Below are 57356 nucleotides of genomic sequence, written 5' to 3'. Positions count from 1 at the left end.
AGCCTGCGTTGGCATCGGCCTGATCTTCGCCGACCAACTGGATGCGCTGCTGCTCGTCCTGCTCATTGGCGAAGGTCACCCAGCTGCCGATCTGTACTTTATCGGTAGAAGTGGCCGGCGCCACAATCTGGGCGCTCTGTACCCGCTGGTTGAAGTAGCGCAAATCCCGCTCAAGGTCGGCCTGGCGTTGCTTGTCCGCCTTTTCGCCCTTGGCGGATTCGGTGCTGTATGCCTGCTGCAATTGCGCAACCTTGGCCTGCAACTGCGCCAACCCTTGCGCGGTCAAGCGATTGGGTTGCTCGCTGACTTGACGCTCCACCGGCTGATCAGCCTGGGCGGCGGCGTTATCTTCATTTACAAAAGCTCGGCTCATGATGTTCTCCTTCAATGGAGTTTGGGCCATGTTCGCCGCGCGATCGTTCCCACGCTCTGCGTCCGCTTCTAACGCGGCGCGCTATTGCGAGCGATAAGCCTTGGCCGCATCGCGATCTTTCTCCTGCTGCCATTCGTGCTCGCGGTCATCCCTGCGGTTGTCCTGGTAGTCCCGCAGCTCCTCGTTCTCGCGCATGGCCTTGCACTGGCGGAAACCATCTTCCCAGCCTTCGGCGTACTGCCGGTCTTTCAGATAGCGGGGCACGTTCTTGCGAAACTCCCCGGTAATCACCCCAGCGGCCTGGCGACCGCTGCTGCAACCGTCGTCGAAGCCATCGGCAAAGGCGGGCGGATAACCTTTGGCCAATAAATCTTGGTGGGTTGACTGGCAGCCTGACAACCCCACCACCACACACAGCATTAGCGCAGACCGCCACATGGCGTACTCCCTGGCCGATTTACGGCTGATAGGGGGAAGTCTAGTCAGGGATTTGTCAGATGTGTGTGAAAGAGAAGTCGGCGGGATGTGGGCTGTGCAAAATGATCGTTCCCACGCTCTGCGTGGGAATGCCTCCTGGGTCGCTCCGCGTCCCGCCAACCGCTGCACGTTTGGATTACTGCGCACAGGTGACGCGGAGCGTCACGGGCTGCATTCCCACGCGGGAGCGTGGGAACGATCTTCTCCGGCAAATTTTGTTCATGCACAAATAAGTGTGGGAGGGGGTATGAATCAGTAGTGATACCACTTCACTTCGAGCATCACTTCATTCACCGGTGTCGACAAGTGGCTGTACTCGCGCTGGGCGCTCAGGCGCAGGCCCAGGTTGCGTGACAGTTCCCACTGTTGGTTCAGGCTGATGCTGCGCCGTACTTCGCCATTGGTGAAAAAATCGCCCTTGGCTTCCAGGCTCAGGTTGCCCAGCGGGTTCTTCCACAATAGGCCGGTGTTGAAGCCAGCGGCGGGGGAGATGGCTTCGCTGAAGTCATTGTTGTGTTCCACGCGCACCGTGCCGAGGGCGAAGCCGAGCATGTCGTCGCTCAACTGCCAGGTGCCACCCGCGCCGCCGTTGACGTGGGCGACCAGGGTTTCGTCGTCGTGTTTACCCGGTACGCGCTCCAGGCCACCTGTAACTTGCCATGACCAGGGTTGCAGTAGGGCGTTGCGTGGGGTTAGGGAGCGGATGGTGGCCAGGTCCAGTTGCTGCAACTGCCAGTGATTGCCTTCGTACTGGCGCAGTTTCATCTGCAGGATTTCGATTTGTGCGCCCAGGGGGAAGCCTTCGGCGTTGTCGTTGAGGTCGTGATAGGCCATACGCAGGCCGTATTCGCCGAAGGCTTTGTCGCCGCGGGTGCCGATGCCGGCCTGCCAGGTGCGCGATTCGTGGCCATTCTCGGGCAGGCCGGGCGGGGTGATCTTCAGGTCGGGCGCAGGGTTCTGGTTGATCGCACGCAGCAGTTCGAAGCTGCGCTGAGAGCGTGCGGTGTCGCGCTCCAGGCCGTTGGCGCGGTAGCGGCCGAGGCGATAGGCAGCATCGATGATCAGTGCCTGGCGCTCGCGGAGCAGGGCTTTGAAGGCTGGCGCCTGCAATTGCTGCTGGTCATCGCTGATGGTGAGTGCCCATTGTTGCTCATCGCCGTCCAGCGGTTTGGCGCGTTCGAGTAGTTCGCGTTCACGGGAGGGGCGATAGTCGATCTTTTCCACCAGGCCCGCTTCCTTGACCGCCTTGACGGTGTCGGTGGGGATCGCCGTCAGCGGGAACTGCTCGGTCAGGCGCAGGCCGGGGCGCGCCACTTGCAGCAGTTCCAGCAGGCGATATGAGCAGTTTTCATCGAAGAAAAAGTAGTCGAACTGGATCTGCTTGAGTTCCCACACATGCTCGACCATGCGCTTGGTCTCGACTTCGGTGAGGTTCAGGCGGTATTCCCACAGGTCACGGTTTTCCAGGCTGCGGTATTCGGAGAGTTTTTCCTGGTAGGGCACCAGGGCGAACAGGCCGGGGTAGCCGCCCATCAGGCCTTTCCAGGCATACAGAATGCTGTTGTCCGAGCCTTCGATATAGGCACCGAAGTTGATCGCGTAGCTGAGCAGGGCGGTATTGTTGCTCTGCACGTCAGCCTGGTCGATGCGCAGCAGGGTGTGACCGAACATCGACGACGGGCTGTTGAGGTACGCCGCCGGGAAAATCATCACCGCGCTGTGGGGCGCGACGTCCGTGAACCATTGCTTGAATTCCTTGCAGTCCACCGCCGGCAGGTCGGTCAGTTGCAACTGGTCCTTGAGCCAGCGGGTGCGTGCGGGATAAACGCATTGGGCGTGCTTTTCACCCAGGCTGGCCGGTGCATACAACGCATCCACAGTGGCCTTGAGTTCGGCGTCCGGATGATGCGCCCCGTCGGCGGCGAGAAAGAATTTCTTGTCGCTGACATAGCTGCGCCAGCCATTGATCTTGCCGGCTTCGTAATGGCCCAGCGACAGCCAGAACGGGTCATTGGCCAGTTGCTGCAAACGTTGATCGTCGAGGTGCGGTGCCGCATGCAGCGGGGCGCAGGCGAAGAGAGCCAGGCAAGCGAGGCGTTTGAGCATGGGGGCTACTTAAGTCGGACTGAAAAAAAGACCCAAGGGGGACAGGTCGAAAAAACAAAACCCGCGCCTCGAAAGGCGCGGGTGGGTCGAGCTTAAGCCTGGGTCGCGTATTTCGCCAGACGGGCATCACTTTTCAGTACGGCAATGGTGTTGTTGTGCACGTCGTCAGCGGTCACGTCAGCCTTGCTGAAGATCTGCTGGAAGTGCTCGTGGGTCACAGCCGCGAAGTGCTCGCGATCTTCCGGCGCCACGCCCAGTACCACGGCGTAGGTAGTCAGCGCTTCGCCGTTACCCTTGGCCATGTCTTCGGACAGCTCGTTCATCATGCCATTCATGGCAATCCAGGACTTGCCGCCGTAGGTCAGGGAACTGTTGGTGCTGCAACCGTTGGTGCCCGAGGTCATGCCGAAGGTGGCGTTACCTGAAGTGCCGTTGGTGGTGGAGGCCAGGAAGTGGGCCGGAGTACCGCGCTGGCCTTCGAACAACATGTTGCCCCAACCGCAGTTCGGGCCACCTGGTGCTTCTGCCATTGCATTGAGGGAGACGACGGTGAAGAGAGTACCAAGAAGGATCCGTTTCATAGCTTTGTTCTCTTTGTGTGCAAACCAATGGACAAGGGTTCAGGCGCTTCGCAGCACCTAGGGGCCAGTTATTAGTCCAACCCGCGCAGTTTGGAGTTTAGGCACGTTCCAGGGGTTCCGTGATTTTTTATAAAACATTCAGTCTCGAACGATTTTTTTGTACGCCGCGCGGGCTGTCTATGCTTTCCCAAAAGCGCGCCTTGCCAGAGCGCGCAACGGAGAGCCAGAATGCCCCCATCTGCCCCGCCTGATGTAAGGAAGCCCGATGCCTGATCCTGTTGCTGCCAGCTTGCGTCTAGCGCCCGAAGCGCTGACTCGCCCTTTTTCCGCTGAACAGTTCAGCTTCTCGACCACCAATGATCTGGAGCCCTTTCGCGGTGTGCTTGGCCAGGAACGTGCAGTTGAAGCATTGCAGTTCGGCGTGGCAATGCCACGTCCCGGTTACAACGTGTTTGTCATGGGCGAGCCCGGTACCGGTCGCTTTTCATTCGTCAAACGTTACCTGAGGGCCGAAGGCAAGCGCCTGCAAACCCCGTCGGACTGGGTGTATGTAAATAATTTCGATGAGCCGCGCGAACCGCGCGCCCTGGAATTGCCAGGCGGCGCTGCGGCGGCGTTCATCGCCGATATCAACGGGTTGGTCGACAACCTGGTGGCGACCTTCCCGGCCGTCTTCGAACACCCGACGTATCAACAGCGCAAAAGCGCCATCGACCGGGCATTCAACCAGCGTTACGACAAGGCCCTGGATGTGATCGAGCGCCTGGCCCTGGAAAAAGACGTGGCGCTGTACCGCGACAGCTCCAACATTGCCTTTACCCCGATGCTCGATGGCAAGGCCCTGGACGAGGCCGAGTTCTCGCAGTTGCCGGAAATCGACCGCGAGCGTTTCCACACGGATATTTCCGAGCTGGAAGAGCGCCTCAACGAAGAGTTGGCGAGCCTGCCGCAATGGAAGCGTGAGTCGAACAATCAACTGCGCCAGTTCAACGAAGAAACCATCACCCTCGCCCTGCAGCCTTTGCTCGCACCGTTGTCGGAAAAGTACGCAGAAAATGCCGCCGTCTGCGGTTATCTGCAGGCCATGCAGGTGTATCTGCTGAAAACCGTGGTCGAGCAATTGGTCGACGACGCCAAGACCGACGCCCAGGCCCGCAAGCTGCTGGAAGAGCAGTACTGCCCAAGCCTGGTGGTGGGCCATCCGGTCAACGGCGGCGCGCCGGTGGTCTTCGAGCCGCACCCGACCTACGACAACCTGTTCGGCCGTATCGAATACAGCACCGACCAGGGCGCGCTGTACACCACGTATCGTCAACTGCGCCCAGGCGCGTTGCACCGTGCCAATGGTGGCTTCCTGATCCTGGAAGCGGAAAAAATGCTCAGCGAGCCGTTTGTGTGGGATGCGCTCAAGCGTTCCTTGCAATCGCGCAAATTGAAGATGGAGTCGCCGCTTGGCGAACTCGGGCGCCTGGCCACCGTGACCCTCAACCCGCAAATGATCCCGTTGCAGGTCAAGGTGATCATCATCGGTTCGCGCCAGCTGTACTACGCGTTGCAGGATGCCGATCCGGACTTCCAGGAAATGTTCCGGGTGCTGGTGGACTTCGACGAAGACATCCCGATGGTCGACGAAAGCCTGGAGCAGTTCGCCCAGTTGCTCAAAACCCGCACCTCGGAAGAAGGCATGGCGCCGCTGACGTCGGATGCGGTGGCGCGGCTGGCGACCTACAGCGCACGCCTGGCGGAACATCAGGGCCGTTTGTCGGCGCGCATTGGCGATTTGTTCCAATTGGTCAGCGAGGCGGACTTCATTCGCCACCTGGCAGGCGACGAAATGACCGATGCCGGGCATATCGAGCGCGCGCTCAAGGCCAAGGCTACGCGCACCGGGCGCGTGTCGGCGCGGATTCTCGACGACATGCTCGCCGGGGTGATCCTGATCGACACCGCCGGCGCCGCCGTGGGCAAGTGCAACGGGCTGACGGTGCTGGAGGTCGGTGATTCGGCGTTTGGCGTACCGGCGCGGATTTCCGCCACGGTGTACCCCGGCGGCAGCGGCATCGTGGACATCGAACGTGAGGTCAACCTTGGCCAGCCGATTCACTCCAAGGGCGTGATGATTCTCACCGGTTACCTGGGCAGCCGTTATGCGCAAGAATTCCCCCTGGCGATCTCGGCGAGCATCGCGCTGGAACAGTCTTACGGTTACGTGGATGGCGACAGCGCGTCCCTGGGCGAAGCCTGCACCCTGATCTCGGCCTTGTCGAAAACGCCGCTCAAGCAGTGCTTTGCCATCACCGGCTCGATCAACCAGTTTGGTGAAGTGCAGGCCGTGGGGGGAGTTAACGAGAAGATCGAAGGCTTCTTCCGCCTGTGCGAAGCGCGCGGTTTGACCGGTGAGCAGGGCGCGATCATTCCCAAGGCCAACGTGGCCACGCTGATGCTCGACGAGAAAGTTTTGCAGGCCGTGCGCGACGGGCAATTCCATATTTATGCGGTACGCCAGGCGGATGAAGCGTTGAGCCTGCTGGTGGGCGAGGATGCCGGTGAACCGGACGCCGAGGGGCAGTTCCCGGAAGGTACGGTCAATGCCCGCGTGGTGGAGCGTTTGCGCGCAATTGCGGAGATGATCAGCGAGGAAGACCTGAAGGAAGCAGAAAAGGAACTGGCGCAGCAGGCGCTGGCTGAGGCCAAGCCCAGCTGATTTCTTAAAGCCACCTGCAGCAAAAATGTGAGAGGGGGCTTGCCGCCTCCCACATTTAGATACGATACGATCATTCCCACGCTCCCGCGTGGGAATGTACCCGTGACGCTCTGCGTCACTTGTGCGTAATTACCGAAACTTGCAGCGGTGGCGGGACGCGGAGCGTCCCAAGAGGCATTTCCACGCAGAGCGTGGGAACGATCAAACACACCGCTATCGGGGGCAAGCCCCTCCCACATTTCGTTTTGTGGGTGCCATTAAATTGACGACCGTCCGCAATCCAATGCCGTTGGTCTCTACCACCTTGGTCTGTCGCGTTTTTATTCTATTCTGAGGATTAGGGATATCCACAGGAGTCGCAGGATAGAAACAGCCTCGCCTTTGCGCTGGGGCTGAACGCCGATCTACCGAGGGTCGCCGCCATGCCGCGCAACCTTTGCCTTACCCGCCAGTGCCTGGGCCTGGAAACCCGTATCGAATGCTCCATTCGCCCCCTCGCCGGGGAAAACGGGTTGTGGACATTATTGTTCGCCGCCGGCATGTCGGGCGAGCAGCCTTCCACGGTCAAGTCCCAAGGCCCGTTTCACGGGCCATTCGTGGCAGAAACCATGTTGGGCTCCATCGTCGACAGCCTGACCCTGCACGGCTACGAGCAACTGGACGAGCCGCAGATCTGGTGCCTGCATCTGCAGGCTCATCTGCGCCAACTCAACGGCGGCCAGGAGCAACTGGCCCTGTAATCGGGCTATTTGCTTTCCGGTTTGTCCAGCTTGACCTCGAAACCATATTGCACGGTGTCGAGGTCGGTGCGCTGGTAGCTTTCCAGGGTGGTCGGCTGGCCGTAGAAATAATGCACGTCAAACAGCGCCGTGCCGTACTCCTCGGCGCGGTGGCTCACGCCGAGAATTTCCTTGAGGTAGTTGCCGCTGCCGTCCTTGGCGTAGAAGCGCCAGCTGTCGGCGGGAAACGCGCGCTGGTCGACGATCAACGCGTTGTCCTTGAGCACCAGGCCTTTGGGCAGTTTGCTGGTGTCAATCGAGGCCTTCTCGATGGTGGCGAGGAACAAGGGCACCGAGCCGACCACAAACGCCGGGGTTTCCGGGAACAGGTTGAGGTCGTAGGTCAGCGTGCCACTTGCCGCATTCATCTCGAACGCCTCGGTGGGCAACTCGATGGGTTCGCCGCGCTCGCCTTTATCGTCGGCCGTGAAAAACGTGATCGGCGCGTCGCTGTTGTTGCGCTCGGCGCCGACCAGATCGTCATTGAAGGTGAAAGGGTGGTCGAACACGATTTTCGCGGCACTGGCGTCGTCGGTGGACTGGCTGATGGTGACGCTGCTTTTCAATTGTTCTTCCGTCAGCGAGGCGTCTTTGAGCCAGCTGGCTGCAGCGTCGTCATACACCGTGACCGGCATCGGCAAGGGTTGCACGGTGTGTTGCAGGCTGTTTTTGTCGAAGCGCATCACGGGCAGGTCCAGCTCCTTGCGGGTCACCGTGGTCTTGGAAAAATCCAGCACATTGACCTGCAGGGTGTCGATCAATCCGTTGAAGTACACCTTGGCGTAGTGGCTCTTCTGTGTGTGTTCGAAGGCTTTTTGCGCGTCGGTGAGGTGTTTTTCGAACGCTTCGGACCAAGCCGTTTGTTTTTGCATCTCGGCCAGCTGTTTTTCATAGAACGCCACTTGCGCGGCATTTTCGTTGATCGAGCCTGAGCGGGTGAGAAATTGGCCGGTGGCGTCCCGAGCCTGTACCAGCAGCGGGTTGGGCGAGTCGTCGCCCAGCTCTGCGGCCAGGGGCGCGCTGTTGGTCAGTTCAAGCTCGGCGTAATTCTTGTCCAGCGACACCAGGTTGAGGGTGATATTGCCCTCGGTGCGCGGGTGGCCGAGGTCTTTTTTCGACAGGTCGAATGTCAGCACCTTGCCTGGCGCGGCGACCTCAATCGCACCTTTGAGATTGACGGGCTGCGGCTGGCTCTTGTTTTCCGTCTCAATGCCCTCGATGAAGGGGTAGGTCACCGTCAGGTCGTCGGGGTTGGTCAGGTTGGAGCTGCTCGGGCTGAGCTGGATGCCGGGGTCGGTTTCCGACCATTCCGGCTGGAAGGGAATGACTTTGTTGTTGCTCAAGGTCACCGACTGCCATTCCAGGCCATGGGGGAAGGGGAACTGGTCAGGGGCGTTGAAGGTGAACGGGAAGACCGGTTGCAGATCCGTCAAGTAGTCGGAGTGGGAGGCTCTGCGCAGTACGAACAGGCCGTTGATATAGGTGTCCACCAAGGCCTGGGGTGTGGGGTAATGCTTGAGCAGGGCCAGCGTGTCTTCGCCGTATTCGGCTTCGATGGGCTTGGCGGCGAGCTTGAGGCGTGCACGTTCGAGCAACAGCAGCGAGCCGCCGAGGTCGGCGATGGCGTCGCGCAGCTTGGGGTCCTGGATGCTGTCCAGGGACTGTTCGAACTGGCTGGTTTTCTCTTCGAGGGTGGCCTGCTTCTGCTCTTCTTTGGGGGAGCAGCCGCTGGTCATCAGCAACGCCGCGCACAGGCCGAGAGTGGCCAAAGGGGATCGCACATCCATCATCAGAGTCTTCCTGTCCGACATCATCGAGCCGAGTTGAGGGGCTCGACACTAGCAGAAAAACGCCCTTACAGATGCCACTTCAAGTCAGTTTTCTCGCGGTGACAGGGGGCCGGTGGCGACTGGTATACTCGGCTCCATTTTTAGCCAAGCTGTGTGAGATTCAATGGAACGCTTTATCGAAAACACGATGTATGCCGCGCGCTGGCTGCTGGCGCCGATCTATCTGGGTTTATCCCTGGGGTTGCTGATCCTGGCGATCAAGTTTTTCCAGGAAATCATTCATGTGATCCCCAATATTTTCACCTTGCTGGAGTCGGAGGTGATCCTGCTGTTGCTGTCGTTGATCGACATGGCCCTGGTCGGTGGCCTGCTGGTGATGGTGATGATTTCCGGCTACGAGAACTTCGTCTCGCAGCTGGATATCGATGAGAACAAGGAAAAGCTCAACTGGCTGGGCACCATGGACTCTTCGTCGCTGAAGATGAAAGTGGCGGCGTCCATCGTGGCGATTTCCTCCATCCACCTGCTGCGCATCTTCATGGACGCCAAGAACGTCGATCCGCAACACCTGATGTGGTACGTGATCATCCATATGACCTTCGTGGTCTCGGCGTTTGCCATGGGTTACCTGGACAAGCTGACCAAGCACTGATGGCGCGCGCTCGCCTTACTGCTCGACGAAGTAGTAAGGCTGGCGATTGATCGCCATTTCCTTGATCACTGTCACTTTCTCATTCAGTCGGTCCGTGTGGTCCAGCAGCGCAACGTTGCCGGGTTTGGCGCCGAGAAATGCACGTAATTGCGGCTCGGTCTGCAGAATCGGCAAATAGCCCTGCAGATAGAACACGCTGGCGCCGGCGATGCGCTCATTGGGTTGGAACAGCGCCACCTCCCTACCTTCGTCTTGCAGTGCCTGGACCTGACTGATCACGGGCACGAATGACTGACGCACATCAGCTTTGGGCGCGAACCAGAAGGCTGCGCTGAGGTAGCAGGCGATGGCCAGGGTGAACACGCCGAAGACAATGCGCCGGTGGTAGCGGTACAGCGCCGGTTTGTGGGCTTCCACCCACTCCAGCAGCACCCGCGCATATTCTGCGGCCAGCACGGCGGCGGCCGGGGTCAGTGCCATCAAATAGACGGTGCGTTTGCTCGAGGCCAGTGTCAGCAGGGTGAACTGCGCCACCAGCCATACGCTGAAAAACAGGCGGTAGCGGTTGCGCACCAGGCTTTTACGAAAGTGCCACAGGCCCAGGTACACCAGGATGTTCCACGGCAGGAAGGCCTCGGGCAGTTTGGCGAGGTAATAGTAGAACGGCTCGTAATGCCCGGCTTCGACAAACGAGCCGCTGAAGCGCCCGACGCTGTTGGTCCACAGCACCTCACCGACGGCCTGCATGCCGCCGCGCTGAAACAGAAACACCAGCCAAATCACCAACGGCACCAAGGCCAGCAGCGTGAACAGCGCGGGCTTGAGCCAGTCGCCAAGGCGCAAGCGTTTATCCATCAGGCTGGTGCAGGCCAGGTAGACGAAGATCACACTCCCCGGCATCGCCAGGCCCAGCACGCCCTTGCTCAACGTCGCGATGACCATCCCCGCCGTAAACAATGCCCATGCCCAGGCAGTGGAACCCTGGCGTTCGGACGCGGGGCGCATCGCCTGGTAGAACCCGAGCAACGCAGCGGTCACGCCCAGGCTGAGCAACGAATCCTCACCCACCCCGCGCACATTGCCCCAATAGCTGGCCATGGTCGCCAGGATCAACGCGGCACTGAAGGCCAGCGTTGTTGGCCGCCCGAACCGGCGCAGCATGCCGTAGAGCAGCATCACGCTGAACAACCCGGCAAAGGCCGATGCCAGCCGCACAGCCCCGGTGCTCGCGCCAAACAAGCGAATCGCCCCGGCATCCAGCCACAGGCTCAGCGGCGGTTTTTCCAGGAAAGGCTCACGAAACAGACGCGGCACCACCCAGTCATCGTCCAGGTGCATGGCCATGGCGATCCCGGAAACGCGGGCTTCGGTGGAGCCTTGCAGTTCATGGTTGCCCAGGGCGAAGAAGAACAGCAGCGCAGCGAGCAGGCACAGCAGAGGAACGGGACGCGTCATGGGGTAGCTACCGGGCAGGAGACCGCTCGGGAGAGCGACCGTGGCTGCCCGCCAGTATAGGGATGGGTTTCTTAACGATTCGTGAACGAGTGTGGGGTTTTTGTGAGGTCGGGTTAAGCTTGCGCCTTGGCGGCAAACAACTGCTTGGCGTGGGCAAAACACTTCTCAGCAATCGCCGAGCGCGGTTCGGTCTTGCGCATCACCATACCCAGTGGCGCGAGCACGCTGGCGTCCGGCAGGTTGATAAACGCGAGGTTTTTGATCGGGCTTTCCAGGGCGCTGTCCAGCGGCATGATTGCGCAGCAAAAGCCTTCGTGGATTGCCTGGAACAGCTGATAGGTTGAATCGCTTTCGAGCATGGGCTGGGGGGCGAGGCCGCGGCTGCGGAAGCTCAGGTCAATGGACTTTCGATAGTGCATGCCCGTGCTGATCATCCCCAGGGGCAATTGGGCGGCGTCTTCCCAGCTCATTTCGGTGCCTTCGAAGTGGAAGTGGCGTGTGTCGTACAGCAGGCCGACGCGGGTTTCGCCCAGTTCGAAAAAATCCAGGTAGCTGGAGTTTACGTGGTCCAGGTAACACACCCCCAGGTCCAGCTGATTGGTGCCCAGCGCTTCGATGATCTTGTCCGAACTCATGGAGGTCAGGCTGAACTTGAGTTCCGGGAAGGTGTGGGACAGGCCCTGGATGTAGCTGATCGGGTTGAAACCGCTGAGCGGCACCAGGCCCAGGCGCAAGTTACCCACCAACTGGCCGCGACACGCCGCTGCTTCGGCGAACAGCCCATCATGGGCGGCGAGCAAGGTTCTGGCCCAAGCCAGCACACGCTCACCGGCCTCGGTGAACCCTTCGAAACGCTGGCCCCGGGTGACCAACTCCAGGCCCAGTTCATCCTCCAGATTGCGCAGGCGCATCGACAGCGTCGGCTGAGTGATATGGCAGCGCGCAGCCGCCTGGCCGAAGTGACGGGTCTGCTCCAGCGCGATCAGGAATTTGAGTTGCTTTATGTCCATCAACACACCTGCCAGTCAGCCGTAACAATTAGGCAGCCATTGTTTAGGCGCTTGAGCCTCATGGCAATCGATTGATGGCGGCCTGCCGGAGAAAGACATGAGCGTAACGTCGGATGCGTTGTGTGTACGGCTTCAATTGAGTACACAGTCGACGGGTTCAAGGACGGGCGGCAATTCTGTCGCACCGTTGGCGTGCAGCACTTCGCGTTCGATGGTGCGCACGATGGCATTGGTCGGCAGGTCGTTTTCGTCGTAGCCGAAGGGGTCTTCCAACTCATCGCCAATCGCGTCCAGGCCAAAGAACGTGTAGCTCACGATCGCAGTGAATACTGGCGTCAGCCAACCCAAGGGTTCGGCCATGGCGAAGGGCAGCAAGATGCAGAACATGTAGCTGGTGCGGTGCAACAGCAGCGTGTAGGGGAAGGGCAGCGGGGTGCTTTTGATGCGCTCGCAAATGGTTTGCGTGCTGGTCAGGCTGCTCAAGTGGCCGGCCATCAGCTGATAGCGCCATTCGCTGAGGCTCCCGGATTCGACCAGCGCCGAACATTGTTGGGTGACGCGACCGACAATGCTTTCCGGGATATTCGGCGTATTGGCCGGCGGCGGCGTGTCGAGCCAGGGGGCTGCCGCGCTGGGCTCGTCCTCATGGCGCAACCTGGCGTTCAACGCATGGGCGAACCCGCACAGGTTGCGCAGGATCTCGCTGCGCTGGCGAGCGTCCTGGATCACCTGGGTTTCCCGGATCATGGCGCGCACATCCATCAGCATGGCGCCGAGCGCTTTGCGCCCTTCGTACCAGCGGTCATAGCAGGCGTTGTTGCGAAAACTCATGAAGATCGAAAGTGACAAGCCCAGCAGCGTGAACGGCGTGGCGTTGACCTTGGAGAAGTAGGCTGGATGAAGGGTTTCCACCAGCACAATCACCGAGGCCAGCAGTGTCACCAGCAGGCTGCGCAGTGCGATACGCCGGGCCACGGAGCCCTTGAGCGACGTCAATACACCGATCAGGTTGGGTTTGGCTCTGACGATCATGGAAATAGCCTAGTGCAATGGGTTGAAACCGGGCCGGTCAGCCGCCCGTCATGTTCATGAAGCGCACCACCTGCACCTCATCGTCGAGGGTGAAATTGTGCCGATACGGCTTGAGTTTCATCGACTCCACAATCGCGCGCTCCAAACGTTGCGGCTCGCCCGGATAGCGCCGCAGTACCGCCTTGAGGTCGACCGAATGCTCGTTGCCCAGGCACAGCAACAGCCGGCCTTCGACCGTCAACCGCACGCGGTTGCAGGTGCCGCAAAAGTTGTGGCTGTGGGGTGAAATAAAGCCCAGGCGAATATGCGGCGCTTCGGCCAGGCGCCAATAGCGCGACGGCCCCTGGGTGGACTCTGCGGAGTCGATCAGCGTGTAGCGTTCGGCGATACGCTCGCGTACCTGCGCACTGGAATAAAACGCCTCGGCACGGCTGTGTTCGCTGATCACGCCCAATGGCATTTCTTCGATAAACGAAATATCCAGGCCGCGATCGATGGCGAAGGCCACGAGGTCGTTGATCTCATGGTCGTTGCGACCTTTCATCACCACGCAATTGAGCTTGGTGCGCTGAAAACCCGCAGCATTCGCTGCATCGATACCCTCGATCACCTTGGCCAAGTCACCGGTGCGCGTCAATTCACGAAAGCGCTTGGGGTCCAGGCTGTCGAGGCTGATGTTCAAGCGCTTGAGCCCGGCATCGAACAACGGCGCGGCGAGTTTGCCCAGTTGCGAACCGTTGGTGGTCATGCACAACTCGCGCAGACCGGGGAGCGCGGCGATGCGCTTGCACAACTCCACCACGCCCTGACGAACCAAGGGTTCACCGCCGGTCAGGCGGATCTTGCGCGTGCCCAGCGCAACAAAACTCTGCGCCAATTGGTACAGCTCTTCCAGCGACAGAATCTGCTGGCGCGGCAGGAACTCCATGTCTTCGGCCATGCAATACACACAACGGAAATCGCAACGGTCGGTCACCGACATCCTGAGGTAGTCGACCCGGCGCGAAAAACTATCCATCAGGATTTGATCGGTCACTAAAAAACCTCGGCGGCGACGTTGGGTATATACCCTGGCGCTTATATAGGCGGGTGATTCAGGCGAGGCTAACGGTGTTTTCTGCAGGCGTCTAATCACTCTTAGCGACTGGTTGATCGATGGGGTCTATGAGCGGTTAGTTGACGGGGCACAGGAGGCGGCGAAGCGGCGGGTTCAATAGCGTACCTGTGGCGAGGGAGCTTGCTCGCCATAGGTACGGGTTGGTTGTTCAACTGACGGGAATGTTTTATGGATTTTCGCCAAGTGGTTGCATGGTGAATAACTGAGCGTCCAGCATTCGCTCCAGCAGCAACTCACCCAGCACGATCAGTTGCTGAGCCCCCAGCAGCTTTTGGCGCTGCGAGCCTTCCAGTTCAAAGGCCAGATCGGTGGTCATGGCGTTCAGCGAGGCGAGGGTTTCACTGGCTTGGACCAACAGGGTTTCGGCGGGGATGTCTGGGGCGAGGGTGAAGAGGGTTGTTGGGGGATTGGGGGTGATCTTTTTCATGATGAAGCTCCCACACTGTTTAAGGAGCTACCGCCCCCTGCTGTCAAACAGGATTGGGTGGCAGCTGTACGCGGGTTGACAGACCGGAAGTGTAGGAACCCGGCGCACCCGAAGATGCCCCACGCACAGCCACCATGAACGAGGCGGAATGCGTAGAGCATGCCGTCTTACCAAGGGGTGTGAAAGGTTACACTTTTCGGCCTGTCAAAGCCGATCGCTGATGAGCAGCGACGTGGGAAAGGTAGCGTGATGGAGGAGGGTGTGCCAGTTCATTGAGGGCGTTGCATGTTGAAGGAAAATTCTGAAGGCCGGTCTGCCGGGGTTTTTAAGGCCCAGAAATAGCAAAACCCGTACAAGGCGGGTTTTGTCGATGCTTCGAGTTGGTGGACCGGGGTAATTTGAACAGGATTTTAAATTGTTGATTTTGACAGGTAATGTTCTTTTTTGAGATTTGTGTGGAATACTTTTTGGAATACCAGAGGCTTCTGCAGGTTGCTGAGATTCTCAGCGATATCTCTGCCAATTGTCTTGACTAAGCTGAAGCGCTTCCACCCTCACAGCGCTAAGGCCTCCGTAGTTTCGACATGCGGACCTTCGATTCAATGATATCCAGTACACTTGCCCCATCTCTAGCCTGCCAGCGGAGCAGGCTACCCGAACAGCTGCTCAAGATTTTTTCGAGTAAAAATGACCCTGATTAAATTAAAAGACCTTGAAGCGCACCTATGGCATGCCGCACACATCATCACCGGCCCCATCGATGCCTCCGATTACAAAACCTACATATTCCCGATCCTATTCTTCAAACGGATCTGCGATGTATATGACGAAGAGTTTGAAGAGGTGCTGGCCAGGGTCGGGAGCGCGGAGCTGGCGCGCGAGAAAATCTTCCATCGCATCCAGGTTCCTGTTGGCAGCCATTGGGATGATGTGTTTGCCAGGTCCCACGATATCGGCAAGGCACTTAAGGACGCTTTTCTAGGCATAGAGCAAGCCAACACCCAGTTGCATGGCATCTTCGGCGATGCCAGTTGGACCAATAAAGAACGCTTGCCGGATGAGCTGCTAGCCACGCTGCTCAACCACTTCAACAAAGTCGATCTCGGGGTTGCCAGCGTTCGTAACGACGATATGGGTCGCGCCTACGAATACCTGATCAAGCGCTTTGCCGACAAAGCCAACAAGAAAGCCGGTGAGTTCTACACCCCGCGCACCATTGTGCGGCTGATGGTCAACATTCTTGACCCCAAAGCGGGTGAAAGCGTTTATGACCCGGCTTGCGGTACCGGTGGCATGTTGCTGGAGACCATTCACCACGTTCGAGAAAACGCGGGTGATCCCCGGCTGCTGAAACTCAAAGGTCAGGAAAAGAACTTGACCACTGAAGCCATTGCCCGCATGAACCTGTTTCTCCACGGCCAGGAAGACTTTGAGATTGTTCGTGGAGATACCCTGCGTGAGCCCAAGTTTCTGATCTACGACCGGCTCGAAACCTTTGATTGTGTGATCGCCAATCCGCCCTTCAGCCTCAGTGAGTGGGGTCATGAACAATGGGCGGCGGACGCCTACAGCCGCAACAGTCACGGCCTGGCCCCGAAAACAAACGGTGACTTTGCCTGGGTACAGCACATGTTCGCCTCCCTCAATGCTGATGGTCGAATGGCGGTTGTGCTGCCCCATGGCGTGCTGTTCCGTGGTGCGGCAGAGGGCCGAATCCGCACCAGCCTGCTCCAAGAAAACCGCATCGAAGCCATTATCGGCGTAGCGCCCAACCTGTTTTACGGCACCGCTATCCCGGCTTGCATCCTGTTGCTGCGCAAGCAGCGCCCTGATGAGCATCGTGACCATGTGCTTATCATCAATGCCGAGGAGATTTTCACCAAAGGCCGCGCGCAAAACACCCTGAGCAATGCCCAGGCGGATCAGATTTACCAGATCTACCTAGAGCAGTATCAGCAAGGCCCTTCTGCCATAGCATTGGAAGGCGTAGCGCGCTGGGTGCCACTGGGTGAAATTGCCGAAAACGACTTCAACCTGAACATTGCCCGTTATGTGCAAAAGCCACTGGAAGAAGAAACCATCAGCGTCGAAGAGGCGCTGAAAGACTTTCAGCAGAAACTGGCTGCACTGGAGCAGGCCGAGCAGGAGCTGGAAGAACTGCTGATCAAGGAAGGGTTTGAGCTATGAGCACGGATAGCGCCGACAGCAACACCTCGCAGTTCATCAAGCAACACGCGGAGTCGCAGTACGAGCAGTTTCACCAGCAGCGCCAACATGAAGATGCCGCCGGAGCAGACAAACGCCTCGCCGACCTGAGCCAGCTTGCTCATCAGCTATCAGACAAGACTCGTAAGAATGATTGAGTACCAGAAAAACCAAGCCTCCCAACATGGCAAGAAGAAACTCGAAGACCTCCTTTGGGGAGCGGCCGAGTTTCTTCGCGGGCAGATCGACGCCTCCGACTACAAGCAGTACATCTTCCCGCTACTGTTCTATAAACGCCTGTCCGACGTTTACCTGGAAGAGTATGTCGAGGCCATGGAAGTCAACGAGGGCGATGCCGACTATGCCGTCATGCCCATGTTTCACCGCTTCCATATTCCCCAGGAGGCGCGCTGGGAAAAGGTACGCCATACCAGCAAGAACATCGGCGAAGCCATCCAGAATGCCCTGCGCTTGATCGAGACCCACAACGAACGCCTGCACGGCGTATTCGGCGATGCCCAGTGGACTAACAAAGAGCGTCTACCCGACCACCTGCTAGTCGACCTGATTCAGCACTTCAGCAAGATTCCCCTGGGCATCAAGTCGGTGGGCCAGGACGACCTGGGCGAAGCGTACGAATACCTGATCAAGAAGTTCGCCGACGACTCCGGCCACACCGCTGCCGAGTTTTATACCAACCGCACCGTGGTGCACCTGATGACCCGCATCATGGGTCTCAAACCCGGTGAAACTGCCTACGACCCCACCTGCGGCACTGGTGGTATGCTGCTCAACGCGGTGATGGACCTTCGGGACGAAGGTAAGGAATGGCGTAGCGTAAAACTCTATGGCCAGGAAGTGAATCTGCTTACCTCCGCCATCGCCCGTATGAACATGTTCCTGCACGAGATCGAAGAGTTTGAAGTGCTGCGCGGCGATACCTTGGCCGAGCCCAAGTTTATCGATAACGACCAGCTCAAGCAGTTCGACGTGATCTTCGCCAACCCGCCGTACTCCATCAAAAAATGGAACCGCGACAAGTTCGCTGCCGACCCTTATGGCCGTAACTTTTACGGTGTGCCGCCCCAGGGCTGCGCCGACTATGGCTTTTACACCCATATTATTAAAAGCCTGAAGCCCGATACCGGCCGCGCCGCCATGCTCTGGCCCCACGGTGTGCTGTTCCGCGACTCGGAGCAGGCAATCCGTAAGCAGGTGATCGAGTCGGACATTATCGAAGCAGTGATTGGCCTTGGCCCCAATCTCTTCTATAACTCGCCGATGGAATCCTGCGTGGTGGTGCTCAACTGCAACAAACCCACTGAGCGCAAAGGCAAGATCCTGTTTATCAATGGCGTCGAGCATGTCACCCGTGAGCGTGCCCATAGCCGACTTTCGGATGACGACTTGGCTGTTCTGATCGAAGCTTACTGCGCGCCGGGCGAGCTGCCGGCCATTACCGCGCTAGTGGATATCGAGACTATTCACGAGAACCAATATAGTTTATCGATACCGCTCTATGTGCAATTGAACAGTGATAGTGAGGTTAATGATGTTGAGCATAACGTTGAAGTTTGGAAAGTTGGTCGTTTGCAGTTGAAGAAACGTGAAATTAAGTTGTTTGAAAGCCTTGCGGCTTTAGGGTTTGAGGTTGGAAGGCAATGAGTAGAAGTGAATTTATAACATTTGGTGATATTTGTTGTGAGGTTAGGAAAGTTACTAAAGATCCGATTGCGGACGGCTTTGAACGTTACATTGGTTTGGAGCACCTAGATTCAGGATCATTAAAAATTAATCGCTGGGGGTTGATATCAGAAGATAAGGTTGGCTTTACGCGTATTTTTACAAAAGGGCAAATTCTCTTAGGGAAACGGCGTTCTTACCTTAGGAAGGCTGCCATTGCTGAGTTTGATGGCGTGTGTTCCGGAGATATAATTGTCTTGGATAAAAAAATGTCCGAGCCTGCTTCAGAAATACTTCATGTGATTTTGCAAACGGATCAGTTTTGGGAGTGGGCCGTTAAAAAATCTACAGGCTCGTTATCTCCTAGAACAAAGTTCAAGGAGCTCGCAAGTTTTACTATGCCAAGGCCTGGGAGTTCAACGGTTAAACGCTTAAAATCTGCCTTTGAGAAAGCTGCCAATCTCATTCGTTGCCAAGATGACGCATTGATTTCAGCAAATAAGCTGTTTAATACCTTTCTCATTGAGTCATTGTCGCCGCGTGCAATATGGCCAATGAAAAGTCTAGATGAAATATCCGATATAAAAGGTGGGAGGCAGAGAAGTCCTGCTCACATGACTGGAGAGAATATACTTCCATACCTAAGGCCAGCAAATGTAAAGAGAGGGAAGATTAATCTGGCTGATGTTCTGGAAATGAACTTTACACCGGAAGAGCAGCTTGTATTTAAGCTCGAGGTTGGCGATATTATATTGGTCGAAGGTGGAGAGTCTGGCGATGTTGGAGATTCAGCTTTTTACAACCTTCCCGAAAACCACTGCTATCAAAATACTTTGATACGTGTGAGAGCGAAAAAAGAGCTTGTGGATCCTAGGTGTTTGTATTGGCTTCTTACCTACTTGCATCGTAGTGGCGGTTTTTTAGCAATAGCCGCTGGCACAAAAATTAAGCACATTGGTACAAAAAATACAGCTAAACTTAAAGTCCCTTTTCCTCCTGAATTAGAGTTGAAGAAGATTTGCTCCGCTCTAGATGCCTTAGAGACTTACCTTTATGAGCTTGAAGAAGGGCGAGTCAAGTTGGTATCTCTAATAAAGGGTTTTTCGAGAATTATTTATAATTAGGGGTGGGAAATGTTCAGTGAGCAAACCGTCACCGAAAATGGAATTATCGACCGTTTAAAAAATTTAAGCGGGGTAAAGTGGACTTACTGCCACGGCGAGAGCCTGCCCAAGAAGGCGCAGGATATATTTGTCGATGAGTGGCTAAAAGACGCGTTATGTTCGTTAAACCCAGCCATTGAAAAACAGCCAGATTATGCCGATGATGTGATTCACAAGCTCCGCGGAGTGCTTTTGGAGGCTCCGCATAGCGGGCTGGTCAGGGCCAATGAGAATTTCCAAGCGTGGCTGCTGGCCGAAAAAACCTTGGCCTTTGGTGAGAATGGTGAACATGTCACCATCAATCTGATCGACTTCGAAAACCTCGGCAACAACCACTTTGTGGTGGCCCAGCAGGTGCACTATGTTGCGGCTGGCGAGGTGTTCTTCGATATCGTGTTGTATGTAAACGGCATCCCGCTGGTGGTGGGTGAAGTGAAAAGCGCCACTCGCCCCAGCGTCAGTTGGCAAGACGGTGCCGCTGACTTTATGGGCGGCAAGAAGCACTATTGGCAGCATGTGCAGGCCTTCTTCGTGCCCAACCTGCTGTGCTTCGCGAGCGAGGGCAAAACCTTTGCCTACGGCGCGATCAATGCCCGGGTCAAGGATTGGGGCCCCTGGCACCACACTGATCAGCGCGAAGATATTCCTGCCACCTTGGCCTCCGTGCTGGCGAGCGCTGAAGGGCTGCTGAACCCGCAAACCCTGCTGCAGCTGCTGGCTTCGTTCGCGCTTTTCTCTACCCATAAAACCGGTAAAGACATGCCGCCCAAACGCATCAAATTGCTGCCGCGTTACCCGCAGTTCGAGACGGCCAAGCAGATTGTCGAGCGGGTCAAGCAGGGTTACCCGAAAAAAGGCTTGATCTGGCACTTCCAAGGTTCGGGCAAGTCGCTGCTGATGCTCTACGCGGCCAAGATGCTGCGTGCCGACAACGAGCTGAAAAACCCTACCGTGCTGATCGTTGTCGACCGCCGCGACCTAGACAGCCAGATCAGCGAGACCTTCGGCGGTGCCGATGTGAAAAACCTGATAAAGGTGCAGAGCTGCAAAAAGCTCGGTGAACATATCGAGCAAGACAGCCGCGGGATTCTGATTACGACCATTTTCAAGTTCAAGGATGTCGAGGTTGATGAACTCAACCCGGATGGCCTGAACAATCGCGACAACATCATCGTACTGGTGGATGAAGCCCACCGCACCCAGGAAGGCGGTCTGGGCGAAAAGATGCGCTGGGCGCTACCCAATGCTCACTTCTACGGCCTGACCGGTACGCCGATCTCCGGCATCGAGCGCAACACCTTCAAGCTGTTCGGCGCCGATGAGGACCCTGGCCGCTATATGAACCGCTACAGCTACAAGCAGTCGATCCGCGACGGTGCCACCAATCCGGTTAAGTTCGAGCCCCGTTTAGCCGAATTGCGGGTCGACCGTGAGGCGATCAATGAAGAGTTCGAGCAACTGGTCAAAGACAACAACCTGGACGAGGACGAAAAATCCGTCCTGTCCAAACGCGCCGGTAAGCTGGCCGTGATGCTCAAGGCACCGAAACGCATGGAGGCCATCAGCGCCGACATTGCCGAACACTTCACCAGCCATGTGCAGCCGAAAAAGATGAAGGCCATGGTGGTGGTCTATGACCGCGATGCCTGCGTGCAGATGTATTACCTACTTGGTAACAAGCTGGGTTTCGACGCACTAGAGGTAGTTATGAATCTCGACCAGGCGCCGGTGAAGGATGAGAACGGCAAGCTCAACAAGGACTGGAACAAGTGGAAGGAAGAGCTCGATCTACCGATCCAGCAAGCCGACTTTGAGCGCTGGCAGAAATTCGATGGTGAAGAGCAGGCGCAGAAAAACCTGCTGGAAACCTACAAAGACCCGAAACAGTCCCTGCAATTGCTGATTGTGACCGCCAAGCTGCTGACCGGTTTCGATGCGCCGATCTGCTATTGCATGTACCTGGATAAACCGCTGCGCGACCACACCTTGTTGCAGGCCATGTGCCGCACCAACCGCCTGTACGAGGCGGACGGGGTGGTCAAGCGTATGGGCTTGATCATCGATTATCTGGGTGTATTCGAAAACCTGCGCACGGCGCTGGCTTATAACCCGGAAGAGATCGATGGGATTGTCGAAGGAATCGAGAAATTCAAGGAATTGCTGCCAGAGCAGTTGAAGCTGTGTCTGGCATTCTTCCCGAACGTGGACCGCACCCTGGCAGGTTTCGACGGTATCCTGGCCGCACAGGAATGCTTGCCGGACAATAAAAAACGCGATGAGTTTGCAGCAGCCTTTGGCGTGCTGGCCAAACTCTGGACGGCCATCAACCCCGACCCTTTCCTGACACCCTACCGCCAGGATTACAAATGGTTGGCGCAAATCTATGAATCAGTACGCCCGGTTGGTCAAACGGGGGCGCTGGTCTGGGCCGCGTTAGGGCCCGAGACCATTAAGATGATTCACGAGCACACCGATATCAGTCGCATACGCGATGACATCGATGAGTTAATCATGGATGAACACGCAATCTTCACCCTGACCGAGAAAGAGCAGGAAAAACGTGCCCGCCGACTGGAAATAGACTTGATGGGGCGTCTGCGCGGCCATGGCGAGGCTGTGTTCGTCGAGCTGGGCGAGCGCCTGGAGAAACTGCGCCGAGAATATGAAGCGGGTGTAATCAAGGCCATCGACTGGCTCAAGGGCCTATTGGATGCCGCCAAAGATACGGTGCAGGCCGAGCGTGAAACCGGTGACCCTGTGGTAACGGAGGCAGACAACAAGCAGGCGCTGACCAAACTCTTCCTGGAAACCCGCCCGGAAACAACGCCGAAGCTGATTGGTGATGTGGTCGAGCAGATCGACAAAATTGTGAACGCTACCCGCTTTGAGGGCTGGCAGAACTCCAACAGTGGTCCACGCGAAATCCAGAAAGCACTGATGCTGACCCTGGCGCAGTTTGGCCTAAGCAAAGACAAGGACCTGTTTAAAAGGGCATACGCCTATATTGAAGAACATTACTAAGTCGATGATGACGTACGGCCGTGCGATGAAGTTAGCTAAGCGCCCCCACTTTGAAGACGGTGGGATTTAGGAAGCGCTTACATTGCATCGACGAAATGCATGCTTACATCTGCTTTGAGGCGCAGCTTTGGGTCACAACTGGCAATTTTCGACCCAAAGCTGCGCTTCACGAAGAAAGACGTGTAAGCCTCCCCGATCACTACGCCCGCTTTGAACAAGTAAAGGGGCGTTTTCTGATTGAGAGAGGGCTTTTTGCCATTGCGAACAGGCACTTCAAGTCAAACTCCGGATTTTGGCTGGACGGTCTTCTTGCGGTCTGTTTTTTTCTTTGTAACTGTTGTTTTCTTTTTGGAAGCTTTTGCTGCAGCTTTCTGGGCGACACTAGCAAGGTGAGCGGCAGATTCCGGAATATGCAACAACTTTACCCCGTAGCCGTAAGAGTTGATGGTCTTTCCGTAGTTTTGTAGTGTTACCTTACTGAAAAAAGGTATATCTAGAACTGTCGATGCGGGCCCATCAATGATGGCATAGATAACATCATTGCCACGCGCTTCGAAATTAACAGGAATTGGGTCGAATTTATTTTTCGCCAGTTGCAAATTTACGTCTCTTACAAAGTCTGGCTCTCTTACCATGAGAGTCGAGGCAACAATCCCCTGCGCGAATAGATGGCTTAGCGTCGATGAGCCACGACCGCGTTTAACATGAATAAACTCACCCCGTTCGTCTTGAGTTTTCACTCTGTAAATGTCACAGACCTCAATTTTATCGTAGCTACCACCAAATTTGATCATTTGTCTGTCGAGCATTGCATGGGAACTCTGCGCTTGGGAGCAAACGTACTCATTGTACTTACCTTCTCCAGCGTGCGAATACTCTGTAAAAGGTGGTGCGAACTGTTTTCTCGGTAGCTCCGCGTAATACTTCTCCACTGCCGTCTGAAAGGATGCTTCTACCTTAAACCAATTTCCTGCATTTAAAATATATAAATTTGCATGATTCTTGACTTCCGCATACAGACATTTAAATGCAGGGAATGGTTTTGGCGGACTGCCGCTTGATAGAATCAGAAAAATTTCGCGTCGCTTTAGCGTATCTAACGTTGCACCTTTCCTAAACGTAGAAAGAAATCTTCCCAAGTCTAGCACGGGATCAATATCATTACTGTCAGGGGTTCGGTTGTAAGCAAATCCTGTAACGGAGGCCCAGTCAATTAGATCCGGTACGGCGAGCCACATGTTTTTAGTTTGATTAGAACTTAGAGAATCCCAAAGTTGAATGTCGAGAGCCTCGGAAAGATCTTTGTCTTTAACCGGGATTAAATTCTCAACCCAAGAAAACTCACTGGGATGTCCGTCTACATCTTTAGCGAGGTAGTCTTTTGAGGCGGAGCGCTCTAATGCCAGTTGCAGGAAATTGCCTAAGTCAGCGAGATCAATCGCTATGGATGCCTTGAATGAATCAATGCCGGCAATTATTTTTCCGAAAATATCTGAGTAAGCGCTTTTTGTGTGTCCTACTAGTCCGCGAAGCAAATCCTGCTCAGCATTAATCATATAATCTGACACAGATGCTGCTTTGATCGTTTGTGTCCTGCTTAGTCGTGGGGAGGCGTCGAATGTCTGACGATCAATTGATGCTATCTTGTCGGGTGATACACTGTTTAAAACGACCTTTATACCAAATCTATCCTCGATTAATCTCGGCTCAATCAGATAGCGCCCATATCCAAAAGAAATAGCAAACTGGCGAGAGCCATTTTTCACAATCAGAATGGCGGAGATGCTTTTATTTGTCCACTTGGAAGTTTTCACTCCTTCATCTAGGTCCTTCTGAATGAAGTTCAACCATTCTGGAGCGGCCTCTACAAAAGGTTTTCGAATGAAGAGAGTGCCATATTCCCCTTCAGGGCCAAGAGGATACTGTTCTGTCCCAATTTGTTTAGGCTTTCCGTTCGGACCTATAGGGCTCGCTATAAAATCTTTTTCTGTCCAGTAAGACGCCGAATTTGGTGCTTCTTTGAGTAAGTAAACGTTCAGCGTAATCCTTTTGGGCTTTCCTGTGCTCATCAACGCTCCTCCTAAGCTTTGCGACTGGTATTTTTGCTATCTCTGGCCTGAATAGCTGCGTAGATTTGGTGCGTGGCATATAGCCATGATTTAGCTTACGTTAGAACTGGAGCTGCTGTCAGTACTCGTTTTCATGGATAGGTCTACCACATTCGCTGAGGGCGTAATCCTTGTCTTTTGCCTTGACTGCCTTGAGCTGGCGGTCGGAAAGGTGAAGAGCTGGAGCGGGCATGAGCGCTACCTCTGACACCGTTTTGGTATTCCAAAAAGTAGGAGCGGATTGCTTGGAATACCCAAACGGCTGGAACTCAAAAAACCTCGCCAGCGCCCAGTAGCGCTTAAGCCCTTGATTTTTCGGAATTTCAGACACAAAAAAAGACGTCCGTGGACGTCTTTTTTTGATTGTTTGGTGGGCCGGGGTAAGTTGAATGACAGCGGTAACTTTTTGATTTCAGACGTTAAACGCGATTTTTATTTTCGGCTGGAATACCAGTTGGAATACCGTTCAGTTGAAAATTGCTTCGCCCAGGATTGTTCAGAGGTTCCAGTAGAGTATCGTGCGGGCAAGAATGGTCATTGCCGGAAATGCCGCGAATATTTATGTGTGGTAAGCGCTTCTTTAGCCGCCGGCTACGCAGTCGATTCGCGTCCCTATAGAGGAGGCCCCCGCTCCTGATCAGTTGGGCGCTAGACCTCAGTCGGGTAGTAATCCCCCTTGTGTAGCTCCGAGCGGAAGGTCGTTTGATCCGCTGCGCCATATTTGCTTCGCTTCCTCTTACGCCTCCGAAACACCTGCAAGCAACCGGGATCTCGGCCTTGAGCCACATTCTCGCTATTTCGAACCAAGCGTTCCCTCATCATTTTCGACCTCCTAGCCGGAACTTGACGTTTTTTTTGTTCTTGCAAGTAGGCTGAAGCCGGGAGTGCTCAGTGGCTCTGAGTGATATAGCCTTAGGTGATGGTATGTTGCTACTATCAGTCGCTCGGAAGGCCGAATTTCAAGGAGAATCACATGCCCTGCCTTAAAGCACTACTGCGGAAAAACCAAACATCTTTGAAGAAATAGTCTCGGAGTTTCGGTAAGCGATCCAGTGCGATTCATACCTGATCGATGGATTAAGTGTTCCAAATAGATGAATGGATCGGACGATGGATGAGAATGAAACCAATTATTGGTACCAATTTAGAGCTGCTCTTGCATCACGGTCAAAAGATCCCTGGGGGCACCCTTCTTTCGTGATGTTCTTTTTTGTCGGTGTTTTGTTTTTTGGCGGCCTTGGAATATGGGTGGAGATAGTGCGAGTTAACGTGCTTCTATCGGATGAAGCCAGTTTTAAAACTATCTGCTTTGCGATAAATGTATTTTATCCCTCGTTAGGCTGTGCATCAATGCTGCAGTTTATTATGGGGGATTATCCGAAAATGCTCCGTGCGTTAGGTGTATTGCTCTGTCTGATTTTTGTTGTTGCATGCGGTTCAATTGGATTTCTGCAGTTGTACACTCCATTTGGTTTGGTTGTTGAAATCATCCTTTCAGCTCTTGCGTTATGGTGCTGGTGGATAGCCAACGCAAAGAATCCTGATTTCCTAGAGCCGGATCCTACAGCTGCATCTGGGCCCGCAGATGTGAGCACTCCACTCTCAGGCACTTTAGATGGATTTAAGGTATGAAAATGAATAAGGCAATTACGTATCCGTTGACGGTGCCTGCACTGCAGGTCCTTCAACCTCTTGGGGTCTTTTATGTTATATCGCTCCCCGCTAAGATAGTACTTCAAGTTGCTGAAAGCGAACGGTTACGAGCGGTCTATTCTAGCGAGACAGGAACTTACCACCTAGAAGGTACCCAGCGAGAGAGACAAGAAAAACGACTGGACTCAATTACGGACTATATAAATCGGTCTGATGCCGCCTTCCCCAATGCGATAATATTAGCAGCTAATAGTCGATCAGATTTTGAATTGGATAATGAAGGGCAAGATGAGTTTGGAAGCGAGCAACTAGAATGGTCTGTTTCAGAAGGGGCAAATGGGGGCTATGAGCTCACTATTCCTTCTGAGGCTAAAACTGCCTCAATAATCGATGGCCAGCACCGTCTATTTGGATTCGTAAATGCAAGCCCAGAGCGGCTCGAAATGGATTTAGTGTGTGCAGTGTTCATAGATTTGCCGCTGCCTTTTCAAGCGCAGCTGTTCGCTATAATCAACTCAACGCAAAAGCCGGTCGATAAGAGTCTGACTTATGAGCAGTTTGGCTATAATATTGATGATGAGACTCCAGAGTTTTGGACCCCGGAAAAACTTGCAGTTTTTTTGACCAGAAAACTAAGTACCGAGGCCGGTTCGCCTGTACAAGGCAGAGTGTTAATAGCTCCTAAAAAAGATGCACATCTATTAGCGCTATCTTCAGGTCGCTCTTGGCGTGTGTCAACGGCCGTTATAGTTGAGGGCATCCTTAGACTTATTTCATCTAATCCTAAGCGTGACGCTAATTTCATGCTAACAGGGAAAAAAAGTTCTAGAGAAAAACTGGTAGAGTTTCGTAGGGATAAGTCGCCATTGCGCGATCTTTATTTGCAAGGAAATGATGCTCTAATATATAAGATTGTAAGTAATTACTTGGCCGCCTGCGATGCTGTATTTTGGGGTGTGGCTACAGACGAATCGTTTATTACCAGAACAATCGGGGTACAAGCTCTACTGGATCTCCTTCGGTTGACGGTTGTAGGTGCTTTGGAGAATAAGGATATCAGTGTCAATTATTTCATAAAAGTCCTGACGCCCGCAGGAAATATTGATTTTTCAGACGTACAGTTTAAAAATGCGTCAGGTTCTGGGCGCTCGATAATTGCGCGATCAATTAAGGATGCTATAGGATTGAAATACTAATGTATTTAGCGCGCTTGCCTCGATCACGTTGTTTGATTTGAGCGTTATTAAGTCATTAGGCGAATCAATATTGCGCCCACAGTAATCGATTCTTAGCTAGAGCTTGCCGATAAGATCGAAATCCGATGGCTAAGAAGTTGAGTTATATGTTTTGAGGTTGATATGATTTTTAATAGTAAATATCGCTTGAAACTGTGAATTAATGAGGGCGCGTTTGTGTGTCTGAAGAGTTGGTAGCGTAATCATATAGGAAATCTGAGTTTTTGGTTTTCGGAGAATAAGCATTGGTTTTAATTTGTGGTAATTCGAAAGTGTCTATATTTTTATAGGCTATAATCTACTGCCGTATGGATGTACTTCGGATTTTATTTTTCTAATTGAAACTACTGGTGTTTGGTTTTGATAGGGACGGTGAGCCGTGAATGGTTTTAGTTTGAAATCTATAGATGCTCATTGTGCGGCCATAGTCCAGTTGTTTGTCCACGGAATGGAATCTGATTACGATGAAGAGTGGTTGGTGGGCATCTCAATGTTAGGGATTGCTTCGGGAGTAGATAGTGTTAATTATAGTCGTGAAAGATTTGATATTACTCTAGGCTATTGTGAATCAGCGGATGATTTCTCCCAGCACCAAGAGATCTTAGAAAGTAGGCTCGTAACGTCTCTGTGTAGATTTAATTTTATCTGGTCAGCGGTCGAATCTATTATCGATGTGGCGATACCTCGGAGGCTGATTGCTAATCCGTCGGGAAAAATCAATAACGCTTGTTATTTTCTAAAGCATAACGCAACTTTTAATATTGGGTTTTCATCTTATATTGCTTGTCTGGATAAGCTTAAATCCTTGATATTTCATGAGTCTCATTATGGCAAATATATAGGAGTTGGCCATTTTGGTGAGCATGTGTCTCTGGCGGGGCAGGGAATTTATATGGCTTATAAATTACGTAATAGGTTGGCTCATGGTTCGTTTGGGCTGCCTGTTACTAAGCAGGAGGATGAGACTCATGTCGATAATGAAATTGTAGAACTTTGTAGTCGGTTAGTTTTGTACTCAATTCAGATTTTGATTATGATATGCCATCGGGATTTGGTGCCTACAGTTAGTTGGGAGGGGGAGGACGTAGATTTAGAGCTTGCGTATACCCATGTACAATATAATGGATGGGTGGAAGTGCTGGAGGATCTTATGCAGTTGGAGTTGGTGTTTAATTGAGGCGTCAATATTTGAGTCGTTGTGAGTGAGTTATTTTTTGTGTGCTTGGTTGTTATATGGATGCGGAGCTGTAATAAGTGTAACGGCGTCGCTGATTTTGTCATTCCCACCCGTTTTATACTCCAGTATGGGAGTTGCGTTATAGCCTGTAGCAGGATGAATTTAATAGGTTGGGGACTTGGGAGGCGCACGCATTAAAATCGAAACCGAATTCAACGTAGGAGTAGCATTTATGAGATTCGATAGGCTAAGACTCTTAGGTTTGTGATTGCTCGCACAAAATTAAACCTAAGAGTTCCTTTGTTAAAAAGTTAGATCAAGTCGACTTTTAGATGTTAGGCAATGATTTTATCTCGCTCGCTAGACCCGATTCAGACTTTTCCGATTAGTAAAGCTACATCTTTAATAGAACGCACATGCCCCATTTTGTGCAGGCCTACCTCGATCAGAGAGGCCGCATGCCTGACTGGATCCCAGTCCAAATTGCTTTGATGTGTAAATTGTCTGAGCAGCGCTTCGTAAATATCCAAGTGCTCACCAAATAGGGTCGGAGCATTAAACTCCTGTCCTTCTAAATCCGATACGCTTGCATTGCCTAGGCCATTTTCATCGGCCAGTGCAAGGGCGATTGCGTACCTGCTTAAAATGTTAGGCGTTAGACCAGTCTTGGACTTCAGATATTTTAGTTTTGCGGTCGATGAACTGGATATCTTAAATTTATGCGGAAATTTATTCATGCGTTATTAACCCATCGCCAGAAATACCCTTCCTCGGCTTGAGTGGATCGAGTTTCTGGGTTGTATACCAGGTGATAAGAGTGGGAAATACTTCCCTGAAGCCCTTCATAAAAAGCGTAATCAATTTCTGTATCCGTCGAGAGAATAATTACTTGATGGCTAGTTTTAGGGAAGTAGTTCTCTACGAGTTTTTTACGATGAACAGAATCGAGTCGACCAAGCGGCGTGTCGATTACTACTGGCAGGCTTCGTCCCGACGTTCGTGCTAACGCCTCTAGGATAGAGATTGCGAAAATCTGCTTTTCACCTGCTGAGAGTTCATCCTTACGTAACGTCACACCTTCATCATCAATAAGAACGACCTCGAAGGAGCTCGGATCAATTTGTATGCATAGATTCCGATCTGCTTTGCGAGCGAGACCGTTAAATGATGTGAAAAATTGCGACTCAAGCTCCTTGAGCTTTTCAATGCGAGCACGTGCAGAGAACTCTCTTAAAACTTCTCTTGCATTTTGCGCAAGACCGGTTAGACGCTCTGCTTCTTGGGACTCTGCAATTTCTGTATATAGCTCATCTAACTGACGTGCTGCAGTGGACAATTGATTGAGAAGCATCTTTGCTTCTTCAACTATCAAAGATTTTTGTTCTTCTAGAACTGACAAGCGCCCTTGTAGTTGCCCTTGTTCGTTAAACAGTGGCATCAGCACTTTTTCTTCTGGAGCTCTGGCAATATTTTCTTTAGCCGATTCGATTCCGGTATCAGTGTCCTGAAGCTTTGCCACTAGACCAGTAGCTCGTTGTTGGAGCGCTCCCACATCATTCATCAGGCGGTGAGTGATGCTGGATCGCTGGGTGTCCGAGAGTTCATGTACCGGCGATAGGCTTCGATCGCTATTACTGAGCTCTGAACCGAATGTCCTAAGGAAAATATCTTGAAGGGCAGGTCGTTGCTCCTTGCCGATTTTTAGCGTCGATTCGAGTTCTGTCAGGAAATTATTTTTCTGACGCTCCAGATATTCAGAAAGAACCTGAGCTTTTTCGGCACGCTGCTCAGAGTCCAGTTGATCGAGGAGTTTTTCGTTCAATTTCCGGGTAATTGCAAACGGCAGTAAGCCACTCAGCATCTCATGCAAAGTATGCTCTATGGCCTTTTTCTCAATAACCAGTGAGTCAAGACTAGCCGTTTCCTCCTCTCTTGTAGCGCTCCAGGCACCGCCGCGCGCATTAATACTTGCCTCAATATTGGCCAGGTTTTTGTTAGCTTCTACGGTATTGACACGCATATGGACAAGTTTTTCGCGTGTATCAGAGAGCTGCCTCTTTAGATCCTCGTAAGTTCGTTCTGCTTCAGCTATTTTTTGCTTGCGATCTTCAGATGCTTTTTTTACTGAGCGGCCTCTGATGATCACGGATAGGTCAGAATGCAGCCTATCGATGAGGTCCAAGCCTAAAAGTTTGTTGATCGACTCTCGCAGCGCGTCCCCGGATGTTTCTTCAGCGAGGCTTGCGATTTTTTCGCCGTCAAAGAAGAACAGCTCAGATACGCCAATCGGGATCAACTCGTTAAGAAAAGCTTGGGCCTGATCATATGAAAGCTCGGTCAGGTGTTGGCCGTCTCTAGAAATTATAAGGCCTTCTTTGATCTTGCCGGCATGATCAACAAACCAATCCCGTGTCAATTGATAGCTCGAGATGATTCCATACTGCGCATAGCGGAAGGTAAGTTCGACAGCCGCCCGTGTAGGTTTGGCAATGCTGTTGTGTGCTCTATGGATGCAGTCACGAAGATATTGGTGATATTCGACAACTGTTGCGCCAGAGCCAAGTACGCCTTTGCCATACAAGGCAAGTTTTAGCGCGCTAAGAATGGTTGTCTTGCCGCCGCCATTTAAACCGCCGAACAAAACTATAGGTGCGTTTTTGCCTCTTTTGATCTTAGGAACCAGATCAAAATCGTGGGCTCCGCTAAAAACTCGGAAATCTAGTACTGAAAGGGAATCTATAATCATTGCAACAAGCCATCTAGTTCGGCTTTCAGAGATTCGAAAGCGGTCTTATACGTATCGTTAACTGTAGGTACGGCGCGACGTTCCAGCGCTTCATCCAGTCCCCCCCAGTCTTGCTCCAGGATTTTTTGCAGCTCCTCCAGAATTCCTTTCCGACGTGAGAGGCCTGAGAATGATAATTCGGTATCGATCAGCTTCATGATCAGGACCGCCGGCACTCCGTGCTCCTGCTCCAATGCGTTGAGGATGGCCGCATCGGGCTCAGTGAAGGCGCCAGCGTCATTCTTGATCCACTCAACCGTATCCGCCGGATAGACCTCGGCGTAAATTTTAGGGAGTGAATCAATCCAGTCCGGCTCATTCGGGTCTTTTAGCCATTGCTGGCGAATCACTTGCAGCTCATCACGGCCGATCAGTTCGATATCACGATCCGTCTCACGGATACCTTTCTCAATTTCCAGAAGCAGCTTCAGCCACTCTTTGCGATATTTCATCCAATACGGGCCAGGCACGTGTTTGGTTGCAGCATTCGTGTCGTCGTCTATAGCCCCTCTCGCGAAGGTCACTTTCCCGGTACGACGTTTGTAGTTACGGTATTCAGTTTTGTTTTCGGGGAGTGAGCTGGCATGCAGCTGGTTGCGGAACTGCAGTAGCGGCAGCATCCAATCCTCGCCGCTGTTTACGAGACCCTCGATCGCTTTGTCATGAGTCACCACGGTGCACGTCCAGCAGCCGAAGCGTGAGTTGCCACAGGATGGTGTATTGGTGTCGATTACCAGTGGGCACTCGCCAGCGTTGGAGTCTTTGTACAGCTCAAACAACACTCGATTGGACCCCCCCCAAGGCCTGGCGGCACTCATGAGATATTCCCAGACATCGTCAGCGTGCCATAGCTCAATGGGCATATAGGTATAGGCATTTGGCAGGGTGCTATGCCGACCCAAAGCAGATCCATCGATTTTGTGGCGTGTGATCACCTGCGCACGCGTGTTGCTTTCCTCACGTCTCGAGCCGAGCACCACCACGACTTCACCGAACCGGGCTACCTTGTCCTTGATAAACTCGCTAACTGGATCGATTTTCATCCGCTCTGTGCACCAGCGAAACGCCTTGGTCGGCGCTGGGTAGCCCTTACCTAGGAGGTTGGCCCAGAAGGTTTCTCCAACTTTAGGGGTGACAGAATGGGCTGTCATCGGAATCTGATCTTCAACTGCTTGAGCGTTCACTGAATCAAGCACTTGGCGGATCATGTCGACTACTACAGGAGTTTCTACTCGTGTGTCGGAGGAGACGACATATACGTGCTTATGGCGCTCCTCTGGGGGCAACATCTTCAGGGCATAGTATGTGAGCGAAAGGATGACGGTAGAGTCCTTGCCGCCACTGAAACCGACTACCCAGGGGCGATTATCGGCCTTATAAATGCTTTGAAGCTCACGGACAGCGTCTGCTAACGGCCTACCAGAAATGATCGCTTCTTGGACGAAGTCATCGTGCGATGGATAGAGAAATTGATCATTACTCATTTTTGAGGAAACCTGTTTTCTAACTCTCGTTCAACCGTGGACAGCGGTACGCCAAGTTTTTTCTTGATAAGACTTGCTGTGAGCGCCACGTTCGTTGTGGCTTTGGAGATCCGACCGTGAACCATCGCGCGGCCTTCCCATTCAGGGTTGGCCCTTGACCAGTCGATATGACGGAGCTGGCTGAGGGTTGATTTCCATTCGGATTCCTTGCGGATAATCAGCTCAGCTCCGACAAGTCCCATTGCTTGCAGCATGACGCCGTGGGCATGAATGTAATTGTCCCGTAATTCGGACGTTGACAGCTCTTTGTTTTTTGCTCTGATCCAATCGGGCATCTGCAAGGAAACCTCTTCCCAGAACGTATTAGCGAGCTCCCGCTCATTCTGCGCAATGAAATCGCCTTTCCCTTTTTTCAATAAGACGCGGGAGGCGTTTTTTATGGCGCTGAGGGTGAATAGCTTAGAGCTGCGAGGTGATAGGCTAGATTTCTCTAGCTCCGTCATCCTGGAAAAAACTTCTACATTTTTGGCGAGATACCTAGCTAGATCAGAAATTTGGTCTCTATGATCGTAAAGCGTGCTGATGGAGTTACTCGGCCGCACAGCGTGCTTGTTGAGATCGGCAAACATTTGCTGACTACGATTCAGGCCCTCATCAATGAAGAAAAGCACGGGAATGTTGTCGTAGCCAAGTTCTGGATTCTCGCGAATGGCTTGCTCAATGGCTGCGCGTCGGTGCTGACCGTCATTGATTAGTATCTGAGCCTCCATCGGTATGGTCAGTGTGCCAATGCTTTGCTCAAGGCCTGTATCGAAAGCGGGATTGAAATGGACAACGCCATCCACAGAAGCCGTGATTGCGGATAGGGTGTAATCGTCGCGATTGTCAAGCAAATACGCTGAAATCTCAGGAACCCTTGCAAGGTTCAGGGTGCGCTGGGCGCGCAGGTCCGCAGGCACATTTTCTTCATTGAAAATGAATATTTTGGGTACAAGACGCATAGGGCACATTGCTATGTAGCATGGCCTCCCGGCCTGTATTCCTCTAACGCAGGGAAAAGAATGAACGTAGATACTCATGAGCCTGCATGCTTTTTCCAATGAAGTACGTTATTTTGCATAATTTTAACGTACACGCAATACCAAAAGGGCTTTTAAGTCTTGGTAAGCGGCTCATTGTACCAATCCAGCGTATGGACTCGCCGAAACGCCTGCCGAACTCCAGCACTGAAGGTGATGATTCCGACGTATTTTCAAGTCGAGAAGCTGGGATCGGGTCGGTGAATTCGGCAGATGGTTAAAAATGAAACCTACTGAACAGATCACCTAAACAATTAGGTGGCGCTTGCCTCATTAGGGAAACCCACGAGGGCGTATATTTTCAGGATCTCTTCATTTTCGGCTTCACCTTTAGCGAAGCCATCCTCATCGAAAAGATCTGGAAATAGCATATTTGCCTGGATCGTCATTTCGTATTTTATGGACGTTGAGTCATTCCCTTCCTCCGAGACTACCTCATTGACAAAAAAGAACTTGTAGAAGTCCTGCAGGTGCCTGTCATCGGTCACGAATTGAGTTCTAGCAAATTCTCGTTCATTTTGTTCTATCAGTTGTGTGAGTTGCCCAACCCTTTGAATAACTTGCACATCACCCAGCGCGTTGCTAGGGCTAAAATCAGCAGGGTCGTCCTTGAACTTGAGCACTTTTTTCGCGGCTACACAGCCGTAAATGCACGCAAGAGACGCCAAAATCAACGGGTGCCCCTTGTGAATGCTGAGGCTCGCAGCCTTCTCGCAAATATTTTGGGCCGCCTTGTACCTTTTGGCCGGCGCGATAGCATTGAAAATCCGTAGCCCATTAACGAAGCTCAAAAAATCGTGATAGCTAGGACCTAAGATCTCCGGGTGTATGCCTTTGAGAGTCGATATATACTTGGAGGCGAGGTCAATATCTTCTAGAACCCGGGCTTGTTTGAAAAAGCCTTTCAAGGCTGTCAAATCGCGGATAGCCTCCTGCGTTAATCCTTCAACATCGAAATTGCTCTGAGCATCACTAGCTTTTTCCATGAGAGCGGGTAGGTACGAAAAACCGTTGTGCGGCAGATCATTCTTCCTCAGCCAGGCCAATGACTTAGGCTCAGGCGGAGCTCCATCAGAGTCGCGTTCGAGCGATTTTTTGATGTGACTGATTGTGCAGAGATCCAAGAAAAAAAGGGTCGGGATCATTTGGCTCCATTGCCGTATGAACTCTAAATGCGCACGATTTTCCGGCGTGTTTGGTATCTGCATACGGATTTGCTGTTTTTTCATTTTTTATGACTCTGCTAATATGGCTATTTGCGGACGTATTACGTAGCTGGACTTGCAGTTCATATGCACCTTCCAGAATACATAATGGCATTTTTGGTGATTTCGACCTACGCCTCTATGAGGTCACTTCGAGCGCTAAACGCGCTACTTGGCTTCGAAGTTGGGCCCCACGTACTGCAGTGAAAAGCCCGCCGGTAATGGGTAGGCCGCACGCGTAGATTGTCGCTCAGCGCGATCTGGTGGACAAAAGCTAAGCCACTAGTAAAGCACTTGATTACAGCTGGAAACGCTGGGTTGGCGTAGTTGCGATACCTTTATCACACGGCCGCACTCATTGGCACAATTGAGCTGAGATCGCCTGCAGTCTCTCGGACGTGAAACTGAATCTTTCACGGATCACTGTGCAATGGAAAACGGGTGGGACCGCTTACGAGTTTGATTTAGTCGATGCGGCGGAATTGTCATCACCCGTATGTTTATTTGGGGGCGGTCCCCAAGCGCCTGCTGACACAGCAGGCGCGTGAGACCGATCAATTACCCGCTAAAGCGGTAACCGGTTAATCCCGCAAGGCGTGATACCCCGTACGCAGGTGAAAGGGTAATTGCAAAAAGCTTTAGGGGCGCATCGAGGCTGTAGAGAATTCGAACTCCACCTATATAGGGCTGGTGCATGTGTCAATCCTTTAAGTTACGCAAAAAAATGTGCACCATCAAAGCCAATCCTGGCCTCGAAATAAGGTTTTGAGTGCTCTGCGCAATTCACATTGCATTGATCTTTTTCCAAGTGCGTCGTAAAGCTAGGTGCAATAATTTCCATTTCAAGAGACTCGGCTACTCGTTGCACCGCACAGTTTTCTTTTCGAAGTTTTATCGCCAAGTAGAACTTCATTACAAGGGCTTGGTTCTCCGGGAACTGATACCACTTTCTTAGTACTGCATCGACAAGATCCCTTTTGTTTTTTCTGCACGCCTGCGCTATTTTTGCGTAACGATCGTGATGATCTCCATGGCGAGCGTCTTCAATTGCATCTCTCAAACGATCAGCGCCAATATCTAGCCATTGCGCGATATCATCTATATGGGAATCTAAAACTGTCCAAATCTCAAGTTCTGGTGTGAGTTTTTGTGCTGATGGCAGTGCAGTTGTGTAAATATGTTTTCCGGATAGCGGCTTTATTTCTGCTGATTGATCTGCATCTAGAACTGCGATGATTTCAAATGGCGGGCTCGGCGTAGGTTCGTAATGCTTCACAATTTTTTCAATATTAGAATCACAACGCATCTGAATTACAGAGAAGTCTGTGAGCATATCTGGATCCATTTTGTCCAGTATGTACTCAAGGAAAAATCTTGCTAATTCGTCTTCTACAATGTAAATGCCTAGAGTGTTGCTGGATAGCCCCAATGCTGAAAGATATTTCTTTACATGCTTGGGATTAGAGATGGCCGAACGGTTTTCCATACAATATTGTGACAAAATTCTGATGTTATCTATACCCACTTTGGACAGGATGTGCTCTGAGTGAGTTGATAAAATGACCCATAGCTTCTGAGCGAACGATTGGTCTGCAATCATATCCATTAAGCGTAGCTGGCTGTACGCCGAAATAAAGTTCTCAGGCTCTTCTATGAATAGCAGGCTTTTTGGTTCTATATAGTGATAAATAAACCATGCGACGTATAAGCAAGCTAGTTCGCCCATCCCCATGTCGGTATTTGTATAGCTTGAACCGTTAGGGAGCACTACCTTAAAGTAAGGAAAAGGGAATCCATACTCGTGTGGCATTGCATCAGGCACCTCATAGAAAACTAGTGTTTGATAACTTTTTCCGACCAGATTTTCAATCATGGACTTGAATTTAGGTTCATTGAAAGAGCGATTGTCGTCAACTCCCTCTAGAAGCTCTTCCACATTATCAGTGCTCCTTAAATACTCTATGATCCTGGTACACTCCCGTGAGGGTTCCAAGTAATAGGCGCTGAAACCACCAAGGATGGTGTCCTCTGGGGAGCAAACCTTGCTGTTTTTAACAATGGTTGCCTCAAAATCAGAATCAGAGAATTTGCTATGGGCCCCGGTAACGTCACCATCTTTGAATGCGGAATATAAGAATTTTATTAAAGTGGTTTTTCCAACACCATTTTTTCCGCATATAGCGGTGATTGCAGATTTGAAGTTTAGGTCGACTTCGCTTTTGAATCCAGAGATACCACGAGCTTTAATGTCCAAAAGGCGGCACGGGTATTTATCAATTTTCAATACATTGCGCCAAGCATCACTGATAGCTGCTAATCTCATTACTCCATCCTCCATTTTACTGCAGCATCCTCGATTAGCGTTTTTATTTCATCGCTGCCATCTCTTATTGATTCTATAATAGCTGCGATTGTTTCGTCCTCCGCTCGGTATAGAGAACAATTTTTATAGCCTGATAAGGCTAGGCTGATATTTATAACCATATCGCGAATTAGGATGGAACTTGTGGATGTTACGCGTGATGATGATCGCTCGATATATAGAAGTAAAAGCTCACGCAGAGAGCCTCGGTCAAAGCCAAAATAATCCGCAATGCTCTTGTCAATTTGTAAGTTGTTTTTTACTTTATTTTTTGCGAGCTCTAAATAGATAAAGCCTCTGAAGAACTGCTCATCGTGTAAATCGCCTCCGTCAATCAATTCGCTAGCTAAAAGATACAGCCAGTTAAATGACGAGGCCTTTGTCAAATTTATATCATCTTCGCTTGATATTAAGTTTTCTTTGACTTGGACAAGGAAGTCAATTGCGCCTTTGACTGCGTTTGTGATTTCTGGAGAAAACCCTTCCTTGTTTCTAAATCTCGCGGTTAGTGAGCGGTCGCTGATTGGAGTTCTTAGGCCTGAATTCTCTAAAATAAAACAAACCCTTGTCAGTAGATCGTTATACGCCATGCGAGAGTTGGAAAATCCAAGAACTGTTTTGTCGATCCCCTGTTTTGCCATGTAGGAAACCAACGATGAAACCTGATCTCTTATGCTGCCGAAAAAAGCATTGCGTTGTTCAGCTGACGTTAGTTTTACTGATTGGTTGAGACGATGAAATAACTCGCCGGGTTCACCATGGTTGTAATGGGTGATTTCATATATTTTTAGCAGGTACCGCTGGAATTCTAGTTTTTTATCTTCAGGTAAAGCAGAATATTTTAACCCTCCTAACTCAACAATATCGTCATCTAAGGGTTCAATTGCACCATCCATTGCAAACTTATTTTGCATGAAGTCTCGAATGGCTGTTAGTCGTTGTTGGCCGTCAAGAACTTCTGCTTTATGCGCATCTATACGTACCAAGTGAATTGGAGGAACCTGCCATCCGCGGAAGATTGAGTCTATCAATAATTTTTTTTTGTTTGAGTCCCATACCTCTCCTCTCTGGAAGTCAGGTCTCAAATCGATGTTATCTGAGATAATGTCATCAAAAACGCTTTTTATTTTTTCATCTCTTGGTGTGACGTTCATTTCTTCTCCTAAAATGTCACGGATGACAGCTTTGTGTTTGGCTAGAAGGATGTACAGTGTTAACTATAAAGTGGCGTGAATTGGCGAAGATTGCTAAATATCATGTGAGCACAATAGTCGTCGCGCGCCGGTCTGGCTCTGCCTGGTCTGAAGGTTTTAAGTCCGTTGGAAATGCTTAACATGACGTCCTGTCCTGAATGATACGCAGAATGAATTTTTGTGTGCGCTGATGTTATCTGAATTTCCGCACGTTTCGTAGGCGCCTTGAGTGACGGGTACTGACCGAAACTAGTGCTTTGGCTGAGGCCCGATTCTGGACGGTAGCTGCTTTAGGCCTGGACGACAGCTACTGGCTGGAATCGGCCTTATTCAACTGACCGTTTTGGCCAATGCTCCCACTCCCCGGGGGGGGCTAGCTCTCAGATCCTGCCTACTAAACAAATGATGGGTTGCTGACGAAACCGAGTCAACGCTGGTTCTGGGTAGCAATCCTTCAGTAGTCTGGCTGATTGGACTCCATCTCCCCGAGCCAGTCATACGCGCCGTTGAGCCAAAGGAAGATGCTATCGAGCACATCCCGTAAGTGCCGGATGTTGATGTGCGTAATGTCGGACAGGTGCTCTTTACCATATCTGGTCGTTGCGTAGCGAAACGCCATTGAATCCGGATCGACGTCGTTTAATTGGCGAATAAAGCCGTGAACCGCACTGACTTCGGTTTCCGGTTGATTCGGGCCGAGCTCTTTAAGCAGTTTGCGTAACTCCGACCACATTGGCATCAATGAATGTTTTTCATAGTTTCTAGCCTCTAGGCCTGCTAAGTTACGAGCTGTCGTCAGCATCAGCTTAAGCTGTAGCTCCAGAGCATGTCGGTACAAGAACAGCAGCGGATAGATTCCGCTATCAAGTGGCACTTTTCGATTTGCCATGGCTTCCATCAAGCCATCAGCAGCGTCTTTATATGCGAAGGCGTAGAGATCAGCTCGGAAGTGAGACCAGTTCAGCATAGCGTTGTATTGCCAGTCTTCCCCTTGGATGAAAAGTTGCTGCCCAATAAAATCGGATGGCCACCGGATATTTTCAAGCAAAGGGTCAAGAGTGCTCTGGCTGTCATCGTCCATGGCATTATCTCGCAATGAAAACATTTCTGAGATTGTAGCGGTCTTTGGCGCGTTGAGCAGCGTCAAGTAGCGCTTTTGGATTGAGCGGTTGCTGGCCCCGGTCTCCATTGGTGCTTAGATAAAAGTATCACTATGTAGTGTTTAGTGGGTTCCAGAAATGGTTTATTTTTTTCTGCCTTTACGGAGTCCAATCCAAGGGGCGCGGTAATGCAAGGCTAAAAATCTAGCCTACATCGACTCAACCAATATCACTTCCACAAATCTAAATTTTTTCCTGGCGGTTCTAACAGCTTCTTGCTCCGCGATGAGCGAGCTCAACGTATCAACCTCATGTACCATCTCTTTCATTTGGCCTTCAAACTCGTTTCCCACCCGAAGCGTGACTTTCAGTCTTGGCGTGAAGGCTCTTGAGACTTTCCTTTTCTTCGCTTCCTTTACAGGTTGTACGAATACGACATCCGGAGCGGTGCCTTGCGTGTGTGAGTTAATTGCCGGTTTAGGAGACTCAATTTCACCGAATAGCGCCAGGCGCATTTCTTCTTCCGTCAACTTTGTATTCATACTATTTCTCTAGAGGGTGGCCATATGTGCCGATTCTAGCAGTGCGGTCGGAGTTTGTAGTCACTCGGTCATACGTAGGCGATAGAGCCACCAGGCACCTGCGAGCGTTAGCGTTTTACTGGCGCCTTTCATTTGCATATGGAGTTGATTGCCATTGCACTCTTGTGTTGTTGCGGCTTCACATTTACGCTTTGCTCCGTCGCGGTCAATCCCGTGACCGGGTGTCAGAACCTGCATTGTTCGAGGCGCATAGCGCCATAGCTAGTGATTAAGTGCTTACAGAGGCTTAGCTGCTGCTTTTCTATGGCGGTCCGTGCGGGGCAGGCTTCGGCCTGGCCGGTTCCCTCGGACGCCGGTTTCTGACCCCCGTACGGTCCGCCACCCATTTCGTGTCAGAACGGTTGGGTGGACGGCTCCTTAACTGTCCGAGGAGATAAGGAAAATGCCCTGTCCCCCTTTTAAGCTCGTGCGCCACCCCGGCCGTTTTTTTGGTACCGCAAACTATCTCGGAGGACTCCGTGATGTTTGATCTCTCGCTTCTTGCCAACCTTCCCAAACCCAACACCATTGATACTGCATCGCTCACCCCTGAAGATGCTGCCATTAAACTGCGACAGGCTGCTACGCTTCGGCTTAATGGGGCACAGAGTATTTTGCTGCATTTTCCGCAGGAGGTAGAGCTGGCGGTAGAGCTGCTGGATGATGCCGCCGTGTTGTTCGACAAAGCGTTCCGGTATCTGACTGGTATTCCGGCTCAACGCATCCATCAACATATCGGTGAGTACTACGCTGTCCCGTCCGCTGAAGGCTGTCCGGGTATTCGAACACCCTGGAGCAATGAGTTTAGCTCAATGATTGAGGACGGCGTTCGTTGTGCGCAGACGTGGCTTGACGGTTCATCACTACCGCTATGGTGGGCACTGGCGCAGAACCGAAAGCGTCATCACCCAGGTGATCCACAGGAAGCGTTTGAAGCCGGTTTTTTGCTGCGGTTGCAGCAGACGCTGATCATGCGGCCTGAGGCGGTCACCCCCTCGAACAACCAGCTTTGATGCCTGATTCTGTAATTGACTTTGAGATTTTGCTTTTCCCGCCAAACCCTCCGATCCAGCGATCTTTGATCGCGCCGATCGGAGGGTTCACTCGCTTTTTTCGAAGCCGACTTGCTCTCCAGTTCTTTTTCAAATTTGATTAGCTTCTCGCCGTCGTATCCCGTCAGTAATTCCCCACGATCTCTATCGCGCGAAGCGCATTCGAAGAGTGTCAGAGCCAATCTTGTTTTAGGGTATGGCTAGGACGTGGCGACACCGGCGACACTGGCGACACTGGCGACAATCCCCGCAGAACGGGGCCTAGAGGCTGGCGACAAAAGTGGCGACTGTCGCCACTTTTTGTACGCTTTGGCCATGAGGCTTGACCGCCTTTTCGAGTGGGTATAAAAATTGGCGCATGGACCGCTGTCGTTGACAGCACCAGCCCAGGTAGCCAGAGCCTTCAAGGCTACGCCATTTGTGTGGTGGTTCTCCCGAAGTGCGATTAGCGTCCGGCGGCTCGCACGGTCACTCCCCAGGAGTGATGGATGCCTACTCGACTTATCTGTCTGCTGCGGCAGACGATGGACCTTCCTCGCTGCGCTGCAGCAACTTCACCTTTCGGCACACTTCACTGCGCCAGGCCGTGCCCGTCTCTTTCTCCTGGAAAGAGACGGGCGTTCGTAACACTGCTGCAAGCCGCGTCGTACAGGGCATTGCTGCAACTCTCCTCGTGACAATCGATCTGACAAATCCGATTCGTCGCCATCCGTAACGACACAGGCGCCGGTTGCCGCAGCCTATGGAAGGGCTGCACCTGACTGATAGTCAGGCATGCCTCAGGTGTCCATGTCGTTGCCTTCTCCCACCCAGGATCTCTAGGCGCCGAACTCGTCAGTCGGCACAGCCTCCACCCGCCCGTATCTTCGGATGCGCGAAGGAGGTCAGGTCTTTGGGTTCATGCCCTCGCTCCCGGTCGTAAGGAGCCGTGCGTTCCGCGTCAGTGAACACCTCACAGGCCGCAGGGGCCTTGATCCCTGATAACACTCAACAGCCGTGGCGGGAATACGTGAGGACAACCAGCAATGAACGAGGAGAGGGGCCATGCAGCAGTTAGATCCGAAGCTTGAACTACCACGTCCGCTGATTGAGTCGAATCCTGTGGCCCAGCTTTATCCGGTGCAGGCACTGGGTGGGATTCTTGGGCCTGCGGTGGAGCGCATGGCCGAGGTCATCGGCGTGCCTCAGGCACTGGCCGCGCAATCGGTGTTGGCTGCCTCGGCACTGGCCACTCAAGGTCATGCGGGCTTACAGCTCGACGGAAGAAATTATCCGCTGTCGCTGTACCTGATCACGGTGGCCGCGTCCGGCGATCGCAAAACGGCAGCAGATCGATGTGCATTATTGCCAGCACGGCAATGGGAGCGTGAGCAGTGGCAGCGTTACCGCGAACAGCTTGCACAGCACCGTGCCGCACAACGGCAGGCGCAGCGTATCAACCCTGCCGATCCTGAGTCCACGAACGGGGTGCCGCTCGAAGCAGAGCCTTCAGCCCCTAGGCTGATAACCACAGACCCGACTATCGAGGCCCTGATCAAGGGGCTCTGTCATGACTTGCCGAGCATGGGCCTGTTCTGTGACGAGGGCGGACAATTCCTCGGCAGCAGCACCATGAGTCGGGATAACCGTTTGAAGGCGGTCACAACCTTGTCGTCACTCTGGGACGGTAGCCCGATAGATCGCGCGCGCTCCATGGTTGGTGAAAGCTTGCGAGCCTACGACCGGCGCTTGAGCCTGCATCTGATGCTGCAACCATATTTAGCCATGCAGTTACTCAGTGACCCGTTGCTGCAAGGGCAAGGCATTCTCGGCCGCTGCCTGATGACCTGGCCCACCAGTGTAGCCGGGCAACGTAGCTACCAGGCTGTCGACTTGTCCAAAGATGCCGCCCTCAAGCGCTATCATCACCGCCTTTCGGCTCTGTTTTATCAGCCTTGGTCACTTTCCGCTGGCGGTGCCTTGCGTCTATCACCGCTGAGCCTCAGTCCACTGGCTCGTCGTCGCTGGATTGATCTGCATGATGCCATCGAAGCCCAACTGGGTGAGTTTGGCGAGCTGGCCAGCGTACGGCCTAGCGGATCGAAGGCCGCCGATAACCTGCTGCGCGTCGCCGGCATTCTTGCAGTTGTGGAGGAGAGCAGCGTCGTGGAGGTCGACCATATCCAACGGGCCTCGGCCTTAGTCGGTTACTACCTCACCGAGATCCAGCGTCTGACTGAGCAGGAGCCAGTGTGTCGAGTTAAGGAGGAGGCGGACCGGCTGTTGCGCTGGCTGCAGGTCAAAGATTGGAAGCGCTTTAGTATTCGAGACCTGAACCGCAACGGGCCCCGCTTTGCTCGTAAGAGCAGTCGCCATGCCACCAAGCTTTTAGTCGAGTTGCTTGATCATCAGTGGTTGATCACCGACGGCCACACCTTCGAGGTGCGCCATGTTTAATCTTGATGAAGCGCTACGCAACCATCTCGCTCAGCGCCAAAAGGAGCCGAAAGCGCGATTTGTCGCCGCTACTGTCGCCACGTTGTCGCCACACTCAAAGCCAGGCAGAGCAAGGGTTGTCGCCGCTGTCGCCGATGTCGCCACCGTCCGTAAAACTATCACCTCGACGACCGCCATCATTCAGTGGTTGAAAGAGGAGGGCGCACATCTTTACGTCGCCGACAACACGCTGTGTTTTCGCCCGACCGATTGGGCTCAGATCCCCATCGTGAACGCGCACTGGCGAGCCCTTTTGCATGATCTCGCTGCAGTCGATCAGGAAAAGAAAAATGGCTCGGGTTGGTAAGCGATTTGGGCGCAATTTCGGCTTCGGTCGCCAGCTCAGCTATGCCGGACCGCAAGCCTTGAAAGATCTATTTGGCGACGGCCATTTTGCTACCGTCAAAGCCCATAGCGATCGCTGGCAGGCCTTTGTGCGTTGGTGTCGTTCCGAGGAAGGCCCGAGGCTCAATGACGCGCGACAGATCGGCCGCGAGATCCTCATGCGGTACGCCACTCACATGCGGGAGCAGGTTGATCAGGGCAACGTCGGCATCGCCACCGCGCAGAACCGCCTGTCCAGCGTCAACCGAACGATGGCCGCGCTGCGCGGTGATCAGTACGTCAAAATCCCCAGTCCGAGCAAGGCGCTGGGCTTGCAGCGCTCAAGCGTGCGTAGTGAGCCCCCGCAAGGCCAAGACCGTGTGCAGGTCGAGTTGATCGCACGGGCACTGTCAGAGCGAGGTCAGCAGCGTGTTGCCGCAATTGTGCATCTGGCCCGGGATACTGGTATGCGCTTGCGTGAGGCGATCCTGGCGGATCTGCCCCGACTGCAACGTGAGGCTCGGCAACTGGGCAAGATCAACATCCAGGATGGAACCAAAGGTGGTCGGTCAGGCTCATCAGCGCCGCGTTGGATCGCGGTCACCGATCAAATCCGTGGCACCTTGGATAGGGCCTGGGAGGCTTCACCCAGTCGCAGTCGGAACCTGTTGGCCCCCAACGAGAGCTACAAAGAGTTTATACAGTCAGTTGTGCGACCGGCACGGGGCATCTTGCATGAGCATGGATTGAGAGGCTTTCATGAGTTGCGGGCGGCTTACGCCTGTGAGCGTTATGAGCAACTGACTGGCTTGAATACACCCGTCAATGGCGGTCGTGTTCATCGAGAAGATCGAGAGCTTGATCTGCGTGCACGACAGCAGATCAGCCACGAATTGGGACATAACCGCATCGATGTGGTGAGTGCCTACATCGGAGGTCGGCGATGACGTCCGAGTTCGACATAGCGTTGTTTCTGCGCCCCGTGCTCAAAGGTGCACATGCCACGCGGCAGCGGCACATCAGGCAAGCAGAGAGGATGCACGAGGTGATTCGTGAGCGCTGGGGTTGCGCGACTCCCTGGTCCTGGAGAGAAAAGCACGTGAGATGGTTTCTGGAGCACTACCTGCGATGCTCAGCTCCAGCTACCGTCTACTACTACGACTTAACAGCAGGGTTGATCCGCCGCAGAAAGGCAAAAGTCGTGGTTGCCTGATAGACCTTTAAGCGTGAGCCCCTGAGTATGGGAATGCGGAGCCTTCCCATACTCAGGGGCTTGGCTGAAGAGGCGCAGGCATACCAGAGATCTAGCGATTGTCGTCACTCCTTTCGCCCTACTACACGACACGGATCGTAGTCGGTGGCGCGTACCTTTTGGATGTTCAGCGAATCGGTACGACGTTGCGATCTCTGGTTTGATTGATGGCCGATGCCGACAGGCTGCCGGTGGCCGCCTTCTGGATATGTTCACTCCACCAAGCCATCATCGGACGCCGGCGTTCGATGTAATCCGTCCGGTTGTAGGCGCTACGAACTTCGTCCTTGTCGACATGCGCCAGTGCGACCTCGATCAGCTCCGGATCCCAGCCATGCTCATTCAGGATGGTGCTCGCCATCGAGCGCAAGCCGTGGCTGACTAGACGGTCCTGAAAGCCCATGCGCTTCAACGCCATGTTGGCGGTCTGGCTATTGGCATGGGTGCGGGGGTTTCTATCTGAGGGGAACACGTACTCTCTGTTACCGCTGAGTTGCTTGAGTGTCTCCAGTAACGAAAGTGCCTGATCGGTAAGAGGGATTGTGTGCGGCCGACGCTTTTTCATGCGCTCTGGCGGAATGGTCCAAATGCGTTTGTCGAAGTCGATATCTGCCCATCGTGTGGTGGCTGCTTCGGCAGGGCGGGTCATCGTGTGCAACTGCCATTCGATCAGGCAGCGGGTCGTGCGTTTGATGCTGGCATTCGCGATTTCCATCATGAGCTCGGGAAGCTCCTCAGGTGGTAGCGCAGCCATGTTCTCTTTCTTGGGTTTCTTGAACACCGCCCGAATGCCATTGAGGGGGTTCGCAAATATCAGCCCGGAGTTGACCCCATAGGTCATGATCTCGTTGAGTCGCTGACTCAATCGTTTCACAGTTTCGAGGCTCCCTTTGGCCTCGATTGGGCGAAGGATTTTAATAACCATCGGAGCAGTGATTTGAGAGAGCGGCGTGGTTTTCATGCTTGGGAAAACATGGAGTGTCAGCGATCTCCAAATGTCTTCGGCGTAGGCTTTGGTTACGGAGTCTTTCTTTAGCTCGAACCAGGCGGTGGCCACCTTCTCGAAAGTGTGTTCAGTCTCAGCAAGTTTGGCTTGCCTTACCTCATCACGCTGGGTTTTGGGATCAGTGCCTAAAGCGAGCAGCTCACGCGCCTCTGCGGCTTTCTTTCGGGCGTTGGCTAGCGAAAGGTCGGGGTATGGACCAAGCGCCATATTGATACGGCTTCTGGTCAGGGGCTCGCGGTAATTAAAATTCCACATCATTGAGCCGCTCGCACGTACTCGAAGCTGTAAGCCATCACCGTCGCTGAGGACGAAATCTTTACCGGTTGCCTTGACTGCCTTGAGCTGGCGATCGGAGAGGCGGGTTGCGTTAGTAGGCATAGGGCTACCTCCAGCACCGTTTTGGTATCCTGAAAATAGCATTTGGCAGTCCGGGATACCACCTGGGATACCAAAGCGGCTGGAATTCAGAAACTCTCCAAAGCTCCCATAAGCGCTGAAACCCTAGTATTTACTGGATTTAAGGCACAAAAAAAGACGTCCATGGACGTCTTTAGTTGATCAAATGGTGGAGCCGGGGGGATTTGAACCCCCGTCCGCCAGTACTCCGCTGTCGGTACTACATGCGTAGCCGTTTCTATTAAGTTAACCCTCAGCGACCCGAAGGGCAGGGTGCTTTGGGCGAGTTGTGTAAGTTTTAGCCGCTTCGTCCACAACGTACTGCACGGCGATTCTGTTCTATATGACAATCACTTTGGGTTTACAGACATCCCCTGGTGATTGCTGGACCCGAAGGTACCAGAAGCTCAGGGCTAAGGCTGCTTACGCAGCGAGAGCGAATTCCTGGCCGTAGTTTTCGTCATTGGCAACTATAAGAAGTTGCAACAGTGGATTTACGAGTTCTGTTACCAACTCGGCATGCACCTAAAGTTTCGCGACCGGCGTCGAATCCTAAACGGCCCCGTGCTTGTAACTCGTTGTTTCTAGTGAGTGACAAGCTTGTGTAGTGTACGCCAAACCTTCACGAAAGGCCAACCCGAAGGTCGGCCCTATCGCTTACTGACCGCCTTTGTCGCTGTTCTGCAGGTCTTGCAGGGCCTTGGAGGTGATTTCGATGCACTTCTTGTGATCGCCGGCGGCGCTGGCTGCTTTCGCTTGGGAGACGGCGGTGTCTATTTCGCCGCTTTTTCCACTGGTATCGGTGGCGAGCAGCGCTTTACCGTTGTTGATTTTGTCCAGGTTGATCTGGCACAGGTCTTTATCATCGGCCGCAAAAGCAGGGGATGCCAGCATCGCAGCGGTAATGAACAAGCCAGCAAGAGCGGAACGCTTCATAGGGTATCTCCTTGCACAATTGGGCTCGACGCTGCCGGCGTTGGGGGCCTGCCAGCGACATCACGGATGAGCCTCGTTTGTCGAGGCCTATGCAGATGACTACGCCGGCGCGCAGGGGTTCTGTTTTTTTGCAGGCTTAATGGGCGCGGGCCTGGGTCACGCGGTCTACGAGGTACACCAAACCGTGATAATCGATGCCGCCGTGCTGGCTCAGGCCGATCTCGCAGGTGCGGCTGGTGGAGATGCCTTCGCTGCACTGTTGCACCGCGTCCTTGAGGGTGCGCAGTGCGTGGGCGTTGAGTTCTGGGGTGGTAAAGCCTTTGTCGCCGGCAAAACCGCAGCAGTGGATGCCTTCGGGAATGACGACGGTTTTGGCGCAGCGTCGGGCGAGGTCGATCAGCGCTTGGCTTTCACCCAGGTGCTGGGTGCTGCAGGTCACATGGACGGCAATCGGCGCTTCCTGCGGCGTGAAGTCGAGGCGGTCCATCAGGTGGGTGCGGATAAAGCGTACCGGGTCGTAGAGGTTCAGGCGTGTCTCGCCCAGGTCTTGCATCAGGCGCAGGGTGCACGGGCTAGTGTCGCAATAGATCGGGTCGAGGCCGCCACGGCTGGCGTGGAGCAGGGCGCCGAGCAGTTCCTGGCGCTTGTGTTCTGCCTGTTCGGCATAGCCTTTGGAGGCGAAGGGTTGGCCGCAGCACAGGTTGTCTTGATGGTCGGGAAAGACTACCTGGTAACCGGCTTTTTCCAGCAGACCACGGGTTTTGTCGTACAGCGACATTTGCTCTTTATCCCCCGCAGCCGGGCCCATGGCGCGTGAGACACAGGCCGCCAGGTAGACCACCCGCGGTCGCTCGTCGGTGACGGCCGGGCTGAAGCGAATGGCTTTTTCCGGTTGCGGCATGGCGTTGGTCCATTGTGGGACCTGGCCCTTGGACAGCCGGGTGACGGTGGCCGATAACTTCGCCAGGCGCGGCGCTCCCAGCAGCATGCGCGCGCCGTTGGCCACATGCAGAGTAAAGCGCGCACCTTGCAGCGCAGTGGCGAAATGGGTGGCGAGCCATTCGGCGGTTTTCGTACGGTCGGCGTCGCGGCTGCGCAGTTTTTTCATCAGGTCGCCGGTATTGATGCCGACAGGGCAGCGTTGGGCGCACAGCCCGGTCGCGGCGCAGGTGTCGATGCCTTGGTAGTGGTAGGCCGCTTCCAATTCGGTGGTGTCGACGCCGGCGCGTTGTTTGGCCTGGATATCGCGCCAGATCACAATGCGCTGGCGCGGGCTCAAAGTCAGGCCTTTGGACGGGCACACCGGCTCGCAGAAGCCGCATTCGATGCACTTATCCACAAGCTCGTCGGCGGCGGGCAGGGGCTTGAGGTGCTTGAGATGAATCTGCGGGTCATCGCTGAGCACCACATCCGGGTTGAGGATGCCGTTGGGGTCGAGCAGGCGCTTGAGCTGCCACATCAGTTGATAGGCATCGCTGCCCCATTCCAGCTCGACAAACGGCGCCATGTTGCGACCAGTGCCGTGTTCGGCTTTCAGCGAGCCGCCGAATTCAACCGCCACCAGCTGTGCAACGTCGTCCATGAACGCCTGATAGCGTGCGATTTCTTTCGCGCTGTTGAAGCCTTGAGTGAAGACGAAATGCAGATTGCCTTCCAGCGCGTGTCCGAAAAGGATGGCCTCGTCGTAGTGATGCTTGTCGAACAGTTCGATCAAACGATTAACGCCAATCGCCAGTTGTTCAACCGGGAAGGTGACGTCTTCGATGATGACCGTCGTGCCGGTTTTGCGCACGGCGCCCACGGCGGGAAAAGTGTCTTTGCGGATCGCCCAGAGCCGGGCGTTTTCCAGCGGGTCCTCAGTGAAGTCGACCTGCTTCTCCACCGGAAAAGAGGCGAGGGAGGTCATGATCAGCGCCATGTGTTCATGCAGTAATGAAGGGGAGGCGGCGCGGGATTCGATCAACAGCGCACAGGCATTTTCCGACAGGTGCTGTACGAACGCCGGCATACCCGGTTTGTCCTGTACCGAGCGCAGGCTGCGCCGGTCCAGCAGCTCAACCGCCGAGACCGGTTGGGTTTTCAGCACGGTTACCGCGTTGCAGCAGGTCTCGACATCCGGGAACACGATCAGCGCCGAGGCTTTGTTCGGGTGATCGATCACCGTGTTGTAGGTCACCGCGCTGATAAACCCCAGCGTGCCCTCGGAGCCCACCAGCAGATGGCTGAGGATCTCCAGTGGGTCGTCGAAATCCACCAGGGCATTGAGCGACAGGCCGGTGGTATTTTTCAGACGGTATTTGTGGCGGATCTTTGCGCAGAGTTCGGCATTTGCCCGCGTTTCGCGGCCCAGTGTTGCCAGGCGCTCAAGCAGCGCGCCGTGGGTCTGGCGGAAGGCTTGGACGCTGGCGGGGTCTTCGGTGTCCAGGCGGCTGCCGTCGGCCAGCACCAGACGGATGCCGGCCAGGGTGTGGTAGGTATTTTGTGCCGTACCGCAGCACATGCCACTGGCGTTGTTAGCGACGATGCCGCCAATTTTGCAGGCATTGATCGACGCCGGGTCCGGCCCGATCTTGCGCCCGAATGGCGCAAGCCAGGCGTTGGCCTGGGCGCCGATGACGCCCGGTTGCAGGCGGATCTGGGTGCCATGCCCTCGTATTTCGCGGCCATTCCACTGATCCCCCAGCACGATCAGCACCGAGTCGCTGATGGCCTGGCCGGACAAGCTGGTGCCCGCCGCGCGGAAGGTCACGGGGACGCGGTCGCGCTGGGCCAGTTGCAGCAGCGTGACGACTTCGTCTTCCGACTCAACGCGAATCACCAACTGTGGGATCAATCGGTAAAAGCTGGCATCGGTGCCGAAGGCGAGGGTGGAAAGTGGATCGTCGAAACGCCGATCCTTCGGAATCAGCTGTGCGACGTCGCTCAGGAATGCTGCAGGCAGGCTCATCGGTCCTCCAGAAATAGCTGACGCCGGAACCGTTGCCTGGCGTCGGTTTTTACTCTTTTGCGTGCAGGTCTCAGTGCACCAGCATACCGGTGAACCAATATGCCTGCGCCAGGGTGATCAACCCGACGAGGGTGGCAAAAAACAGGCTGTGCTTGAGGGTGAAGCGGAACAGGTCGGATTCCTTGCCCACCAGGCCGGTCGCCGCACAGGCCACGGCGATGGATTGCGGCGAGATCATTTTGCCGGTCACGCCACCACTGGTATTGGCCGCTACCAGCAAGGTGTCGTTGACGCCGATCTGGTGTGCGGTGGTGGCTTGCAACGAGCTGAACAGCGCGTTGGACGAGGTGTCCGAGCCTGTCAGAAAAACCCCAAGCCAGCCGAGGAAAGGCGAGAAGAAGGGGAAGGCAGCGCCGGTGCCGGCCAGGACCAAGGCCATGGTGGAGGACATGCCCGAGTAGTTGGTGACAAAGGCGAAGGCCAGCACCATGCCGATGGACAGGATTGGCCAGCGCAGCTCGTAGAAGGTTTCTTTTAAAGTGGTAAGACCAGTTTTAAAGTCTATTTTCAGGACTGCCATCGAGATCAGCGCAGAAAAGAAAATCGCGGTGCCGGTTGCTGAGATCGGGTCCAGCTTGAATACGGCCGGGATGGCCGTGGGGTTCGTTACGATCGGTGCGACTTTGATCACCAGTTGGTCCAGGTGCGGGATCGCAACGTTGAAGACCCAGCCGTACATCGAGCCGCCTGCGGCGAACATCGCTTTGAAGGGTTTGAGCGTCCAGATGGTGACCAGCACGGTGAGGATCAGGAACGGCGACCATGCCTTGAAAATCTGCCCCAGGCTGTACGGCGAAACAACCGTGTTGCGTGGCAAACCGAAGCCGCCAGCGCTGGCGGTAACCGCTGTACTCGAGGTGGCGCCGGCAATCTGCGCGCCGGCGCTGCGCTTGGGCTGCCAGACTTTCAGGAATAGGGTCAGGGCGATCAGGCTGGCCAGTGCCGAGGTGATGTCCGGCAATTCCGGGCCGATGAAGTTGGATGTGAAATATTGGGTGACGGCGAAGCTCAGGCCCGCCACCAGGGCTGCGGGCCAGGTTTCGCGAACGCCGCGCAGGCCGTCCATCATGAACACCAGCCAGAAGGGCACGAACAACGACAGCAGCGGCAGTTGGCGGCCGGTCATGGCACCGATCTTGAACGCGTCGATGCCGGTGACTTGGCCTGCAACGATGATCGGGATGCCCAGCGCGCCAAAGGCGACTGGGGCGGTGTTGGCAATCAGGCACAGGCCGGCGGCGTAGAGCGGGTTGAAACCCAGGCCGACCAGCAATGCGGCGGTGATTGCCACGGGCGCACCGAAACCGGCCGCACCTTCGAGGAACGCGCCGAAGCAGAAGCCGATCAGCAGTACCTGCAAACGTTGATCGTCGGTAATCGACAGGACCGAGCTGCGGATGACCTCGAACTGACCGCTCTTGACTGTCAACTTGTAGAGAAATACTGCGGCCACGATGATCCACGCAATCGGCCACAAACCATAGGCAAAGCCGTAGCCGGCGGCGGCCAGGGCCATGTCTACCGGCATCTGGAAGGCAAAGATGGCGACCAGGATCGACAGCGCGAGGGTGATGCTGCCGGCCACGTGCCCCTTGAGGCGGAACACGGCCAGGGCCAGGAAGAAAAACACGATGGGGATAACGGCGGCCAGTGCGGATACACCGAGGCTGCCGAGAGGGCTGTAGAGCTGTTGCCAGGTTTGCATATGGGGTGGCCCCTGATTGTTGTTGTTTGTATGGCTTGGGTAATTGGTAATACCAATTTACAACCGCTATGGGCTAGATTAAGAGGCTTGTTGGGGGTGTGTCAATTTGCCGCCCGCGAAACTTTGGTCGTACAGCCGGGCGTGGTTGTTCTGATGGGGTGAATCGAAGGCGTTCTGATAGGTGCCGCGAGCGCGGCAATAGGCCAGAATAGAAGCCCCGGCGAGTGGTCGGGATGGCGGAGAGTGGGTTATGGGGTTTGATCAGGTGCGTCAGCGCCGTTTGTCTGACGACATCGTCGAGCAACTTGAGGGCATGATCCTTGAGGGCACGTTGAAGTCGGGCGAGCGCTTGCCGGCCGAACGTGCTTTGGCTGAGCAATTTGGCGTGTCACGGCCATCGCTGCGAGAAGCGATCCAGAAGCTGGCGGCCAAAGGGTTGTTGGTCAGTCGTCAGGGCGGTGGCAACTATGTCGTGGAATCCCTGGGGTCGACCTTCAGCGATCCTCTGTTGAATCTGTTGGAAAACAACCCTGAAGCTCAACGGGACCTGTTGGAGTTTCGCCAGACACTGGAAGCTTCTTGCGCGTATTACGCGGCATTACGAGCAACGGAAGTTGACCGTGAGCGGCTGACGGCGGCTTTCGAAGCGTTGCAGGATTGTTATGCGCGGGCCGATGAGGTGAGTCGAGTGGAGGAGGGTGCCGCAGATGCGCGGTTTCATCTGGCCATTGCCGAGGCCAGTCATAACGCCGTATTGCTGCATACCATTCGCGGGCTGTTCGATCTGCTCAAGCGTAACGTGGTGACCAACATTGGCGGCATGTATCAACAGCGCACCGAAACCCGCGACATGCTGATCAGTCAGCATCGCGACCTGTACCTGGCAATTATTGAAGGGCGAGCCGAGCAGGCGCGCGAAATTTCAACACGTCACCTGCTGTATGTGCAGGAAGTGCTGGAGGAGGTGCGTCAGGAAGTTCAGCGCGTGGCCCGGGCGGAGCGACGTAAAGGCATGTAGCCTCGGGCGAGTTGCCCGAGGCTACAGGGTCACAAGGTTATTCTTCCTTGCCCTTGTTGCGCACCGCGCGATGCAATTCGCGATTGGAGTCTCGCTCGCGTTCGGTATCGCGCTTGTCGTATTCCTTCTTGCCCTTGCCCAGCGCAATTTCGCACTTGACCAGGTGCTTGCTCCAGTACCAGGACAAGCAGATGCAGGCGTAGCCTTTCTGTTGCACTGCCGCAGCGAGTTTTTCCAGCTCCCGGGCATTGAGCAACAGCTTGCGCGTGCGCACCGGGTCGGCAATTACGTGGGTGCTCGCGGTGGTCAGCGGGGTGATATGACTGCCAAGCAGCCATGCCTCGCCATCCTTGAGCAGCACATAGCTGTCGACCAGCTGCAGCTTGCTGGCACGCAGACTTTTTACTTCCCAGCCGGCCAGGACCAGACCAGCCTCGAACCGATGTTCGATGAAGTAATCGTGTCGCGCTTTTTTATTTTGCGCGATGGTCCCTGTGGGGTGTTTCTTTTGTTTAGCCATAGGGGCGGCATTATAGGGAGTTGCGAGCGAGTCGGCTACGGTCAACCTGCGTGCTTGAGCGTGTTCGATGAATCCCGGACAATGCCGGCAGTTCTTTGGTTTTTTTCTCTCGCGGATCTGGCTGTTCTTTCGCGATGTTTGCCCGCTCAGCTGTGGAAATAACGCTCACATGACGACGCATATTCAACGTTCGGCCCTGCTGCCCTATCCCGCGCAGGCGCTCTATGATCTGGTCAACGACGTGGCGCGTTACCCGGAATTCCTGCCGTGGTGCTCGACTGCCGAGGTGTTGGAGGGCGGTGATGAGTACATGGTGGCCAGCGTCGGCGTAGCCAAGGGTGGGCTTAGTCAGCATTTTGTTACGCGCAATGTGCTGGTACCTGGAAAATCCATCGAGATGAATCTGCAGGAGGGGCCGTTCACCCAGTTGCATGGGGTATGGGTATTCAAGGCGCTGACGGACAAGGCCTGCAAGATCAGCCTGGATCTGTCGTTCGATTACGCCGGGCCCATTGTCCGGGCGACACTGGGACCCTTGTTCAACCAGGCGGCGAATACGCTGGTGGATGCGTTCTGCCAGCGAGCCAAGCAACTGCATGGTTGAAATTGAAGTGGTGCATGCCGCCATTGAGCGCCAGGTGTTACTGGCGGTGGCGGTGCCGGAGGGCACAAGCCTGAGGGCGGCGGTTCACATGTCGAGGATTGCTGAGCAATTCCCGCAGTTGGAACTGGCTGAATGCCCGTTGGGAATCTTCGGTAAGGTGGTTGCCGACGCTGATACGCGTGCGGTGCAGCCAGGTGATCGAATTGAAATCTACCGGCCGTTGCTGGCAGATCCCAAGGAAGTGCGCAGGCAGCGTGCGGCCAAAGCGGCGAAGGCCAGACAGCAAGGCGCATAAATCAGCAAACAACAAAAAGCCCGGCATGCCGGGCTTTTTGTTGAGTGTCGCCTTGGTTACTGCGGACTGGTGTCCAGAGGCTGTGGCGTCGGGACTGGCACGGTTTCCACGCCATCGACGTCTTTCTGGATCTGGTCCAGCAAGGAGCCTGGCTTGGCCGGCACCTCGGATTTCGGCTTCTCGGCTTCCTGTGCGGGGGCGGTCACGCTGGTACCGCTATCCTTGCCCATCAGCGCTTCATCGCGGCTTACGCCGGGCATGAAGTCACCGGACAGGCTGACAAGCTGGTCATTGCCATTGAAGATGACACTGACGCGCTCCTGCTGGCGCTCACCGCCGCCAGGCTGGATGCTGTAGAGATAATCCCAGCGATCGGCATGGAAAGTGTCGGTCAGCAGGGGATTGCCCATGATAAACCGTACTTGCCGTCGGGTCATTCCCGGGCGTAACTGGTCTATCATGTCCTGCGTGACGACATTGCCCTGCTGGATGTCGATTTTGTAAACCCCGGGGAATGAACAACCGGCGAGTGCGAGCAGTCCCACAAAGGTGAAACTGGTTAGCAAGAGCTTGGTGTTTTGCATCGGTGGGCGACTTCCACTATCTTGGCTGGGACAACGTAAACGCCGATCATACCCGTATTAAGAGAAGCTGCGAAGCAGCATCCGCGAGAAAGCTAACCATGGTTGAAAATAGCGAACTACGCAAAGCCGGTCTCAAAGTGACTCTGCCCCGAGTCAAGATTCTACAAATGCTCGATTCTGCTGAGCAGCGCCACATGAGTGCCGAGGACGTTTACAAGGCGCTGATGGAGTCTAATGAAGACGTCGGCCTGGCCACGGTTTACCGTGTCCTGACCCAGTTTGAAGCCGCAGGGCTGGTGGTTCGTCATAATTTCGACGGCGGTCATGCAGTGTTTGAATTGGCCGACGGCGGGCATCACGACCATATGGTTGACCTGGATACCAATGAGGTAATCGAGTTCACCAGCCCTGAGATCGAAGCGCTGCAGCATAAGATCGCTGAGGAGCATGGCTTCGATTTGGTCGACCATAATCTGGTGCTGTACATCCGTAAGAAAAAGTAAAAATCGACGCAGAGTTGCTCTGCGAAACGATTGAAGGCGACCCTAGGGTCGCCTTCGTGCTTTATATAAGAAGCAAAATGCTCGCCTCAAGCCTTCGCGGCGACGACCATTTTCTTCGCATGAGCCAGAGACTCCTTGGTCAAATCAATACCGCCAAGCATCCGCGCCACTTCTTCCACGCGCTCCGACTTGTTCAGCTTGGACACGGCCGTGCGCGTCGCGTCGCTGCCTCGCACCTTGTGCACGAACAAATGCTGATGCCCTTGGGCTGCCACTTGCGGTAAGTGGGTCACCGTAAGCACCTGGCCTCGATCCCCCAGGCGTCGCAACAACTGGCCAACAATCTCTGCAGTCGGCCCGCCAATGCCTACGTCCACTTCATCGAACACCAGTGTCGGTACGCGCGAGGTTTGCGCGGTGATGACCTGGATCGCCAGGCTGATCCGTGAAAGCTCGCCACCGGAGGCGACCTTTGCCAGGGCTTTGAGCGGTTGCCCTGGGTTGGCGCTGACCAGCAGCTCCACCTGTTCCAGTCCGTGGGGTTGCAGCTCATGGCTGGTGTTGGCGTTCAACTGGATGGTGAAACGGCCACCGGGCATGCCCAGGCGCTGGATTTCCTGTTCTACGGCACCGGCCAGGCGGGTGGCGGCCTGCTGGCGAAGGTCGCTCAGCTCGCGAGCTTTTTCCTGATAATGCCGAGCGAAGGAGGCGAGTTCTTCGCCGAGGCGTTCAATGGACTCGTCGTTCGCGTTCAGGGTTTCGATTTCATCCAGCAGTTTTTGCTGCATCGCCGCCACTTCGGTTGGCTGGATTCGATGCTTGCGCGCCAGGGTGTAGATGGTGTCCAGGCGCTCTTCTATTTCCTGCAGGCGCGCCGGGTCGGCATCGAAATGATCCAGAAAGCGATTCAGCTCGCCGACCGCTTCCTCCACCTGGATTTGCGCACTGGTCAGCAACGTGGTGGCTTCACTCAGTGAGCCGGACGCGTTATTCACGCTGGACAGCCGATTGAGGCTCGCCGTCAGTGCGTTAAGCACATTGCCGGAATCGCTTTCGCTGCATTGCTCGATCACCTGGCGACAGATACCCAGCAGTGTTTCGGCGTTGGTCAGGTTCTTGTGTTCCTGCTCAAGCTGCTCCAG

The 57356-nt window shown here is 54.1% G+C and carries 48 protein-coding genes and 1 other RNA gene (2 of these 49 only partly in view); 20 read left to right on the top strand and 29 right to left on the bottom strand.

Annotated features, from left to right (window positions below; all coding sequences use genetic code 11):
• From C4J85_RS23390 to C4J85_RS23375, 4 genes are all read right to left on the bottom strand, one after another.
• On the bottom strand, positions 1–373 hold the 5' portion of the coding sequence (locus C4J85_RS23390) for a GreA/GreB family elongation factor (protein ID WP_124410824.1). Its footprint begins 125 nt before the window's first position; the window shows 373 of its 498 coding nt (coding positions 1–373); the start codon lies at positions 371–373; its stop codon lies beyond the left edge, outside the window.
• Positions 374–454: 81 nt separating this feature from the next.
• Positions 455–811, bottom strand: coding sequence for a hypothetical protein (locus C4J85_RS23385; RefSeq protein ID WP_124405327.1), 357 nt, complete (start codon positions 809–811; stop codon positions 455–457).
• A gap of 291 nt (positions 812–1102) precedes the next feature.
• Complete coding sequence (locus tag C4J85_RS23380; RefSeq protein WP_124410823.1) at positions 1103–2956, bottom strand: DUF4105 domain-containing protein; 1854 nt, start codon at positions 2954–2956, stop codon at positions 1103–1105.
• Positions 2957–3048: 92 nt separating this feature from the next.
• Positions 3049–3537 (bottom strand): DUF3015 domain-containing protein, encoded by a 489-nt coding sequence (locus C4J85_RS23375; RefSeq protein ID WP_124364474.1) that lies wholly within the window; start codon positions 3535–3537, stop codon positions 3049–3051.
• Between the two features lie 265 nt (positions 3538–3802).
• Here C4J85_RS23375 and C4J85_RS23370 point away from each other — a divergent pair, with 265 nt between their 5' ends.
• Together C4J85_RS23370 and C4J85_RS23365 are read left to right on the top strand one after the other, a co-directional pair.
• Complete coding sequence (locus tag C4J85_RS23370) at positions 3803–6241, top strand: Lon protease family protein (RefSeq protein ID WP_124368409.1); 2439 nt, start codon at positions 3803–3805, stop codon at positions 6239–6241.
• Positions 6242–6663: 422 nt separating this feature from the next.
• Positions 6664–6981 (top strand): hypothetical protein, encoded by a 318-nt coding sequence (locus tag C4J85_RS23365; RefSeq protein WP_124368408.1) that lies wholly within the window; start codon positions 6664–6666, stop codon positions 6979–6981.
• Between the two features lie 5 nt (positions 6982–6986).
• On the opposite strand, the gene C4J85_RS23360 is transcribed toward C4J85_RS23365, so the two are convergent.
• Positions 6987–8810, bottom strand: a complete 1824-nt coding sequence (locus tag C4J85_RS23360) for a hypothetical protein (protein ID WP_124410822.1) — start codon at positions 8808–8810, stop codon at positions 6987–6989.
• Positions 8811–8973: 163 nt separating this feature from the next.
• Here C4J85_RS23360 and C4J85_RS23355 point away from each other — a divergent pair, with 163 nt between their 5' ends.
• Positions 8974–9462, top strand: a complete 489-nt coding sequence (locus C4J85_RS23355; protein WP_124364470.1) for a TIGR00645 family protein — start codon at positions 8974–8976, stop codon at positions 9460–9462.
• Between the two features lie 15 nt (positions 9463–9477).
• Here the strand turns inward: C4J85_RS23355 and C4J85_RS23350 are convergent, their stop codons facing one another.
• From C4J85_RS23350 to C4J85_RS23330, 5 genes are all read right to left on the bottom strand, one after another.
• Positions 9478–10917, bottom strand: a complete 1440-nt coding sequence (locus C4J85_RS23350) for a glycosyltransferase family 39 protein (RefSeq protein ID WP_124410821.1) — start codon at positions 10915–10917, stop codon at positions 9478–9480.
• 113 nt (positions 10918–11030) lie between these two features.
• The gene (locus C4J85_RS23345; RefSeq protein ID WP_124410820.1) at positions 11031–11927 is read right to left on the bottom strand and encodes a LysR family transcriptional regulator; all 897 of its coding nucleotides are present in this window, start codon (positions 11925–11927) and stop codon (positions 11031–11033) included.
• A 132-nt stretch (positions 11928–12059) separates the two neighbouring features.
• The gene (locus tag C4J85_RS23340) at positions 12060–12959 is read right to left on the bottom strand and encodes a bestrophin family protein (RefSeq protein ID WP_124410819.1); all 900 of its coding nucleotides are present in this window, start codon (positions 12957–12959) and stop codon (positions 12060–12062) included.
• Between the two features lie 37 nt (positions 12960–12996).
• Positions 12997–13977 (bottom strand): GTP 3',8-cyclase MoaA, encoded by a 981-nt coding sequence (moaA, locus tag C4J85_RS23335; RefSeq protein ID WP_372240638.1) that lies wholly within the window; start codon positions 13975–13977, stop codon positions 12997–12999.
• 265 nt (positions 13978–14242) lie between these two features.
• Entirely contained in the window at positions 14243–14503 is a 261-nt protein-coding gene (locus C4J85_RS23330) for a DUF6124 family protein (protein WP_124410817.1), read from the bottom strand.
• Between the two features lie 687 nt (positions 14504–15190).
• On the opposite strand from C4J85_RS23330, the gene C4J85_RS23325 reads away from it, so the two are divergent.
• The 5 genes from C4J85_RS23325 to C4J85_RS23305 are packed head-to-tail and all read left to right on the top strand — an operon-like array spanning position 15191 to position 22575.
• A complete protein-coding gene (locus C4J85_RS23325; RefSeq protein ID WP_124410816.1) occupies positions 15191–16690 on the top strand; it encodes a class I SAM-dependent DNA methyltransferase in 1500 nt (499 codons plus the stop codon).
• Entirely contained in the window at positions 16687–16866 is a 180-nt protein-coding gene (locus C4J85_RS23320; RefSeq protein ID WP_256657817.1) for a hypothetical protein, read from the top strand. The genes C4J85_RS23325 and C4J85_RS23320 overlap by 4 nt, the downstream gene beginning before the upstream one ends.
• Entirely contained in the window at positions 16859–18373 is a 1515-nt protein-coding gene (locus tag C4J85_RS23315; RefSeq protein WP_124410815.1) for a class I SAM-dependent DNA methyltransferase, read from the top strand. Before C4J85_RS23320 ends, C4J85_RS23315 begins: the two co-directional genes overlap by 8 nt.
• The gene (locus C4J85_RS23310) at positions 18370–19515 is read left to right on the top strand and encodes a restriction endonuclease subunit S (protein ID WP_124410814.1); all 1146 of its coding nucleotides are present in this window, start codon (positions 18370–18372) and stop codon (positions 19513–19515) included. The genes C4J85_RS23315 and C4J85_RS23310 overlap by 4 nt, the downstream gene beginning before the upstream one ends.
• Positions 19516–19524: 9 nt before the next feature.
• Entirely contained in the window at positions 19525–22575 is a 3051-nt protein-coding gene (locus tag C4J85_RS23305; protein ID WP_124410813.1) for a type I restriction endonuclease subunit R, read from the top strand.
• 278 nt (positions 22576–22853) lie between these two features.
• On the opposite strand, the gene C4J85_RS23300 is transcribed toward C4J85_RS23305, so the two are convergent.
• Together C4J85_RS23300 and C4J85_RS23295 are read right to left on the bottom strand one after the other, a co-directional pair.
• Entirely contained in the window at positions 22854–24644 is a 1791-nt protein-coding gene (locus tag C4J85_RS23300; RefSeq protein WP_124410812.1) for a TIGR04141 family sporadically distributed protein, read from the bottom strand.
• Positions 24645–24762: 118 nt separating this feature from the next.
• Complete coding sequence (locus C4J85_RS23295) at positions 24763–25014, bottom strand: hypothetical protein (protein ID WP_177413575.1); 252 nt, start codon at positions 25012–25014, stop codon at positions 24763–24765.
• 779 nt (positions 25015–25793) lie between these two features.
• Here C4J85_RS23295 and C4J85_RS23290 point away from each other — a divergent pair.
• The 3 genes from C4J85_RS23290 (at position 25794) to C4J85_RS23280 (ending at position 28748) form a co-directional block, all read left to right on the top strand.
• A complete protein-coding gene (locus C4J85_RS23290; RefSeq protein WP_124410811.1) occupies positions 25794–26315 on the top strand; it encodes a hypothetical protein in 522 nt (173 codons plus the stop codon).
• Positions 26312–27532, top strand: coding sequence for a DGQHR domain-containing protein (locus C4J85_RS23285; RefSeq protein WP_256657816.1), 1221 nt, complete (start codon positions 26312–26314; stop codon positions 27530–27532). Before C4J85_RS23290 ends, C4J85_RS23285 begins: the two co-directional genes overlap by 4 nt.
• Before the next feature lie 418 nt (positions 27533–27950).
• Complete coding sequence (locus C4J85_RS23280) at positions 27951–28748, top strand: hypothetical protein (protein ID WP_124410810.1); 798 nt, start codon at positions 27951–27953, stop codon at positions 28746–28748.
• A gap of 371 nt (positions 28749–29119) precedes the next feature.
• Here the strand turns inward: C4J85_RS23280 and C4J85_RS23275 are convergent, their stop codons facing one another.
• The 9 genes from C4J85_RS23275 to C4J85_RS23235 all read right to left on the bottom strand — a co-directional run bounded on the left by C4J85_RS23275 (position 29120) and on the right by C4J85_RS23235 (position 40498).
• A complete protein-coding gene (locus C4J85_RS23275; RefSeq protein ID WP_124410809.1) occupies positions 29120–29485 on the bottom strand; it encodes a DndE family protein in 366 nt (121 codons plus the stop codon).
• Positions 29482–31494 carry a DNA sulfur modification protein DndD gene (dndD, locus tag C4J85_RS23270; RefSeq protein WP_124410808.1) on the bottom strand — a complete coding sequence of 671 codons (2013 nt, stop codon included), beginning with the start codon at positions 31492–31494 and terminating at the stop codon, positions 29482–29484. The genes C4J85_RS23275 and dndD overlap by 4 nt, the downstream gene beginning before the upstream one ends.
• Entirely contained in the window at positions 31491–33017 is a 1527-nt protein-coding gene (gene dndC, locus C4J85_RS23265) for a DNA phosphorothioation system sulfurtransferase DndC (RefSeq protein WP_124410807.1), read from the bottom strand. The genes dndD and dndC overlap by 4 nt, the downstream gene beginning before the upstream one ends.
• On the bottom strand, positions 33014–34096 hold the full coding sequence (dndB, locus tag C4J85_RS23260; RefSeq protein WP_124410806.1) for a DNA sulfur modification protein DndB: 1083 nt from the start codon (positions 34094–34096) through the stop codon (positions 33014–33016). The genes dndC and dndB overlap by 4 nt, the downstream gene beginning before the upstream one ends.
• Positions 34097–34350: 254 nt before the next feature.
• Entirely contained in the window at positions 34351–35325 is a 975-nt protein-coding gene (locus tag C4J85_RS23255) for a hypothetical protein (protein WP_124410805.1), read from the bottom strand.
• 688 nt (positions 35326–36013) lie between these two features.
• Positions 36014–37624 carry an ATP-dependent endonuclease gene (locus tag C4J85_RS23250; RefSeq protein WP_164487603.1) on the bottom strand — a complete coding sequence of 537 codons (1611 nt, stop codon included), beginning with the start codon at positions 37622–37624 and terminating at the stop codon, positions 36014–36016.
• A complete protein-coding gene (locus C4J85_RS23245) occupies positions 37624–38817 on the bottom strand; it encodes a DUF262 domain-containing protein (protein ID WP_124410803.1) in 1194 nt (397 codons plus the stop codon). Before C4J85_RS23245 ends, C4J85_RS23250 begins: the two co-directional genes overlap by 1 nt.
• 493 nt (positions 38818–39310) lie before the next feature.
• Positions 39311–40003, bottom strand: coding sequence for a hypothetical protein (locus C4J85_RS23240; protein ID WP_256657815.1), 693 nt, complete (start codon positions 40001–40003; stop codon positions 39311–39313).
• Positions 40004–40165: 162 nt separating this feature from the next.
• Positions 40166–40498, bottom strand: coding sequence for a hypothetical protein (locus tag C4J85_RS23235; RefSeq protein ID WP_124410802.1), 333 nt, complete (start codon positions 40496–40498; stop codon positions 40166–40168).
• Between the two features lie 521 nt (positions 40499–41019).
• Between C4J85_RS23235 and C4J85_RS23230 the strand changes: the two genes are divergently transcribed.
• The 5 genes from C4J85_RS23230 (at position 41020) to C4J85_RS27790 (ending at position 45601) form a co-directional block, all read left to right on the top strand.
• Positions 41020–41550: a LasR-specific antiactivator QslA gene (locus tag C4J85_RS23230; protein ID WP_124410801.1), complete on the top strand. Its 531-nt coding sequence runs from the start codon at positions 41020–41022 to the stop codon at positions 41548–41550.
• Between the two features lie 1083 nt (positions 41551–42633).
• Positions 42634–44025 (top strand): YfjI family protein, encoded by a 1392-nt coding sequence (locus tag C4J85_RS23225; protein ID WP_124410800.1) that lies wholly within the window; start codon positions 42634–42636, stop codon positions 44023–44025.
• A complete protein-coding gene (locus C4J85_RS23220; protein WP_124410799.1) occupies positions 44018–44371 on the top strand; it encodes a hypothetical protein in 354 nt (117 codons plus the stop codon). The genes C4J85_RS23225 and C4J85_RS23220 overlap by 8 nt, the downstream gene beginning before the upstream one ends.
• Positions 44355–45335, top strand: a complete 981-nt coding sequence (locus tag C4J85_RS23215) for an integrase domain-containing protein (protein WP_124411227.1) — start codon at positions 44355–44357, stop codon at positions 45333–45335. Before C4J85_RS23220 ends, C4J85_RS23215 begins: the two co-directional genes overlap by 17 nt.
• Entirely contained in the window at positions 45332–45601 is a 270-nt protein-coding gene (locus C4J85_RS27790; RefSeq protein ID WP_124410798.1) for a hypothetical protein, read from the top strand. The genes C4J85_RS23215 and C4J85_RS27790 overlap by 4 nt, the downstream gene beginning before the upstream one ends.
• Positions 45602–45767: 166 nt before the next feature.
• Here the strand turns inward: C4J85_RS27790 and C4J85_RS23205 are convergent, their stop codons facing one another.
• The 5 genes from C4J85_RS23205 to C4J85_RS23185 form a co-directional block, all read right to left on the bottom strand.
• Positions 45768–47024, bottom strand: a complete 1257-nt coding sequence (locus tag C4J85_RS23205) for an integrase domain-containing protein (RefSeq protein WP_014719966.1) — start codon at positions 47022–47024, stop codon at positions 45768–45770.
• Positions 47025–47209: 185 nt separating this feature from the next.
• Positions 47210–47606: a transfer-messenger RNA gene (gene ssrA, locus C4J85_RS23200) on the bottom strand.
• Positions 47607–47699: 93 nt separating this feature from the next.
• Positions 47700–47978, bottom strand: a complete 279-nt coding sequence (locus C4J85_RS23195) for a hypothetical protein (protein WP_124368391.1) — start codon at positions 47976–47978, stop codon at positions 47700–47702.
• Between the two features lie 136 nt (positions 47979–48114).
• On the bottom strand, positions 48115–50925 hold the full coding sequence (locus C4J85_RS23190) for an FAD-binding and (Fe-S)-binding domain-containing protein (RefSeq protein WP_124410797.1): 2811 nt from the start codon (positions 50923–50925) through the stop codon (positions 48115–48117).
• Positions 50926–50995: 70 nt separating this feature from the next.
• On the bottom strand, positions 50996–52690 hold the full coding sequence (locus C4J85_RS23185; RefSeq protein WP_124368389.1) for a lactate permease LctP family transporter: 1695 nt from the start codon (positions 52688–52690) through the stop codon (positions 50996–50998).
• 250 nt (positions 52691–52940) lie between these two features.
• Here C4J85_RS23185 and C4J85_RS23180 point away from each other — a divergent pair, with 250 nt between their 5' ends.
• Positions 52941–53708, top strand: a complete 768-nt coding sequence (locus C4J85_RS23180; RefSeq protein ID WP_124364453.1) for a GntR family transcriptional regulator — start codon at positions 52941–52943, stop codon at positions 53706–53708.
• Between the two features lie 37 nt (positions 53709–53745).
• Here C4J85_RS23180 and smpB read toward each other — a convergent pair whose 3' ends face one another.
• A complete protein-coding gene (smpB, locus tag C4J85_RS23175; protein WP_003176160.1) occupies positions 53746–54228 on the bottom strand; it encodes an SsrA-binding protein SmpB in 483 nt (160 codons plus the stop codon).
• A gap of 169 nt (positions 54229–54397) precedes the next feature.
• Between smpB and C4J85_RS23170 the strand changes: the two genes are divergently transcribed.
• Positions 54398–54832 (top strand): type II toxin-antitoxin system RatA family toxin, encoded by a 435-nt coding sequence (locus tag C4J85_RS23170; RefSeq protein ID WP_124368388.1) that lies wholly within the window; start codon positions 54398–54400, stop codon positions 54830–54832.
• The gene (locus C4J85_RS23165; RefSeq protein WP_124408194.1) at positions 54825–55127 is read left to right on the top strand and encodes an RnfH family protein; all 303 of its coding nucleotides are present in this window, start codon (positions 54825–54827) and stop codon (positions 55125–55127) included. Before C4J85_RS23170 ends, C4J85_RS23165 begins: the two co-directional genes overlap by 8 nt.
• A 56-nt stretch (positions 55128–55183) precedes the next feature.
• Here the strand turns inward: C4J85_RS23165 and C4J85_RS23160 are convergent, their stop codons facing one another.
• Entirely contained in the window at positions 55184–55711 is a 528-nt protein-coding gene (locus tag C4J85_RS23160; RefSeq protein ID WP_124371896.1) for an outer membrane protein assembly factor BamE, read from the bottom strand.
• 98 nt (positions 55712–55809) lie between these two features.
• On the opposite strand from C4J85_RS23160, the gene fur reads away from it, so the two are divergent.
• Positions 55810–56214 carry a ferric iron uptake transcriptional regulator gene (gene fur, locus C4J85_RS23155; protein WP_003194220.1) on the top strand — a complete coding sequence of 135 codons (405 nt, stop codon included), beginning with the start codon at positions 55810–55812 and terminating at the stop codon, positions 56212–56214.
• A gap of 86 nt (positions 56215–56300) precedes the next feature.
• Here fur and recN read toward each other — a convergent pair whose 3' ends face one another.
• Positions 56301–57356, bottom strand: partial view of a DNA repair protein RecN gene (gene recN, locus C4J85_RS23150; RefSeq protein WP_124410796.1) — the 3' portion only. It continues 618 nt past the right edge of the window; only the last 1056 of its 1674 coding nucleotides appear in the window; its start codon lies off the right edge, out of view; its stop codon occupies positions 56301–56303.

Origin of the sequence: Pseudomonas sp. R4-34-07 (genome assembly GCF_003852375.1) — a bacterium.
Taxonomy (GTDB): Bacteria; Pseudomonadota; Gammaproteobacteria; order Pseudomonadales; family Pseudomonadaceae; genus Aquipseudomonas.
Note: the sequence above shows the minus strand (reverse complement) of the source record. Positions and strands in the feature narration are given on the sequence as shown.

What these genes read in the sequence shown, in the direction of transcription:
- C4J85_RS23170 (WP_124368388.1), top strand. Translation starts at nt 54,398, where the DNA reads ATGACGACGCATATTCAACGTTCGGCCCTGCTGCCCTATCCCGCGCAG.
- C4J85_RS23370 (WP_124368409.1), top strand. Translation starts at nt 3,803, where the DNA reads ATGCCTGATCCTGTTGCTGCCAGCTTGCGTCTAGCGCCCGAAGCGCTG.
- C4J85_RS23290 (WP_124410811.1), top strand. Translation starts at nt 25,794, where the DNA reads ATGGATGAGAATGAAACCAATTATTGGTACCAATTTAGAGCTGCTCTT.
- C4J85_RS23325 (WP_124410816.1), top strand. Translation starts at nt 15,191, where the DNA reads ATGACCCTGATTAAATTAAAAGACCTTGAAGCGCACCTATGGCATGCC.
- C4J85_RS23360 (WP_124410822.1), bottom strand. Translation starts at nt 8,810, where the DNA reads ATGATGGATGTGCGATCCCCTTTGGCCACTCTCGGCCTGTGCGCGGCG.
- C4J85_RS27790 (WP_124410798.1), top strand. Translation starts at nt 45,332, where the DNA reads ATGACGTCCGAGTTCGACATAGCGTTGTTTCTGCGCCCCGTGCTCAAA.
- C4J85_RS23255 (WP_124410805.1), bottom strand. Translation starts at nt 35,325, where the DNA reads ATGAAAAAACAGCAAATCCGTATGCAGATACCAAACACGCCGGAAAAT.
- C4J85_RS23215 (WP_124411227.1), top strand. Translation starts at nt 44,355, where the DNA reads ATGGCTCGGGTTGGTAAGCGATTTGGGCGCAATTTCGGCTTCGGTCGC.
- C4J85_RS23330 (WP_124410817.1), bottom strand. Translation starts at nt 14,503, where the DNA reads ATGAAAAAGATCACCCCCAATCCCCCAACAACCCTCTTCACCCTCGCC.
- C4J85_RS23365 (WP_124368408.1), top strand. Translation starts at nt 6,664, where the DNA reads ATGCCGCGCAACCTTTGCCTTACCCGCCAGTGCCTGGGCCTGGAAACC.
- C4J85_RS23205 (WP_014719966.1), bottom strand. Translation starts at nt 47,024, where the DNA reads ATGCCTACTAACGCAACCCGCCTCTCCGATCGCCAGCTCAAGGCAGTC.
- C4J85_RS23225 (WP_124410800.1), top strand. Translation starts at nt 42,634, where the DNA reads ATGCAGCAGTTAGATCCGAAGCTTGAACTACCACGTCCGCTGATTGAG.
- C4J85_RS23320 (WP_256657817.1), top strand. Translation starts at nt 16,687, where the DNA reads ATGAGCACGGATAGCGCCGACAGCAACACCTCGCAGTTCATCAAGCAA.
- C4J85_RS23250 (WP_164487603.1), bottom strand. Translation starts at nt 37,624, where the DNA reads ATGAGATTAGCAGCTATCAGTGATGCTTGGCGCAATGTATTGAAAATT.
- dndC (WP_124410807.1), bottom strand. Translation starts at nt 33,017, where the DNA reads ATGAGTAATGATCAATTTCTCTATCCATCGCACGATGACTTCGTCCAA.
- C4J85_RS23305 (WP_124410813.1), top strand. Translation starts at nt 19,525, where the DNA reads ATGTTCAGTGAGCAAACCGTCACCGAAAATGGAATTATCGACCGTTTA.
- C4J85_RS23345 (WP_124410820.1), bottom strand. Translation starts at nt 11,927, where the DNA reads ATGGACATAAAGCAACTCAAATTCCTGATCGCGCTGGAGCAGACCCGT.
- C4J85_RS23185 (WP_124368389.1), bottom strand. Translation starts at nt 52,690, where the DNA reads ATGCAAACCTGGCAACAGCTCTACAGCCCTCTCGGCAGCCTCGGTGTA.
- C4J85_RS23230 (WP_124410801.1), top strand. Translation starts at nt 41,020, where the DNA reads ATGTTTGATCTCTCGCTTCTTGCCAACCTTCCCAAACCCAACACCATT.
- fur (WP_003194220.1), top strand. Translation starts at nt 55,810, where the DNA reads ATGGTTGAAAATAGCGAACTACGCAAAGCCGGTCTCAAAGTGACTCTG.
- C4J85_RS23380 (WP_124410823.1), bottom strand. Translation starts at nt 2,956, where the DNA reads ATGCTCAAACGCCTCGCTTGCCTGGCTCTCTTCGCCTGCGCCCCGCTG.
- C4J85_RS23160 (WP_124371896.1), bottom strand. Translation starts at nt 55,711, where the DNA reads ATGCAAAACACCAAGCTCTTGCTAACCAGTTTCACCTTTGTGGGACTG.
- C4J85_RS23350 (WP_124410821.1), bottom strand. Translation starts at nt 10,917, where the DNA reads ATGACGCGTCCCGTTCCTCTGCTGTGCCTGCTCGCTGCGCTGCTGTTC.
- C4J85_RS23300 (WP_124410812.1), bottom strand. Translation starts at nt 24,644, where the DNA reads ATGAGCACAGGAAAGCCCAAAAGGATTACGCTGAACGTTTACTTACTC.
- C4J85_RS23285 (WP_256657816.1), top strand. Translation starts at nt 26,312, where the DNA reads ATGAAAATGAATAAGGCAATTACGTATCCGTTGACGGTGCCTGCACTG.
- C4J85_RS23385 (WP_124405327.1), bottom strand. Translation starts at nt 811, where the DNA reads ATGTGGCGGTCTGCGCTAATGCTGTGTGTGGTGGTGGGGTTGTCAGGC.
- C4J85_RS23220 (WP_124410799.1), top strand. Translation starts at nt 44,018, where the DNA reads ATGTTTAATCTTGATGAAGCGCTACGCAACCATCTCGCTCAGCGCCAA.
- C4J85_RS23235 (WP_124410802.1), bottom strand. Translation starts at nt 40,498, where the DNA reads ATGAATACAAAGTTGACGGAAGAAGAAATGCGCCTGGCGCTATTCGGT.
- C4J85_RS23245 (WP_124410803.1), bottom strand. Translation starts at nt 38,817, where the DNA reads ATGAACGTCACACCAAGAGATGAAAAAATAAAAAGCGTTTTTGATGAC.
- C4J85_RS23315 (WP_124410815.1), top strand. Translation starts at nt 16,859, where the DNA reads ATGATTGAGTACCAGAAAAACCAAGCCTCCCAACATGGCAAGAAGAAA.
- C4J85_RS23355 (WP_124364470.1), top strand. Translation starts at nt 8,974, where the DNA reads ATGGAACGCTTTATCGAAAACACGATGTATGCCGCGCGCTGGCTGCTG.
- C4J85_RS23180 (WP_124364453.1), top strand. Translation starts at nt 52,941, where the DNA reads ATGGGGTTTGATCAGGTGCGTCAGCGCCGTTTGTCTGACGACATCGTC.
- C4J85_RS23165 (WP_124408194.1), top strand. Translation starts at nt 54,825, where the DNA reads ATGGTTGAAATTGAAGTGGTGCATGCCGCCATTGAGCGCCAGGTGTTA.
- C4J85_RS23275 (WP_124410809.1), bottom strand. Translation starts at nt 29,485, where the DNA reads ATGAATAAATTTCCGCATAAATTTAAGATATCCAGTTCATCGACCGCA.
- C4J85_RS23190 (WP_124410797.1), bottom strand. Translation starts at nt 50,925, where the DNA reads ATGAGCCTGCCTGCAGCATTCCTGAGCGACGTCGCACAGCTGATTCCG.
- C4J85_RS23375 (WP_124364474.1), bottom strand. Translation starts at nt 3,537, where the DNA reads ATGAAACGGATCCTTCTTGGTACTCTCTTCACCGTCGTCTCCCTCAAT.
- smpB (WP_003176160.1), bottom strand. Translation starts at nt 54,228, where the DNA reads ATGGCTAAACAAAAGAAACACCCCACAGGGACCATCGCGCAAAATAAA.
- C4J85_RS23310 (WP_124410814.1), top strand. Translation starts at nt 18,370, where the DNA reads ATGAGTAGAAGTGAATTTATAACATTTGGTGATATTTGTTGTGAGGTT.
- C4J85_RS23340 (WP_124410819.1), bottom strand. Translation starts at nt 12,959, where the DNA reads ATGATCGTCAGAGCCAAACCCAACCTGATCGGTGTATTGACGTCGCTC.
- dndB (WP_124410806.1), bottom strand. Translation starts at nt 34,096, where the DNA reads ATGAGTATCTACGTTCATTCTTTTCCCTGCGTTAGAGGAATACAGGCC.
- dndD (WP_124410808.1), bottom strand. Translation starts at nt 31,494, where the DNA reads ATGATTATAGATTCCCTTTCAGTACTAGATTTCCGAGTTTTTAGCGGA.
- moaA (WP_372240638.1), bottom strand. Translation starts at nt 13,977, where the DNA reads ATGGATAGTTTTTCGCGCCGGGTCGACTACCTCAGGATGTCGGTGACC.
- C4J85_RS23195 (WP_124368391.1), bottom strand. Translation starts at nt 47,978, where the DNA reads ATGAAGCGTTCCGCTCTTGCTGGCTTGTTCATTACCGCTGCGATGCTG.